Origin of the sequence: Aeromonas sp. DNRA1 (assembly GCF_963888745.1) — a bacterium.
Lineage (GTDB): Bacteria > Pseudomonadota > Gammaproteobacteria > Enterobacterales > Aeromonadaceae > Aeromonas > Aeromonas hydrophila.
On record NZ_CAWPKQ010000010.1, the window covers coordinates 1 to 56,836 of the forward strand.

Below are 56,836 nucleotides of genomic sequence, written 5' to 3' on the forward strand. Positions count from 1 at the left end.
ACGACTGGGCTTTTTTTCGTTTCCGGCACAGTACTCATGTCCCCGAATTTCCTCTTTTTTTCCTCACGTGACTCAGTAAAACACGCAAAGCCAGACGGTGGTCATATCTGGATGGGTCCATTCCACCCGGTGTTTCTGGCGGGCGGGAATATTGATGTGGTCGCCCGGGCCCAGTTGTACCAGCTGCTGTTGCTGGGTCTGCGGGTCGATGAACAGCAGACTGGCTTCCCCCTGTACCACCAGGATCCACTCATGCTCATCCTGATCGTACCACTCTCCCGGGGCGGTTTGATGGCCGTGGGAGAGGATGCGTTCGATCCGCAGATGGTTGGTGCTGACCAGATCCTGAAAGAGTTCGGTAGGCAGTGGCGAGGGAATATCGTTCAGCAGATTGCGCGTGTGCATGGGTATCTCCCGTCTGACAGTGCGAGTGGTTCTCTGCAGTATAGGAGCGAGCCTGGTGGGTAAAGGTGAGATCCGTGACAGGCAGGCAAGCAAATTCGTGTCCGAACGAGAACGATTACGGCCATTTTGATGAAAAAGTCAGGGAATTCGCTGCAATTCTGACAAATTCTTGCTATTTTGCGCGCCACCAACGCAAACGATTTCCTTCACACTTTCAGGATTAGTTATGGCAAAGCAAGATATGGCCGCCCAAACAGGGACTGGCGGCTTTCTGGACTCTTATTTTTCCATTTCTGCGCGCGGCAGCAGCGTGCGTCAGGAGCTGGTCGCGGGGCTGACCACCTTTCTGGCGATGGTCTACAGCATCATAGTGGTGCCGAACATGCTGGGTGCTGCCGGCTTTGAGCAGGGCCCGGTATTTGTGGCCACCTGTTTGATCGCCGCCTTCGGCTCCCTGCTGATGGGGCTGTGGGCCAAGCTGCCGATGGCCATCGGTTGTGCCATCTCTCTCACCGCCTTTACCGCCTTCAGCCTGGTGCTGGGTCAGGGGCTGAGCATTCCGGTCGCGCTGGGCGCCATCTTCCTGATGGGGGTGCTGTTCACCCTGATCAGCGTCACCGGCGTGCGCCAGTGGATCCTGGACAACCTCCCCTCCGGCATCGCCCACGGCACCGGCATCGGTATCGGTCTGTTCCTGCTGCTGATCGCCACCAACGGCGTTGGCATGGTGATCAAGAACGAAGGGGCCGGTCTGCCGGTACAACTCGGTGAGGTCACCGCCTTCCCGGTCATCATGACGGTGCTGGGTCTAGCCGCCATCTTCGGTCTGGAGCGTCGCAAGGTGCCGGGCGGCATCCTGATGGTGATCATCGCCATCTCCATCCTCGGCCTTATCTTCGACCCGAAAGTGACCTGGCAGGGCTTCTTCGCCATGCCGAGCCTGACTGGCGAGAAGGGCTCACTGGTGGGCAGCATGGATCTGCTGGGCGCCCTCAATCCGGTAGTCATTCCGACCGTGCTGGCACTGGTGATGACCGCCGTGTTTGACGCCACCGGCACCATCCGTGCCGTGGCCGGTCAGGCGGGCCTCATCAACGAGCGTGGCCACATCATCAGCGGCGGCAAGGCCCTGACTGCCGACTCCGTCAGCAGCATGGTGGCAGGCGCCGTCGGTGGTGCTCCGGCAGCCGTCTACATCGAATCTGCCGCAGGCACCGCGGCCGGCGGCAAGACCGGTCTGACCGCCGCTCTGGTCGGCGTGCTGTTCCTGCTGATGATCTTCCTCTCCCCGCTGAGCTATCTGGTACCGGCTTACGCTACCGCACCGGCCCTGATGTACGTCGGTCTGCTGATGCTGGGCAACGTCACCAAGCTGGATTTTAGCGACTCGGTCGATGCGCTCTCCGGCATGCTGTGCGCCGTCTTTATCGTGCTCACCTGCAACATCGTGACCGGCATCATGCTGGGCTTCGTAGCGCTGGTCATCGGTCGCCTGTTTGCTGCCGAGTGGAAGAAGCTGAACGTCGGCACCGTCATCATCGCCGTGGCGCTGGTGGTCTTCTATGCCGGTGGCTGGGCCATCTAACCCGTCCACATATTCCGGTTATAGCGAAGGGCCCTGCGGGGCCCTTTTTCATGGCTGTGAGTCAGCTAACAGTTTCCCGCCCGCTAACCCTGCGCCGTTTCAGATTGAAACACCCATCCCCCTTCTGCTGTTTCAAATCCGAACCAAAACGCCCGTCATTTTTATCCCTTTTTCTGTCGTTAGACTGGCTCCATCAACCATTTGCCCACCCGAGCGGTGGCAAGCCAAGGAGTGAGCCATGAAGAAACTGATCAATGCCGTCGATGCCGTGGTCCGTGAACAACTGATGGGGATGGCAGCCGCCCACCCCGAGCTCAAGGTACGTATCGAACCCCACTACATCACCCGCGCCGACTCCCCCGTGATGGGCAAGGTGGCGCTGGTCTCCGGCGGTGGCAGCGGCCACGAGCCGATGCACGGCGGTCTGGTGGGCAAGGGGATGCTGGATGGCGCCTGCCCCGGCGAGATTTTTACCTCCCCGACCCCGGATCAGATGTACGAGTGCGGTCAGGCCGTTGATGGCGGCGCGGGCGTACTGTTTCTGGTGAAGAACTACACCGGCGACGTGCTCAACTTCGAGACAGCGGTCGAGCTGCTGCACGGCGATGGCGTAAAAGTGGGCTTCGCCCTGATCGATGACGACGTGGCGGTCAAAGACAGCCTCTACACCGCTGGTCGCCGTGGGGTCGCCACTACCGTGCTGTGCGAAAAGCTGGTCGGTGCCGCCGCCGAGGCGGGCTACGATCTGGCGCGCTGCGAGGCGCTGGCCCGTCGCATCAACAACCAGAGCCGCACCATAGGCGTGGCCATGCATGCCTGCACCGTGCCGGCCGCTGGCAAGCCCTCCTTCACTCTTGCGGATAACGAGATGGAGTTCGGCGTTGGTATCCATGGCGAGCCGGGCATCGAACGTCGCCCCTTCACCGACCTCAATACCCTGGTGGACGACATGTTCAGCGAGCTGGCTGACAACACCCCCTACGGCCGCACCCTGCGCCACTGGGATCGCACCACCGGCAGCTGGCAGGAAGAGCACACCTTTATCGAGCCGCTCAACAAGGGCGATCGGGTCATCGCCTTGGTCAACAGCCTCGGCGGCACCCCCATCTCTGAGCTCTATGGCGTCTATGGTCGCCTTGCCACCCTGTGCGAAGAGGCGGGCATCCATCTGGTGCGCAACCTGATTGGCCCCTACTGCACCTCCCTCGATATGACCGGCATCTCCATCACCCTGCTCAAGGTGGATGATGAGTTGATGACCCTGTGGGATGCCCCCGTTCACACCCCCGCCCTGCGTCGCGGCTGCTAAGGAGTGCCGATAACCATGCTAAGCAAACACCAAATCGTCAACTGGCTGCTCGACTGCGAACACATCTTTACCGAGCAGCGTGACTACCTCACCGCGCTGGATACCGACATCGGCGACGGCGACCACGGCCTCAACATGCAGCGCGGCTTCGCCAAGGTGGCCGAGAAGCTGCCGGCAGTGGCAGACAAGGATATCGGGCAGGTACTGAAAACCACCGGCATGACCTTGCTCTCCTCGGTCGGCGGCGCCAGCGGCCCGCTCTACGGCACCTTCTTTATCCGGGCCGCGGCCAGCAGCGATGCTTGCCAGAGCCTCAGCCTCAGCCAGCTGTGCAAAATGCTGAGTGACGGGGTGGAGGGGATCGTCTCCCGCGGCCGTGCCGAGCCGGGCGACAAAACCATGTGCGATGCCTGGTGGCCAGCACTGGCCGCCCTGCAACAGGCGCAGCAGCAAGAGCTGCCCCTCAACGATGCGCTGGACAAGGCGGTGGCAGCCGCCGCAGCCGGTACCGAAGCCACCATCCAGATGCAGGCCCGCAAGGGGCGCGCCAGCTATCTTGGCGAGCGCAGCATCGGCCATCAGGATGCCGGGGCCACCTCGACCCTGCTGCTACTGACCGCCCTGCGTGACAGAGCGAGGTTGTGACATGATCGGAATCGTAGTTGTCTCTCACAGCGCCATGCTGGCGGCCGGCTTGAAAGCGCTGGCCGACCAGCTCGGCAGCCCGGCCCGCCTGCTGCTGGCGGCCGGGGTCGATGACCCCGACCACCCCATCGGCACCGATGCCATCGCCGTGATGAGTGCGATTGAAGAAGCGGATGACGGCAGCGGCGTGCTGGTGCTGATGGACTTGGGCAGCGCTCTGCTGAGTGCCGAAACCGCCCTCGAACTGCTGCCCCCGGAGTTGAGCGCACGGGTGCGGCTCTGCCCCGCCCCGCTGGTCGAGGGTACTCTGGCCGCCGTGGTGGCGGCCGGTTCCGGCCTGACGCTGGATGAGGTGGCCGCCGAGGCGCTCGGCGCGCTGGGCCCGAAACAGGCGATGCTGCCAGCCAGCGTGGCGCAGGCAACCACCGAGACAGCCACCGTTGCCGACGACGGCTGGCTGCGCTGTGAGGTGGTGGTGGATAACCCCCACGGCCTGCATGTGCGCCCCGCCGCTCGGCTGGTGGCCGCCCTCAAGCCATTTGCCGCTGAACTCAAGTTGCAAAAGGGGGATAAAGAGGCCAACCCCCGCAGCCTAACCCGGCTCGCCATGCTCAACGTGCGTCAGGGCGACCAGCTCACCCTGCTGGCGCGCGGCGAGGATGCCACCGCCGCACTGACCTGCTTCCAGCAGCTGGCCGATGAGCGCTTTGGCGACTGACACCACTGTTTCAAGGGGCTGCACTCGCTCGCTGAGCCTGTGCAGCTTCATTCAAGACGAAGGAGTCTCGGCACAGCCGCCCCTTCGCCCCGATTCTTAATTAGTAAAGAGAGAGGGATAGAATATGGACCGCATTATCATCAGCCCCAGCAAATACGTGCAAGGCAACGGGGCCCTCGCCAATATCGGCAACTACGTCAAAGCGCTCGGCAGCAAGCCGCTCATTCTGGCCGACGCCTTCGTCACCAAGCTGGTGGGCGATACCGTGGCCACCAGCTTCCACGGCGCCGGTATCAAGCCCGAGTTCGACTGCTTCAACGGCGAATGCTCCCGCCCCGAGATCGACCGCCTGCTGGCCCGCTGCCAGCAGACCCCGTTTGACGTCATCATCGGCATCGGCGGCGGCAAAACGCTGGATACCGCCAAGTCGGTCGCCTTCTACCAGAAGGTGCCGGTGGTCATAGTGCCCACCATCGCCTCCACCGATGCCCCCACCAGCGCGCTGGCGGTCATCTACACCCCGGAAGGGCAGTTCAGCGAATACCTGATGATCCCGACCAACCCCAATATGGTCATCATGGATACCGGCGTGGTCTCCCGCGCTCCGGTGCGGCTGCTGGTCTCCGGCATGGGGGATGCGCTCTCCACCTACTTCGAGGCGCGCGCCAACAAGGTCTCCGGTTGCCAGACCATGGCCGGTGGTGCCTCCACGCTGGCGGCGCAGGCCATCGCCGAGCTCTGCTACAAGACCCTGCTGGCCGATGGCTACAAGGCCAAGCTGGCGGTGGAGCAGGGGCTCTGCACCAAGGCGGTGGAGAACATCATCGAGGCCAACACCTATCTGAGCGGTATCGGCTTCGAGAGCAGCGGGCTGGCCGCCGCCCACGCCATCCACAACGGCCTGACCCAGCTCGCCGAGTGCCACCACCTCTATCACGGTGAAAAAGTGGCGTTCGGTACCCTGGTGCAACTGGTGCTGGAAAACGCGCCGATGGCGGAGATCGAGACTGTGCTGGCCTTCTGCCGCTCGGTTGGCCTGCCGACCAACCTGCATATGATGGGAGTCAAGGAGCTGGATATGGCGCGCCTGATGGAGGTGGCCAAAGCCTCCACCGCAGAGGGCGAGACCATCCACAATATGCCGTTCAAGGTCACGGCCGAAGATGTGCTGGCGGCCATCGTCACCGCCCACCAGTTGGGGCTGTAACCGCGCCACCACTGACCTTGCTATATAAAAACGGCCCCGCATCTGCGGGGCCTTTTCGTTTTCTACGGGCCAGTTGGCGACGGCTCACCGTCAGCCGTGATAGTCGGCGGGATCGATCTCGAGCAGTTTGAGCCGCCGCCAGAGGGTGGTGCGGCTGATACCCAAATGCTGAGCCATCTGGCTCACCTGCCCCTTGCAGGCGTGGGCGCAGCGCAGGATGGCTTGGCGCTCCAGCTCCGCCAGGGTGAGCAGCGGTTGCCCCACCACCTCGTCCGCCACCTGCTGATAGCCGTGCCGAATAGCGGCGGGCAGCGCCTCCGGCGGGATCAGCCCCTGACCGGCATGAAGCAGCGCATGCTCGACGGCGCTGCGCAGCTCCCCCAGATTGCCGGGCCAGGGATAGGCGAGCAGGCAGTCGAGGGCCGCCGGACTGAACTGGCGCACCGGCTCGCGCCCCTGCGCCCCTAGCTGCTGGCTGATCAGGCCCGGCAGATCCGCCGTGCGCTCCCGCAATCCCGGCAGCCACAGCTCGCACGCCTGCAAGGCATAGAGCAGCTGGCGGCCAAACAGCCCCTCCTGCACCAGCTGCTCCAGTGGGGCGCTGCTGGTGGCGATGATCCGCACCTTGAGCGGCAGGATACGGGCCGAATCGAAGCGCTGGATGCGGCCGGTCTTGAGCAGTTGCAGCAGCGCCGCCTGCATGGGGGCAGAGAGGCACTCCACCTGCTCCAGCACCAGGGTGCCGCCGTGGGCCAGCTCGAACTTGCCCGCCCGCTCCTGCCCCGCCTCGTCGGAACCCATCAGCTCCAGCGCCATCCGCTCGCTCGGCAGCGCCTTGCAGTTGAGGGTAATGAGCGGCCCGGCGGCCCGCTCGCTGCCAAAGTGGATCGCCTCTGCCAGTTGAGCCTTGCCCACCTCCTCCTCGCCACGCAGCAGGATCGGCCCCTGACTCTGGGCCGCCTGCCGGGCGTAGCGCAGCAGCTTGCGCATGGCGCTCGACTCCCCCACCAGCGCCGACAGCTCGGGCACCGTCTGGCGCAGCTGATGAATGGCCCGCAGCCGATCGACCGGGTGCAGCAAGGCAATAAAGCTGACCCCCTCCGGCCCCGGCAACGGCTTGAGGCTCACCAGCGCATTGATAAACTCCCCCTCCTGGGCGCCGAGCCGCTCCAGCGTCACCTCCACATGGCTGAGCGGCGTCTGCCCCCTGATGGCCAGTTGCAACCGCTGGGGTAACAGCAGGTGTTGCTCCAGCGGCTGGCCAAGACAGAGCGCCGGATCGAGCCGCAACCGATTAGCCGCCAGCGCGTTGAGGTAGCGCAGCCGCCCCTGCGGATCCCAGGCCAGCACACCGTCATCCATACCGTCGAGCAGGGCGTAAAGTTCGCTGAGGTGGTGCTGGGACTCCTGCATCAGGGTCTCCATCTGCAGCAGATGGGCCAGCTCGCGCCCGGCACTGACGGTAAGCGCCAGATCGCCGGCGCTCGCCTCCTCCACCTTGCAGATCAAGGCGATGATGGCGACCTGACGGCCATTGCTGTTGTAGACCGGGCTGGCGCAACTGTGCCACGGGTGCAGGGTCTGATTGAAGTGCTGGGGGCCGCTGACGCAGAGCGGCACTCCCTCCAGCGCCGCCAGATTGATGGCATTGGTGCCGATGCGCCCCTCGCTGAAAAAGGCGCCGGGGCCAAACCCCAGCGCCGCCAGCTCGCGCAGGGTATCGGGGTGGCCGGTCCGGGCCAGCAGGCAGCCGCTCTCGTCGGTGAGCAGCAGGGCGCAGGGGCGCCCCTCCATAAATTCGTAGAGATCTTCGAGGGCCATCTCGCCGGTGGTGAGCAGGTCCCGCTTACGCTGGCGCAGGCTCTGCAAGGTCTGCCCCTTGGCGCTGTGGGGCGGATGCCAGAGGGTGGCACTGGTCTGGTGGGCGCAGCGCAGCCAGGATGCCTGCAGATAGTCAGGCCAGGCGAGCAGCGGCTGAAGGTCAGATGGCATGGTCACAGCAATATCCGGCAGGATGTGAGCCGACCATTTAACCACGCCAGCGCCCCCGATTCAGTGACCTGCCTCAGAGGGTGGCAAGCCCGCCCTCCTCCCGGTCGGGTTCGCCGTCGGCAAATTGCTGGCCGAGCCAGTGGCAGAAGGCACGGCACTCCGGCATCCCCTCGCTATCCTGATGCACCAGCAGATTCCACTGCGGCCCCTTGACCCGACGGGTGGAGAGCGGCAACAACTGCCCCTGCTGACGCGCGGGACGGGAGAGCAGTTCGCTCACCAGCGCCACGCCGAGTCCGGCGCTGGCGGCCTCCAGCAGCAGGCCGGGATCGGAGAAGTTGAGCCCACGGGTCTGCAGATGCAGATCCTCCCCTCCTCTCAGCGTCCAGTGATGCCAATCCAGCTCCCGCTCGCCGTGCAGGGTGGTGCGCTCCTCCGCGGGCCGGGACAGCACGGTTGTGGTGGCCACCGGCAGCAAGCGATCCGCCAGCAGGTGCTGATGGCGACACTCGGCCTGCGGCCCGAGATCCCAGCGCAGGGCGAGATCAACGGTCTGCTCGGCCATGTCGGGCTCTTCATCGCTGGTAAACAGCCAGAGATCGATGTCGGGATGCAGGCGATGAAACTCCCCCAGTCGCGGTAGCAGCCAGTGGCGAGCGATGGCGGTGCTGGTGTTGAGCACCAGCTGGTTCGGTTTGCGGTACTGCTCCAGCCGCTGGATCCCCATCGCCAGCTGCAACAGCACGCTCTGGGTGGTCTCCAGCAGATCCTGCCCCGCATCGGTCAGCGCGACCGAGCGCCCCTGCCGGTGAAACAGCGGCTGGCCGAGCAGCTCCTCCAGCGAGCGGATCTGCTGGCTGATGGCGGACTGGGTCAGGTGCAGCGCCTGCGCCGCCTGATGAAAACTGCCGAGTCTGGCCGCCGCTTCAAAGCCCCGCAGCACGTTGAGCGGGGGCCACTGCTTGAACACCATTGATTAGCTCCACTTATCACTTTTACCGAAAATTGATCGATTGTTCGCCACCAAAGCCACGGATAGTCTATTACTCAACGCAATTAGATTAACAGCGCTTGTTATTTTCGGTCATTCAGCGACAGCAAAGAGCGCGCTTATCCAAGGAGTTTTTCATGCCATCCCGACGCAACGTATTGAAACAGCTGGCGGCCATTGGCGTGTTGGCCGGGCTCGGCAATCTGCCGGGCAAGGTGCACGCAGCCAGCAGCAATGCCGATGAGGAGGCTGCCACCGGCGAGCGATTCCATATGCCCGATGAAGCCGCCCCTCAGACGCAGGTCTGGGTCGCCTTTGCCGCCAGCTCGGCTATCTGGGGCCGCGACTACAAGGAGGTGCAGGCAACCATCGGCCGGCTGGTACAGGCCATGGCGCCTTATACCCAGGTGAACGTGCTCTGTCGCGAAGCCGAACAGGCGCTGGCCCGCCAGCTCTGCGGCGAACAGAACACCCGCTTTGCCGTCGCCGAGCTGGACGATATCTGGCTGCGCGATACCGGCGGCGTCTTCGTCCAGAACGGCGAAGGGGAGCTGGGGCTGGTGGATGTCAACTTCAACGGCTGGGGCGACAAGCAGGAGCACGAACAGGATGCGGGCATAGCCGAGCTGGTCAGCAAGCAGGCGGATGCCCACTATCTGCAGAGCAAGCTGACTGGCGAGGGGGGCGGCATCGAGGTGGATGGCAACGGCACCGCCATCCTGACCGAGAGCTGCTGGCTCAACAGCAACCGCAACCCGGGGGTAAGCAAGGCGCAACTGGAGGCGGAGCTGAAAGCCAATCTGGGGCTGCGCAAAATCATCTGGCTGCCGGGCATCAAGGGCAAGGACATCACCGATGCCCACGTCGATTTCTACGCCCGCTTCGTGCGCCCCGGAGTGGTGGTGGTCAATCTGGACAACGACCCTAAGTCCCACGACTACGAAGTGACCCGCCGGCACCTGTCCATCCTCAAACAGGCCACCGATGCCGACGGCAACAAGCTGGAGCTGCATGTGCTGCCGCCGCCGCTCGATGGGCGGGACAACAGCTTCAGCCGCAGCCGCGATTTTGCCGCCGGCTACATCAACTATCTGCCGATCAATGGCGCGGTGATCGCCCCCGAGTTTGGCGACAAGGCGGCCGACAGCTACTGCCACGAGCTGCTGGCCCGCCTCTACCCCGGCCGCGACATCGTGCAGATCAATATCGATCCGGTCGCCGCCGGTGGCGGCGGTATTCACTGCATCACCCTGCACCAGCCAGCCTGACCCTCTCTTACCCACTGATAACCCGGTGCGTTGCCACGCCCCGGGTTATATCGCCATGCCCATTTTTGTTCAACCACCGTTCCGTATCTTGGCCAGCTATGTCATATGGAGTGTCACCTTGGTCACACTCCCGAGTTATTCAAAAGGCTGAGACTCGGTGGCGCTTTCCATTGCCGCCCCAGAAGTGTATTTTTGCGCGTCGGTAAAAAGTAGAGCCAAAGGAGGATGTTTAGTGAATCCGTTCAGCATCAAAGACAGGGCGGTAATGTTATGATTTAGAAAATTTTTTCCTTGGCGGTTATCCGGAAAATACGGAGTTATATGGAAGTCTCCCTTGTCGGATTCATACCGCTTTCCATCTAATAACTGTTAACCTTCAGGAGGTAAAGTGGGGTATTGGTCTGATAGACAAATTGAAATGAATGAAGGGCCAAATTTGGGAACAGTGGACAAATACGTTTGTTCATCTTGTGTTGTCGATGAAGCGCTTGAAGAGCTAGTTGAGAAATATATCAGTTCGAACAATTGTTCCTATTGTGGTGACTTAGACGAAGAAATTCCACTTGGAGCTCATTTTGATGTGGTAGTAGTATAGCCAGCACAGATGTTCCTTTTGGGTTGTATTTTGTCCTAATCTGCAATAATGGAAGGTGTTTTAAATGGTTCACAATAGAACTTGTGGTTGCCAAAACTGTTTTGAAATTAATTATCCAGATAGACAGAACCCTCATTCTAGAAGTTTCGGATACGGAAATAAAAAGCTTGTTCCAAAAATGCATGACGTTGCTGTTGAGAGCGTAGAACCTTATGAGTGGCTTCGAAAAGAAAGTGTTACTTTTCACACGCAATGTTGGTGGTGCGGAAAGTCAGTTTATTTTCACCGAGATCAAAATGGCGGCTGTGTTTTATTTGATCAATTAGGCGTTCCATGGGCGATACATCATTGCTGGGAACAATATAGAGAACCTAAATCAATAGCTGTCGATGGATTAATAGCAAAACGGATATCTCAGTTACAAGAAACTCGTATAAACGGAATTCAGTTTTCAAAGGCCAAGAAAAAATCAATTCATGGCTTTATTATCGGAGTTGATCGTAGCCGTAAAATTTTTCCAGATCCAAGTCGAATCTCGGATAAATCTTCATATTTGATGTATGTTATATTTAGAACAACCGCCGGCAAGTATTTAAAGCTACTAGTTCCGGAACCATATATTGATGATATTATTAAGTTTTCCTATGTTAGTCTCACGATTGAACTCGTCCACAAGAGCAACGAAATAATTCTCAACTGTATTAAAAAGCTCACAGAGATCAGAGTCGATGACTTAAATAGGAAAGAGTTGTTGATTACTTATAGCTATCAGTCCATTGTAGCTAAGCCTTGGACTTTTCAAAGTAAACAGTGAATTTAGGACACCCAACTTTCTGCGCAAGATGCCGCACAGCCAAGATGGATGTCCTTTTGCCTTCCCGCGATAACGACCATCCATATTTCTTCTCTGCCAAATGCCGCTGATTCACGGAAATACCGGAACAGCGGCATCTCGATTCTCCTATCAGTTTCGCTATTCGAACCAACATGGGCAGTAACACGAGTTGCATACGGGTTGGACAAATCGGCCATTGCCTGTGGCTGGCCTGTAGCGGGCCAAATCGTGGCGCTGGGGCTGGAGAGGTGTCGGTATAAACAAAAATTTGGGCATTTAACACAACCCCATAAATTCAGCTTATACCGCTTACCCGCTCTGCTTTACCGCCATAAGTCACCCGCATTTCCCCTCTGACGGGTCACCGCCGACTTATGGATAGAACCGGAACAGCGGCATCTCGATCGTCCGATTACGCTTCGCTAATCGAACCTACATGAGACGGTCATATGTGGGATATGGAGGCTGGCAAGGATCAACCAATCTGACTCGATCGCCATAAACCACGATCACCACAAACAAAAGAGCCGCCCAGTTCACACCGGGCGGCTCTTTGTATCATAGATGGAGACTGAATCGTCTTTTTACTGAATCGTTATTGGGCCTTGGGCGCTTCAACCGCCGCGGTCGCCGGTTGGTCATCTTCCTTGATCCAGGCATCCAGCAGGGTGTAGCCCACCGCCAGCACCACAGGGCCGATAAAGAGGCCGATGATCCCCATCGCCAGCAAGCCACCGATAACCCCCACCAGAATGAGAATGAGCGGCAGGTCGGCGCCGCGCTTGATCAGGAAGGGGCGCAGGAAGTTGTCCATGGTGCCTGCCAGCAGCGACCAGACCAGCAGGAAGGTGCCCCAGGTGGTATCGCCGCTCCAGTAGAGGTAGCCGACACAGGCCAGTAGCACCGGAAAGGGGCCGATCTGGGCGACGATCAGCAGGAACATCACCACCACCAGGATCATGGTGTAGGGGATGCCGGCAATCAGCAGGCCCAGCCCTGCCACCGAGGACTGCACCAGCGCGGTCACCACGACCCCCATGGCCACGGCGCGGATCGCCTGTGACGCGAGCACGGTGGCGTTGTCGCCGCGCTCGCCGGCCAGCCGGTGGGCGAAACGGCGAATGCCGGTCGCCACCACTTCACCCGAGTGGTAGAGCAGGCCGCAGATGCCGACGGTCAGCAGGAAGTGGACGAACAGCAGCCCCAGGTTGCCCGCCTGGGAGGCGAGCCAGCGGGCGGTCTGGCCAAAATAAGGGGCCAGCTTGGCAAACAGCACCTGACCACCGCTCGCCAGGATCTGCTGCCAGAAGTCGTAAAGCTTACCGCCCACCAGCGGCACCTGTTGCAGCCAGAGCAGCTCGGGGGGTGGGGAGTGGCTGATGGTGGTGCCGAGCTCGATCAGCATGGGCGCCTTCTCCGCCACGTTGGCCAGCGCCATGAACAGCGGAATGACGAACATCAGCAGCAGTACCAGGGTCATGCTGAGGGCCGCCAGGGCGCGCTTGCCCCACAGCAGGCGCTGCACCATCAGCATCAGTGGCCAGGTAGCGATGGTGATCATGGTGGCCCACACCAGGGCGGGCAGGAAGGGGCGCAGCACCATGAAGCAGGAGACGATGAGGAGGCTGAGAAACAGCACTCCCAGGGTTATCTTGGCCAAATCCACTTTTTTCATATTCATAGCAATCCCTTGTCAGGGCCTGGGCCCTTGGGTAGCGGGTCATTATTCACGAGTGAGAGTATCCACCAGAGGCCGGCGCTCAACCAGAGCCCCAGGCAACAATAAAGCAGCCACTGGCCGAGCAGGATAAGCCAGGAGCTGGTCAGCCAGAGCGGCAGCACCCACCAGAGCGCCCCCAGCGGCAGGCCGCCGAGCAGCGCCAGCAGCGGGGTGCGCCAGCCAGTCTGCACCGTGCGCGGCAGCGGCAACATCATGCCGAGGGTCAGCCCCAGACTGAAGGTGGCCAGGCCCGCCAGCGCCGAGGATTGGCTCCACCCGGCGGCCAGCGCGCAGGCGAAGGTGAGCCCGGCCCAGCTCCACGGCTTGGCCGCCAGGTTGGCGAGGCGGGGATGCAGGGCCAGCAGCAATGCGCCAAGCAGCAGGCCTGCCGCCACATCCGACAGGAAGTGAACCCCGAGCCTGACCCTAGCCAGCCCGGTCAGGGCCGCCAGCAGCAGGGCCAGGACGGTGCTGCGCCAGGGGTTGGCGGGCCAGCACCCTCTGAGCAATGCGCCCCAGAACAGCAGTGCCGAGGCGGTGTGGCCGCTCGGCATGCCGAAGCCCTGGGCGCTGCCTTGTGCCAGCGCGGGATCGAGGTGGAAGGGTCTGGGCCAGCCAATCCCCTCCTTGGTCACCTGCACCAGCAGGGTGAGGGTCAGCATGGCCAGCAGCAACTGGCGCACCCGGGGCCAGCCCAGCCAGGGCAGCAGCAAGGGTAGCAGGGCAAGCTGAAAGGCGGCTGAACCGAACAGGTTGCTGACCTCGAGCCAGTGCACCTGGGCACCGAGCCAGGTCTGCAGCTGGTGGATCAGCGGCACTTCCATGCGGTGCAGTGCATTGCCCTCGCTACGAAAATCGGGCTGCCACTGCACGGGGCTGTCGGGAATGGCGGCCAGTTGGGGGGCCAGCCAGTCGAGCTGCGCCGGAAAGCGGCGCTGATCATCCGGCAACCGGGCCGGAGCGATCAGCCTGGCATTGAGGATCTCGCCGCCCAGATTGGGGGCCCGCAGCAGAGAGACAAAGCCAGAATCGGTTTGTGCGCGAATGGGTTCCAGGGTCTGGCAGGCAAACAGCAGGGCGCGCTGCCATGGCCCCAGCTCGGTGATGACCCGACCCCGCAGGCCGGTCTCTTCATACAGCTCCCGCAACGCCGCCTGTTGCGGCGTCTCGCCCGCGTCTATGTAGCCGCCGGTCAGGCTGTAGCGGGAGGAGACCCTGTCCTGCACCAGCAACAGCTGTTGTTGATGTTTGACGACGCAGACGGCGGCGCTTGGCGCGGCCAGAGCGGGCAATCCCGCCAACAGAAGACAGAACAGCAAAAAACAGTAGCGCGACATGACCGCCTGACGAGTGAGGGAGAGTGGGCATAAGCGTCACAGAAATCAGATAGTTGGGCAATGGTTTCAAGTCAGGCTTCGCTACTTGGGGCGGCTTGGCGAGAGGCTGGCCAGCTGCACAAGGATTGCCGTGGGGAGAGGCAGTCCCTAGTATTGGCAGCTATGTTATTTTCATGCAGCAAACCTTGGGACCTTCCATGAAACAGTTTGGCTTTTTTCTGGGTATCGCCATCGGCGTCATCCTGATCCTGTTCGGCAGCATCGTCATCTTCCAGGCCCTGCCTGCCGCGCTGGACGTGCTGGAGATGCCGAGCCGCATCCCCTTCGTGCGCGAGGTTTACACCTGGCTGATGACCAGCGCCAGCGGCCTGACCGGCCAGCTGGAGCAGAACTTCCTGGAGGCGTTCCAGACCGTGCTCAAGCTGATCCTGCTCATCACCTTCATGTGGGTCTGCGTCAAGCTGGTCAACATGGGGGTCTTGATCATCCGTGCCGGGGTGGACCTCATCCGCACCGCCATCGAGCACAGCGAAAGTGCCGAGACCAAGAAGTCCGATCACGACCACCACTTCCAGTGAGCGGATCGCACCATGAAACAGGCCACCTTCGGGTGGCCTGTTTGCATCCTGGGTTTATTCGATCGTGGGCAGGTGATCCGCCGGTGGTGACTGCACCACATCCTGATAGCGGGCAATCAGCCGCTTGAAGGCCTCCCCCTGTCTGACCTTGTCGAGCGCCTGTTGCAGGCGGGCGACCTGCTGTTTGTCCGCCGCCGGGTTGAAGGCGAAGCAGTTGTCCTGATCCGCCAGGGTGGCGACGGTGACGAAGGTATCGGGTGAAAAGCCGAGCTGCCTTGCCTGGTGGAACAGCATGACTTCGTTGCCGGCCACCAGATCGGTGCGGGCCATGATGAGTTGGCGCACCACCTGATCCATGCGCTCCACCGACATCAGGTTGGCGGGACTGATGCCCCGGTTGAGCAGCAGCTGCTCCCCCACGTCCGCCTGCATGACCCCGATCTGCAGCTTGGTCAGGTCCGCCTTGCCGGTCACCTTGGGGGCATCCCGCTTGCGTCCTACCAGAGAGACCCGCGAGTGGCTGATGGGGCAGACCCAGAGAAAGTGGGGATCCCGCGCCTGGGTGTGGGCTGTGGTGAACAGCACCGCATCCGGCTGCTGGGTCAGCAGATACCAGGCCTTGGCCCAGGGCATGAAGTGGATGGGCTGCTCCGGCTCGCCCATCTCCTGCCACATCAGCCTCAGCAACTCCACCGCCAGGCCGGTGCTGTTGCCCTGCTCATCCTGGCCGTTGAACGGCATGTTCTGCTCGGAGTAATAGGTGAACGCCGAGGCGGGCAGGGCTGTACCAAGACAGCAGCAGATCATCAGGCTGAGCAGACGCGACATGGCAGCACTCCTTGCAACAAATCGTCCTTCCAGTTTAGGGGGCTATGTCGAGAAGTTCATGATTTCCCGCGCCCGGTAGCGTGGATGGCGAGGGGGGTGGGGAGCGATGGGCGGATAACAGCCAGGCCATCTTGCGATGGCCTGGTGAGGGGCTTACTTGAGCAGGGCTTCCATCTCGGCTTCGGCAGCGGCGCGCGCGGCCTCGGCCTTGGCGGCAGCATCCGTTGCGGTGGCAGTGGCGCTGCTGACCGCCTGCTTGGCGGGCTCGGTCACGGCCTTGGTGGCCTGCTGCTGCACGGTGGTTGTGGCGCCGCTGACCGCCTGCTTGGCGGGCTCGGCCACGGCCTTGGTAGCATGCTGCTGCACGGTGGTTGTGGCGCTGCTGACCGTCTGCTTGGCGGGCTCGGCCACGGCCTTGGTGGCATGCTGCTGCACGGTGGCAGTGGCGCTGCTGGCCGCTTGCTTGACTGGTTCGGTCACGGCCTTGGTAACTTGCTGCTGCACGGTGGCGGTGGTGCTGCTGACCGCCTGCTTGGCGGGCTCGGTCACGGCCTTGGTGGCCTGCTGCTGCACGGTGGCAGTGGCGCTGCTGGCCGCCTGCTTGGCTGGCTCGGTCACGGCCTTGGTGACTTGCTGCTGCACGGTGGCGGTGGTGCTGCTGGCCGCCTGCTTGGCGGGCTCGGTCACGGCCTTGGTGGCCTGTTGCTGCACGGTGGCGTTGGCGCTGCTGGCCGCCTGCTTGGCCGGCTCGGTGACGGCCTTGGCAGCCTGCTGCTGCACGGTGGCGGTGGTGCTGCTGGCCGCCTGCTTGGCGGGCTCGGTCACGGCCTTGGTGGCCTGTTGCTGCACGGTGGCGTTGGCGCTGCTGGCCGCCTGCTTGGCCGGCTCGGTGACGGCCTTGGCAGCCTGCTGCTGCACGGTGGCAGTGGCGCTGCTGACCGCCTTGCCGGCTTGTTGCTGAGCCGAGGTAGCAGCGCCGTTCACGACCTGCTTGGTGGTGTCAGCCATGGTCTTGCTGGCGCCCTGCTGCAGGGAACCCAGCACGCTGCCAAATACCGAGCTGGTGGTGGCCGCTCCGGTGAGGCTCTTGGTCGCCGAGCCGGTCAGACTGTTGGTGGCGCCGGTGAGCGCGCTGCTCGCTGGATTGCCCTGCGTCTGCCAGTTCTGCATCTCGGTTGGCCAGCTCGGGGCGCCGGCCGCCAGGTTCTCGCCAAAGACCTGGGGCGTACCGTCCCCCTTGAGCAGCATGACGGACATCTGGTTGGTCTGTGAGTTCCACACCATGCCGGCCTGCTTGGCGACGTCGGGCACGGGGGCATAGCGGGAGACCACGTAGAACAGCGGCCCCTCCTGCTGCAGCTCGTTGGCGGTCTTGAGCAACTGCATGGTGCTGTCGTAATTGGGGCCGAGGATGCTGGTCATCCGGTCCTTGATCAGCGGCTGTTCAAACAGGTTGGCTTCATTGGGGTCGAAGCCGACCAGGGGTTTGAGCAGGGCCCACATCAACTGACTGGTGGGGCTCATCATCAACAGGGGGGCGACGCAGGCGGACAACATCAGGCTCAGGCAGGCCGCCTGGAGCAACGGCATGATACGCATTGGGATAATATCCAAATAACGATTTGATTAATAAGGTTATATTCGTCGAGAACCGACAAATCCACCGGGGTTTTCCTGCACCTGTTTTGACGGGCATGAGCAGGCGCTGGCAGGCTATCATATTGGCTTGGGAATGCCAGCGAGGGCGCTGCTTATTAATCAAGTTTGTATCGTTTCCGGTCGACTGAACCTTCTATCGAGCAAGGAGAGACATCATGTATCGGGGCAAGAGGGTAGGTGGTTGGCTGTTGCTGGCGCTGCTGGGTGGTGCGACCGGCACTGGCGTGGCGGCAGAGCCGAAGCGGGCGGAAGTGGCAGCCGAACTGGTGCTGCCGCTGGGCTCGCTGCCGGAGCGAGTCTGCTGGTATCAGGATCAGAAATATTCGCTGGGTGCCAGGATCCAGCAGGGCGACAGCTGGCTGGAGTGCGCCCCGCAAAACGAGCTGGAGAGCAACGGGCCACTGGTCTGGCGCGATCCGGAAAGGGCGTCGGATGCAGCCGGCAAGGCGACGAAGAGCGGTATCATAAGCGTCGGTCAGTGAGGCTTTTCTTGATCCAGCTAAAGACATGGACGTGACCTCTATCGCATAATGCGGCTCTTTTCCTCTCTTGGCTGGAACCTAAGAAATGGCTCGTCGCTCTTCCAATGCACAACGTCGTCGCAGTAGCTGGTGGTACAAACGCCTGTTGGCAAGGGAGCGGGAAGAGCGCGAAGCGCGTTCCGTCCGGGATTGATACAGCAGTGAAAACAGAGCCTTGGGCTCTGTTTTTTATTCATCACCGCAGACGATCACTGTGACACTCTGCTTATGCACAGCATGTTTGCCGTAACGGGTGGTACAAACGCCTGTTGGCAAGGGAGCGGGAAGAGCGCGAGGGCGCTGCGTCCGGGATTGATACAGCAGTGAAAACGGAGCCTTGGGCTCCGTTTTTTATTTATCAAATACCGTCATGACGAGAACGGGGGCCAGCAGGCCCCCGTTTTGCTTTTGCAGATGTTGGCTGCCTGCGACTTAGCGCTGCAGGGCGGCCAGTGCCAGCTCGACCCGTTTGGCGTACTCGGGGTCGGCCTGCTCGAAGTGCTTGAGCTGGGCCGCGACGATGGCGTCATCCTCCACGTGGATCAGCGAGCGTGCCAGGTTGGCAGCGAGGCGCGAGCGCTGCCCCTCGTCCATGATCCGGAACAGGTTGCCCGGCTGGCTGTAGTAGTCGCTGTCGTAGTCGCGAAAATCGTAGTGCAGGGCAGCCCCTTCCAGACTCAGCGCCGGCTCGTGCTGCTCGCTCGGCTGCTGGGTGCCGAAGCGGTTCGGCTGGTAGTTGGGACTGGCGCCGCCGTTGCTGTCGGCCCGCATGGCACCGTCGCGGTGGGCACCGTGGTGGAACGGGCAGCGCGGGGCGTTGACCGGCAGCAGGCCGTGGTTGACGCCGAGGCGATAGCGCTGGGTGTCACCGTAGGAGAACAGGCGCCCCTGCAACATGCGATCCGGCGAGAAGCCGATGCCGGGCACCACGTTGGCCGGGGTGAAGGCGGCCTGCTCCACGTGGGCGAAGTAGTTGTCCGGGTTCTGGTTGAGCTCCAGCACGCCGACCGGGATCAGCGGGTAGTCGCTGTGCGGCCACACCTTGGTGAGGTCGAACGGGTGGATCTTGTAGGTCTGGGCTTCGGCCTCCGGCATCACCTGCACATAGACCTTCCAGCGCGGGAAGTCGCCCCGTTCGATGGCGTTGAACAGATCGGCCTGACTGGTCTCCCGATCCTGGCCGACGGCGGTGGCGGCCTCTTCATCGGTGTAGAAGCTGTGGCCCTGCTCGGTCTTGAAGTGGAACTTGACCCAGAAGCGCTCGTTGGCGTCGTTGATGAAGCTGAAGGTGTGGCTGCCGTAGCCGTTCATCTCGCGCAGGCTCTTGGGGATGCCGCGATCGCTGAACAGTATGGTGACCTGATGAAGTGACTCGGGATGGCGGGACCAGAAGTCCCAGGCGGCGGTGGCGCTGCGCAGGTTGGTGCGCGGATCCCGCTTCTGGGTGTGGATGAAGTCGGGGAATTTCAGCGGATCGCGAATGAAGAACACCGGGGTGTTGTTGCCCACCAGATCCCAGTTGCCCTGCTCGGTGTAGAACTTGAGGGCGAAGCCGCGCACGTCGCGCTCGGCGTCGGCGGCGCCCTTCTCACCGGCCACGGTGGAGAAGCGCAGGAACACCGGGGTCTGCTTGCCGACGGCATTGAACAGGTCGGCCTTGCTGAAGGCGCTGATGTCATGGGTCACGGTAAAGGTGCCGTAGGCGCCCGAGCCTTTAGCGTGAACCACCCGCTCCGGGATCCGTTCCCGATCGAAGTGAGCCAACTTTTCCATCAACCAGATGTCTTGCATCAGCACCGGGCCGCGGGGGCCGGCAGTGAGGCTGTTGTTGTTGTCGACAACGGGGGCGCCATTGGCACTGTGCAGGGTCTTGTCGTTCATGGTGCTTCTCCTTGTTGGTGAGCCTTGAGTCTATAACAAGGAAAAACCAGGGCACCAATGGGCCCTCCCTCGCCCTTTGATAGGCATTGCAAATGGGTATGGCTGGGGGGATGACCGGACCCTTGTGATGCTGCATGATGAGGTTTTCGAGAAGGAGCCTCAGATGCAGATCACCATTCGTCACGCCGAACCCGCCGATGCCCCCGCCTTGCGGGATCTCTATGCCATGCCCAACGCTCAGGCGGGCACCCTGCAACTGCCCTATCCGACCCTGGGCGTGTGGCAGAAGCGGCTGGAGAGCGGCAGCGTGGTGGCGCTGGTGGCCGAAGTCGACGGCCTGCTGGTGGGCCAGCTCTCGCTGCACATGGAGCCCAATCCCAGGCGCAAGCACGTGGCCTGTATCGGCATGGGGGTGCGGGATGACTGGGCCGGCAAGGGTGTGGGCTCCGCCTTGCTGGGGGCCGCGCTGGAGATGGCTGACAACTGGCTCAACCTGCAACGCGTCGAGCTCACCGTCTACATCGACAATCAGGGCGCGCTGGCGCTCTATCGCAAGTTCGGTTTCGTCGAGGAGGGGCTGGCCCGTGGCTACGCTTTCCGCCAGGGTGAGTACGTGGATGCCCTCTACATGGCGAGGATCCGCCCATGATCGACTACCGCCGCCGGCTCATCCCGGTGCTGCGGGCGCTGGAGCAGGATCCGGATCTCTCCATCGAAGCGCTGGCGGAGCGGGCCTGTCTCTCCCTCTACCATTTTCACCGGGTGTTCACCGCCGTGGCGGGCGAAGCGCCGGGGGAGATGTGCCGGCGCTTGCGTATGCAGCGGGCGGCCTGGCAACTGCGCTACACCGATGCCAGCATCACCGCCATCGCGCTGGGGGCGGGGCTGGGCAGCTCCCAGGCCTTTGCCAAGGCCTTTCGTCGCTACTATGGCTGCACCCCGGGCGCGTTTCGCAGTGACAAGAGCAAGAATGGACACCTGGAGAGCAAGGATGGACACGCATGGGATGGCCCGTCCCCTTATGCTGAAGGCCACTCATCAGCAAGGAGCAACACCATGAAAACTGTCGAGATGGACGCCCGCACCCTGGCCTATATCCGGGTCACCGGTCCCTATGGCGAGGGTTATGATGCCGTCTGTGGCCGCCTGCACCAGTGGGCCGCTGTGCGCGGGTTGGAGGGCGGGGAGTGGATCTTCATCTACCACGACAACCCGGAGGTGACGCCGCCAGCCCAGTGCCGCACCGACATCGGCATCACTGTGCCGCCCCAGACCCGGGGTGAGGCAGAGGTGGAGACCCAGCTCATTCCGGCCGGCCGTTATGCCCAGTCCCGTTACCTCATCACCGACCGCAACCAGTACGGACCACGCTGGCAGGAGCATGTGGGTGACATAGTGGCAGCCGGGCTGGAGTTCGGCAGCGGCCCCTGCTTCGAGCTCTACCACAGCGTGAGCAATGATCCCCTGCGCGACGATGTGAGCTTCTGCTCCAGCGTGCGCTAGGTGTGCGGCCATAAAACGAGGCGCCCTGGGCGCCTCGTTTTATTTGGGATGGAGGCCGGCTACTTGTGCTGTCGGCCGCGACCCTATCAGGGTTGGCTCGGCACCTTGTCCCGCCGCGATTTCCACCACCAGCGCAGCCGGATCTGGGAGATCAGGCATGTGGGCCAGCATCAGACGACAGGTCGAAGCTGGCCTGCTCAGTTAGGATTGGCTGGGCACCTTGTCCCGCCGGGACTTCCACCACCAGCGCAGGCGGATCTGGGAAATCAGCATACCAGCCAGCATCAGGGCGCAGCCCACCATGGCACGCTCGTCGAGGGTTTCCCCCAGCAACAGCACGCCACCGATGGCGGCGAACACCGTCTCCAGGCTGAGGATGATGGCGGCATGGGCCGGATGGGCGCCGCGCTGACCCACCACCTGCAGGGTGTAACCTACCCCGACCGACACCAGACCGGCATAGAGCAGGGCCTGCCAACCGGCCACCGCGCCGCTCAGGCTGGGGGTCTCGATGACCAGCGCCGTGCCCAGACTGAGCAGGCCGCACACCACGAACTGAACGCCGGCGAGGCGAATGGGGGCGACCCGGCTCGAGTAGTGATCCAGCACCAGCAGGTGTACGGCCCAGAACAGGGCTCCCACCACCTGCAGCAGGTCGCCGTAGCCGATGGTGAAATCCTCGGTGACGCTGAGGTAGTAGAGCCCCGCCATGGCGATGAGGGCGCCAACCCAGGTGTTGGCTCCCGTCTTGTGGCGCAGGGCGAGCCCGATCACCGGCACCAGTATGATGTAGAGACCGGTGATGAAGCCCGCCTTGGCTGCCGTGGTGTAGAGCAGCCCCACCTGTTGCAGCGAGGCGGCGCTGAACAGCACGGTACCGGCGATGAGGCCGCCGGTCAGCAGCAGGCGCCGATCACCGAGCTGGGATCTGGGTTGGCGGGACTTGAGCCACCACAGTAGCGGCAGCAGGGAGGCGGCCCCCAGCAGAAAGCGCAGGCCGTTGAAGGTGTAAGGCCCCATATGGTCCATCCCGAGTCGCTGGGCCACGAAGCCCAGCCCCCAGATGGCGGCAGCCATCAATAACATCATGTTCGAACGCATAGATTCATCCCTGAAAGACGGACGGACAGGGCCGTGCCGCAAAGCTCCAGCCTCCAAGATAACCGTGCGCGGGGGGATTTGTCTTTAGCTGTCGATGAGGTTGGCTATGTGAGCGGTTATCCCAAGGTCTTGCCGCAGCTCGAGCGGCTCAACCGTTGGCAATGCCGGCCAGCAGGGGGATGAGGGCAAGCAGCAGCAGGTTGCCGCGCAGGATCCAGATCACCCAGAACTGCTGCTGGATGGAGACCATGGGGGCGCGCCCTTGGCGCAGGGAGCGACGCCAGCGGTAGAAGAGACGGCTGGGATAGCCAAAGCTGACGGCCATCACGCAGAACAGCAGCAGCTTGGTGCGGTAGCCCGGATTGGCGAGCAGCACGGACGGCTCGTCGGGGTGGGCGAGCACCTGCAACACCCCGGTGATGAAGATGAGCAACAGGGCCAGCGCCGCCAGGCCATCGGCCAGCAGCAGCTTGCGCACCTGCTCGATGGACATGCCGCGACGGAACAGAAAATATTCGGAGGTGATCGCTCCGGTCAGGGTGATCACGGCGCAGTAGTGCAGCGCCATCAACAGATCCGGGTTCAGCATCCTTGTCGATTACCTCTCTTTGAGCAGATGGTCAGCTTCCCTTTGGACGCCATCTCGCGCTGCTGATATTCTGACACTACGCGTTGTCTGGCAATAGCAGGAGTCAGGATTGGATAAACGAGCGGTCTCCAAAAAAACCTGGTCCCTGGTTGCCCGGATGCGTCTGGGCCTGCTTCTGCTGTTCATCCCGGTATTGATGCTGGGGGGCATCTACTACCTGCACATGGAGCGCAGCCTGCAAAACGAGCTGCAGCAGCGTCTGCTCGCCACCAATCACCAGCTGCGCCACGTCTTCATCGAACCCTATCTGCACGAGATGGAACGCCAGTTCACCCTCATCTATGACCAGGTGCAGGTGGCGGATATCAGCGGCCCCCATCTGCACAATACCGAGACCTATCTGAAGGAGTGGCAGCTCTACAAGGGGGTCATGGCCGACCTGGTCTACATCTACATCGGCACTGCCGAACGCCAGATGCTGATTTACCCCGCCTGGCAGGCGGATGCCAACTTCGATCCCAGGGTTCGCCCCTGGTATCAGCTGGCCAGCCAGCACGTGGGCAAGATGGTCTGGACCGAGCCCTATTACGACTACACCAACGGCAATCTGGTGATCGCCCTGGCGCGGGCTCTGACTGACCAAGATGGCAAGGTGCGCGGGGTGTTTGCGATGGATGCCATCCTGGCCCCCTTTTCCGCCCAGCTGAATCGCCAGCTGGGGGATGGCTACCAGATGGTCGTCAACCAGTCCGGCAAGGTGCTGGCACATCCTGACACCGCCCAGCTGCTCAAACCCATGGCCCATCCCGAATGGCTCTCCCGCTTCAGCCAGGAGGACGGTATCTTTCTGGACAAGGCCTCCAGCCAGTTCGTGGCCTATAGCAAGCTGCCCGAGCGCAACTGGGTGCTGATCAGCGTGCAGCCGGCGGCCAGCGTGATGGCGGTGGTGGAGCGGGTTTCCCTCAACGTGCAGCTGATGGTGGCGCTGGCCTGCGTGCTCTACGTGCTGCTGGCGCTGGTCTGGTCCCGCTATTTTCGCCGCATGCTCGACGAGATCTCCAGCATGATCCGGGCGAGCCGGATGCAGCCCGATGACGTGCCGCAGGGGGGGATGCGCGAGCTCAGACACGTCTATGCCGAGCTGGCGGAGGTGAGCAAGGATTATCACGAGGCGCGCCAGCAGGCCAACCTCGACAAGCTGACCGGCCTCTACAACCGCCGTTTCTTCGACGAACGACTCAATCGTCTGCTGTTCGAGCATCAGCCGTTCTGTCTGGCCATGGTGGATCTGGACGATTTCAAGCGGGTCAACGACACCTTCGGTCATCAGACCGGGGACGTGGTGCTCAAGCGGGTGTCCAAGCTGGGCATGCGACTGCTGGGGGATCACGGCTGGGTCTGCCGCTACGGCGGCGAGGAGCTGGTGGTGCTGTTGGTCAACCCGGACATCCACTTCTGCCAGATGCTGCTGGAGCAGTTCCGCAAGGGGGTGGAGTCACTGGACTGGCGTGAGCCCGAGCTCAGGATCACCTTCAGCGGCGGGCTGGTGGCCAGTCAGGCGGGAGGGGATGGCAAGACGCTGCTGGAGATCGCCGATGCCGAGGTGTACCGCGCCAAACGCGACGGCAAGAACCGCATCTATCTGGGAAGGCCCGAGGCAAAGAGGCAGGAGGATGCCCCCCCTGCCGACGATGCACTGCTGAGCAAGGAAGAGGCCTGAGGGCCTCTTCTTCATTCAGGAGGCCAGCTGCCAGTCGAGGGTGGGCCAGGCCTGCTCGATGGCGATCTGGCGCAGACCGGGAGCAGGGTTCACCGCGTGGGGGTGGGTCACCGCCTGCAGCAGCGGCAGATCGTTGTGGGAGTCGCTGTAGCCGTGGCTCTCCTGCCAGGGGTTGGCGCTGGCGGCAAACAGCTGGTTGATGCGGGCCACCTTGCCCTCGCGAAAGCTGAGGGTGCCGCGGGTCTGGCCCGTGAGCATGCCGGCCTCCTCGTCGAGCAGGATGGCCACGCAGTGATCCATCCCCAGCATCTGCGCCATGGGGGCCACCAGATGCTCGCCGGAGGCTGAGATGAGCACCAGCTCGTCGCCGCGCTGGCGGTGCCACTCGATGCGTGCAACCCCCTCGGGGTAGAGGCGCTCGCGCAGTACCTGCTCGGCAAAGCGGGTGCAGAGCGAGTCGAGCCACTGGCGCGTCTTGCCCGCCAGTGGTTGCAGGGTGAAGGCCATGTACTGGTGCATGTCCATCTTGCCCTGATGGTAGAGGGACATCATTGCCTGCTCCTCGGCGATCATGCTGGCCGGAGCCAGCTCCTCGGCCACCATGTACTCCAGCCAGAGGCTGGCGGAATCCCCGGCAATCAGGGTCTCGTCCAGATCAAACAGTGCCAGTGCCATGGGCGCTCCTCGCAGTGAAAATGGAAATGAAATGCCGCCTCATGCTACCTCACAGAGCTGATCCCGGGCCACTACCAGGGTCACGGAGCGCCCCACCGGCAGCAGCTCGCGGGCCGAGCGGTTGAGGCAATCCACCGTCAGCAGGCCCGCCGCACAGTTCACCTGATAGCGGATGACGTTGCCGAGCAGTTGCCGCCCGCTGATGACCCCCGGCAGGTTCGGTTCGTCGCTGTGGGCGCCGGCCGGCAGCAGGGAGAGAGACTCGGGTCGCAGCGCCAGCTTGCCCTGAAAACGGGGGCCGAACAGGGTGCTGGCCTGCTCGCCCCCCAGCAGGTTGTAGTTGCCGATAAAGCTTGCCACGAACTCGCTGGCGGGACGGGTGTAGATCTCCTCCGGCGTACCGCTCTGGACGATGGATCCCTTGTTCATCAGGAAGATCCTGTCCGACATGGTCAGTGCCTCCTCCTGATCGTGGGTGACGAAGATGGTGGTGAGCTCAAGGCGCTGCTGGATCTCGCGGATCTGCTGGCGCAGGCTGCGGCGGATGCGGGCATCCAGCGCCGAGAGCGGCTCGTCCAGCAGCAGGATCCGCGGCTGCACCACCAGAGCCCGGGCCAGCGCCACTCGCTGACGCTGGCCACCGGAGAGCTCGGCCGGATAACGGCGCTCGAAGCCGGTCAGCTCCACCAGCTCAAGCGCCTCCTGCACGCTGGCGGCGAGATCCCGTCCCGGCTGGGGCTTCATCTTGAGGCCGAAAGCGACGTTGTCCCGCACCGTCATGTTGGGGAACAGCGCATAGCTCTGGAACACCATGCCGATGCCCCGTTTCTGGGGCTCCTGCCAGGTGATCTCTTCACCGGCCACCCGCACCTGACCGCCATCCACCGGGGTGAGCCCGGCCAGCGCCCGCAGCAGGGTGGATTTGCCGCAGCCAGAGGGGCCGAGCAGAGTCACCAGCTCCCCCTTGCGGATGCCGAATTCAATCCCCTCGAACACTCTGGTGTCACCGTAGGATTTGTGCAGTTGATTCACTTCTAGATGGAACATGTTGATTCACCGATGAAATCTGTTGGCCGCCCAGGTGAGCAGCAGGGTCAGCAGGAAGTAGCTCATCACCAGTGCGCTGGTGAAGTGGCCCGAGGTGGCGCGCATGTTGTAGAGGTAGACCTGCAGGGTTTCGTAACGGGTGCCCACCAGCATGTTGGCAAACACGAACTCGCCGAGCAGGAAGGAAAGCGAGAGAAACAGCGCCGCCAGCAGCCCCTTGCGCAGGCAGGGGATCACTACCAGCAGGAAGGCGCGGGTGCTGCTCGCACCCAGTAGGTGGGCGGCATCCATCAGATCTTTCAGCGGCACCCCTTGCAGGCTGTTGGCCAGCGCCCGATACATGAAGGGGAGCACCACGGTGAACCAGGTGCCGATCAGGATCCACGGCGTGCCGATAATGGGCAGAACACCGTCGGCATAGATCTGCAGCAGCCCGACCGAGGAGACCACCGGCGGCACCGCGAAGGGGAGCAGGATCAACAGGTTCATCCAGGGATCCAGTTTGGGGAAGTAGTAGGCCACTACCAGCACGGTGGGCACCAGCACCAGGGTGCCCAGCAACAGGGTGGCGAAGCAGACCAGGAGGCTTCGGCCAAATGCCGCCAGAAAGCGCGGGTCGCCCCACAGCTTGAGATACCAGTCGAGGGTGAAGCCATCCGGCAGCAGGGTCGCCCCCCAGCGGGTGGAGATGGAGTAGAGAAAGGTGGCCAGCAGCGGCAGCAGCAGGGTGGCGACCAGCCCACCCAGCACCCACTTGGGCCAGCGCGGCGTCAAATCATGCATGGGATTGCCCCTTGTTCACATAGCTCTTTTTCAGCAGCCACTGGTTGGCGGCCGTCACTACCCCCAGCAGCACCATCAGGATCACCGCCAGCGCCGCCGCCATATTGGGTTCGAGGAAGATATCGCCGGAGACCAGACTGGCCACCCGGATGGTCACCAGATTGAAGTTGCCGGTAGTGAGGGCATAGGCAGAGGCATAGGCCCCCACCGCGTTGGCAAACAGGATGATCAGGGTGCCGAGCAGCGCAGGCGTCAGCACCGGCAGCGCCACGTGCCACACATACTGCCCCTTGCTCGCCCCCAGCAGCGCGGCCGCTTGCGGCCATTCATCCTGCAGCGCATCGAAGGCCGGATAGAGCAGCAGCAGGGCGAGCGGGATCTGGAAGTAGGTGTAGATGAGAATAAGGCCCGACCCCGAGTAGAGGTTGAAGCCGTCTATCAATCCCCAGGATTTCAGCAGCAGAGTCACTGCACCATTGATGCCGAGAATGATGATAAAGGCGAATGCCAGCGGCACCCCGCTGAAGTTGCCGGTCATGGTGACAAAGGCCAGCAGCACCCGCTTGACCCGCTCACCGCTGTGACGCAGCGCTGCCGCCCCGAGGGTGCCGATGGCAAGCCCCGCCAGACTGGCGATACCGGCGATGCGCAATGAGTTGCCGAACGATTGCAGGTAGAAGGGGGAGCTCAAAATCTCCCGGTAGTAGTCGAGGCCCCAGCCATCGGGGGTCTGGAAACTGCCCACCAGCACCCACACCATGGGGGCGAGCTGGAACAGGATCATCAAGAGGATAAAGGGCAGCAGCACCAGCGCGGGCAGCCAGTGGCGGCGCACCTTCTGCTTGGTTGCCACGGGTTGATCCTCGAGGATCTCGGTGGTTGCAGGCATCATCAGTGCACCTCGCGCATAAAGGCGGCCTTGAGCAGCAGTGGCGCTGCCGGCTTGTCGTGGGAAACCCCCAGCAGATCCGCCATCAGGGCGCAGAGCTGGGTCTGGGCGATCGCCACCCCATCCGGCCAGCGCTCGACGAAGGCATCACCAAACAGCCAGAGCGGCACGGTGCGCTCTTCCGGCAGGGTGCCACCGTGGCTCAGGTCGTTGTTCATGCCGTGATCCGAGGTGACTACCACCTGATACCCCTCCGCCAGCCACTGGGGCAGCAGGTCGGCCAGCAGGCTGTCCATGCGGCGCGCCTGATTGCGGTACTGGCGGGAGTCGAAGCCAAACTTGTGGCCCGCATCGTCCACCCCCATCGGGTGGATCAGCAGAAAATCGGGATCGTACTTGCTGCGCAGCCACTCGCCATCCATCAGCAGATGGCTGTCGGGGTAGTTGTCATCCCAGTAGAAGCAGCCGTGCTGGATAGGCAGCTGCTCGTCATGGGTAAAGCGATCGCGGGCCGCCAGCCAGGGGCTCTTGTTGTAAAGCTCGCTCACCCAATGGTAGGCCGCCGCTGCGGTGCGTTTACCCGCGGCGCGGGCCAGATGGAAGATGGAGTCATGCAGACTGAGACGGCTCACCCCGTTGTGGGTGATGCCGCTCGCCACCGGCGGTACGCCGGTCAGGATGCACTCGTAGAGAGGCCGGGAGAGGGATGGCAGGGCGCAGCTGAGGGTCGTATAGAGGCCGCGCTCCGCCTCCACCATGCCTGCGAGGTAGCCCATCCCATGGGCTACCCCGGCAGAGAGGCCATCCACAAGTACCACTATCACCTTGTGTTGCACTGACCGCTCCTTACTGCATGTAGATCATGACGTTCTCTTGCCACTGACGCGGCAGGGCCTTGGAGCTCTGCTCCCAGGCTGCGTGATCCTGCACCGGCTTGGCATTGGCATACTGCTCGGCCGGCAGCAGCTTGGCCTTCACGTCATCCGGCAGGGCAACGTTGCTGCGGATCGGGCGGGCATAGCCGCGGGCTAGGTTGATCTGACCGGCATCGGAGAGGATGTATTCCCGCGCCAGCTTGGCGGCGTTGGGGTTCTTGGCCCACTTGTTGATGATGGTGGTGTAACCGGCGATGACTGAGCCGTCGCTCGGGATCACCACCTCAAACTTCTTGGGGTCGATCTGATCGCGGTAGTTGAGGGCGTTGAAGTCCCACAGCACACCCACTTCCACCTCGCCCTTCTCGATGTTGGCGATGGTCGGGTCGTTCAGCGACAGGCGACCCTGCTGGGCCAGCTTGCCGAACAACTCCAGGGCGGGCTTGAGATTCTTCTCGCTGCCACCGGTGGCATAGGCCGCCGCCAGCACGCCGTTGTTGGCTTGCGAGGCGACACCCACGTCACCCAGGGTCACCTTGTAGTTGCCGCCCAGCAGGGATTGCCAGCTGGTGGGGGCGGCCTTGACCAGATCCTTGTTGATCAGGAAGGCGATGGTGCCGGTATAGGCCAGCATCCAGTGACCGTCCGCATCCTTGGCCCAGTTGGGAATATCGGCCCAGGTGGAGGGCTTGTAGGGTTGGGTGACCCCCTGCTTGACCGCAACCGGACCGAAGGCGCCGCCCACGTCGCCGATGTCGGCGGTGGCGTTGGCCTTCTCGGCGGCGAACTTGGCGATCTCCTGCGCCGAGCTCATGTCGGTATCCTGATGCTTGATGCCGTAGATGTTGCCCAGCTGCTGCCAGGTATCCTTCCAGTTGGCCCAGCTGTCGGGCATGCCGATACTGCTGAGCTGCCCTTCGCCGCGAGCGGCCTTCTCAAGATCCGCGATATTCTCGGCGGCAAACAGCGGTTGGCTGATGGCCACCAGAGCCAGTGCACTTGCGATCACGCTTTTCATCATCCCATCCCTCTGGACTAGGTCAGTTAAGGTTCGAGAGGGATGCTAGAGGGGAAATATGACGGTCGCGGGGCGCTTTGATGGCAGTTTGATGACAATTTCCCTGTCATGTCGCTGTCATCCACTGCGGTTACAACTCTGAACCCAAGTGAAGCTGGACTACTCCAGCAAGGGCTGAACCAACAAGGGCCAGGCCAGCCCGTACAGCCAGAATGAGCAACAGGGACATAAGCGTGATTGAACCGAGATTGAGCGAACGGCTAGCGGCAGAGGGCCGCGCCTCCAAGTGTGAACAGATTTGCCAGACCCTGCGCCGCTATATCGGCAGCGGCCAGCTGGCGGCGGGGCAGCAGTTGCCAGCCGAACGGGCGCTGAGCGAGCGCTTCGCCACCACCCGCATCACCATCAAGGAGGCGCTATCCAGCCTCGAGGCGGATGGCCTTATCTATCGGGCCGAGCGACGCGGCTGGTTCGTGGCCCCGCCCCGCCTCACCTACGATCCCGCCATCCACACCCACTTTCACCAGTGGATCGGCGAGCAACAGCGCACCGCCGAAACCCGGGTGCTGGCCCACGGTAGCGAGCTCGCCAGCAGTGAGTTGTGCCGCTGGATGGGGCTGGATCCTTTTACGCCGCTGTATGAAATTCGCCGCTTGCGGCTGATCGACGGCCGCCCGGTGCTCCATGTCAGCCACCATCTGCTGGCCAGCCGCTTTCCCGATATCGCCAGCGCACCGCTGGCCAGCTCCCTCACCGAGCTCTATCAGCAGCGCTATGGCATAGGCCAGGGTGGGGCGAGTCTCGAGATCACCCCCTCGGCGGCGCGCGGCGCCATCGCCCGCGCCCTCAATCTGGCGGAGGGGAGCGCCGTGCTGCGGCTGGTGCGGGTCAACTACGATGAGCGGGGCGCGCTGGTGGATTGCGACATCGAGCACTGGCGGCCGGATGCAATTCGAATCTGCCTCGATACGCGAGCATTGCAGCCGCCTGCATTCGACAGGCCGGCGCAGATCCTGCTCGCGGATCAGGGGTGATCCAGCGCGCTCTGGCGGGCCATGCCTGCGTGGAAAGTAGGGGAGGCGGATCCCGCGGGATCCGCCGGGATCAGTTGTCGATATTGGGGATCAAGTCGTCGAAGCTCTGGTAGCCGCAGTCGGCCAGCTGCAGTGACATGGTGTAGGTCTTGCTGCCCTCCCGCTGGCCGATGGCGGGACGATTGAGCTTGAGCTCCTGGTGCCAGTACTCTTTCATCCGCTCGATCAGCGTCATCGCTTCGCTCTCGTCCAGGTGGAGCTGGCACAGCGCCATGTAGTTGTTGGACTTGTGCATGTTCTCCACCAGATAGTCCCCCAGCACGGACATGGCCTGGCGTGCCTGCTGGCGGGCGAAGCGGCTGTGCTGCTCGAAGCTGATCCGTTCGCTGATGAGGAAGTGGTAGCTGTTGTCGATGCCGAGCTGCAAAATGCCGAGCTTCTCCAGCTTGCGCAGATAGAGGTAGCAGGAGGCATCGGTCAGGCCGTACTCCCGCTTGAGATCGATTAATGTCTTGTCGCGCCAGAAGATGTTGGCGAGAAAGGCGTAGAGACCAGGCTCCTTGTGGAATGCCTCGTCCTGCTCCTGGGTGAAGACGGCGCGGCGGCTCTGGGCGTCCTGAGTGCGGTCCAGCAGCTCCTCGAACGACAGCCCCACCAGGTGGCAGATCTCCAGCAGGGTATCGAACGGTAGGGAGGGCTTGTTCATCATCCGTTTGACGGTGGCGATGGAGACGCCCATGGCTTCTGCCAGGGTCTGATAGCGGATCCCCTTGTCGGTCAGGGTCTTCTTCAGGGTGTCGAGAATATTGTTGGCCAGGGTCTGGCTGTAGGTCATGCAACTATTCCTTTATCTGCATTTTTATGTTGTGTCAGAAGTTGAGTTCTTTTGTCGTTGTGGGCTCAGATACTGACACTTTAAAAAACCAGAGGAAACAAACCCGACCTAATCGATTGAAATGGCCAGACCAGTCGTGCTCGAAGGTTGCAGATAGTGATACTCTGCGGTGCATATCCTTCAACCATTCAACATTTTGCTGGTGGCGCATAAAACATCGCGCATAATTCAACACGAATCGGATTCAAGACCTTCCTGGTTGAGAAATCGATTGTTTGCTTCCAATTTAAGGGTTTTTTAAACCGCAAGGTTTTTATTCTTTCCTGGCATTGAGCGGAACTCGCAAGAGGGCCGCTTTTTTCTTTTCTCCGAATTTGCGCCCGCCGTCAAGCGGCGGGGCACCGGCAGCCCGCTGTCGCTGCTTGCCCCCTCCTTTCTGTTACCGCCCGTCTTACTCTCCCTTGCAGGGAAACAGCTTGGGGATCTCCCGAATAAGCCAGCTCTTGGCCTTGCCCATGGTGTCGCGCCGCCAGGCCAGCACGACCTGGATCTGGTGGCGATACTCGGGGCTGATCACCTTGAGCCGCCCGGCCCTGATGTCCTCTTCTATCCAGCTCAGCGGCATGGTGCCGACCCCGATCCCCGCCAGCAGGGCGTCGCGCTTCTCGCCCATGGTGCTGACAGTCAGGCGCGGCTGCTTGTCGAGCAGGCGATAGGTGAGCACCGGCTTGCGCAGCGCCGTATCGGCCACCGCGATGGCCCGGTAGCGGCGCAGGGTATCGTCCGCCAGGGGCTCGGGCTCCTGATGCAGGGGGTGATCCGGGTGGGCGACGTAGAGCATCACCTCCTCCTGCAGCGGCTGGTGCTTGATGCCGGTCATCATGATGTCGGGATTGAGGGAGGAGATGAGCAGATCGGCCCGGCCATCCTCCAGACACTCCCAGCTGCCCGCCAGCACTTCGGCGCGAAACCTCAGCCGGGTATCGGTCAGCTCGGCCAGCCGCTCCACCAGCGGGTAGAGCGCCTGCAGCGGCACCAGTGCATCGACGGCGATGGTGATGTCGGTCTCCCAGCCGCGGGCCAGCGCCCGGGTCTCGCCCACCAGGTGCTCGGCCGCCTCCAGCAGTACCCGCCCGCGCTCCAGCAGCATGCGGCCCGCCGGAGTGAACTTGGTTCTGTGGCCGCTGCGGTCGAACAGCATGGCGTCCAGCTCGTCTTCCAGCTTCTGCACCGTGTAGCTCAGCGCCGAGGGCACCTTGCCCAGTTCGTCGGCCGCCGCCGCGAAGCTGCCACGGCGGTCGATGGCATCCAGCACCCGGATGGCTTCCAGGGTCAGCGCCCGTTCCTTGTTCAGTTCCTTGGCCATAAATTGCCTTCAATTTTTTTGAACATGTTTGCCAGTTTATCTCGCTAACAAGTTAGGCCAAGTGTCTTTAATATTCAATCAACGCTTAGGCAGGAACGCCAAGCAGCCAAATAAACGGGTAGTTCCAGACTGTGACTCCATCAATCAGGGAGTCTGACTTCGGTGAAAGAACAACACACTATTTGAATGACCTCTTGCATGGATGCATTGATTCTGGCCACAGCGGCCTTGGCAATGACATAAAACCAAGAGAGTGAATGAACATGAAAAACGTAATCAAGATGCTGGCCGTTGCAGGCCTGATGACCGCAGGTTTTGCTCAGGCTTCCGTCCCGGCCGACCTCAACGCCGCCCCGGGCGTGCTGTTTGTAAACTGGCACGCCACCGCCGCGGTGGAAGGCAAGGGCAACCCCATGTTGGAAGTGCGTGACGAGTCTGGCGACCTGGTTGCCTCCGTCCACGCCAACCTGATGGGCAGCCAGCAGGTACAGATCCCGAGCCGCACCCAGGGCAACCTGACCGTGAGCCTGGGGGATCAGAGCAGCGACTACCGCATCCCGTTCGGCATCGGTAGCGGCAAACAGCGTTAATCAACCGTATCGGTACGTGAGGAGCACACCATGATGAAATTGAGAGCCGCAGAAGCGCGCGGCAAGGCCAACTTCGGCTGGCTGGATGCGCGCCACAGCTTTTCCTTCGGGCACTACTACGACCCGGACTGGATGGGGCATTCAGTGCTGCGGGTCATCAATCAGGATCTGGTGGCGCCGGGTGGCGGTTTCGCGACCCACCCTCACGCCAACATGGAAATCCTGACCTGCGTGCTGCAAGGCACCATAGAGCACAAGGACAGCCTCGGCCATGCCGAGCAGATCCCGGCGGGGGATTTCCAGCTGATGAGCGCGGGGTCCGGCATCCGGCACAGTGAGTACAACCCCTCGCAGACCGAGCCGCTCTCCCTGCTGCAAATCTGGATCGAGCCGAACGAACACGGCACGACACCCGGCTATCAGCAGAAGAAGATTGAAGCCAATCCGGGCATGACGCTGGTGGCGTCACCGGACGGCGAAGCAGGATCCTTCAGGATCCGCCAGCAGGCCCGCGTCTGGCGGTTGCAGCTTGAACCGGGTGAGAGCCTCACCTGGGAGCTGGCCGGCCGACACGGCTACCTGCAGATGATTTCAGGGGAACTGACCGCCAACGGTCTGGCTGCCCGACCCGGCGACGGGGTTCTCAGTCGTGATGAGCCCAAATGGGATCTGGTGGCCGCGAGTGCCAGCCAAGCCCTGTTATTTGACCTACCCTGAAGCAGTCAGCGGTGATGTGACGCAAAACGAGGATATTGAAATGGACAAGATGAAAGATTTGGCACTGCTGGTGGGTCGCGTTCTGCTGGCTCTGATGTTTGTGATTGCGGGCTGGGGCAAGATCGGCGGTTACGCCGGTACCCAGGGGTATATGGAAGCCATGGGCGTGCCCGGTTTCATCCTGCCGCTGGTGATCCTGCTGGAGCTGGGCGGTGGCCTCGCCATCATGCTGGGCCTGTTTACCCGCAGCCTCTCCGTGCTGATGGCCGGTTTCACCCTGATGGCTGCCTTTATTTTCCACTATCAGCCTGCCGACCAGATGCAGATGCTGATGTTCATGAAGAACGTCTCCGTGGCCGGTGGTTTCCTGGCCCTGGCGGCGGCCGGTGCAGGGGCCTTCAGCCTGGATGCCCGCTTCGGCAAGAACTGGTAAACCCCGCAGGTTCGAGTTTTCCAACGCCTTTTGGCCGGTGCAATCGCACCGGCTTTTTTATGCCCGTCACATTTGCCTGCGCTAGATGACGGCGACGTGATCGGCGACAACAAGCGCCTTTTGCATCTTCTCCCCCGATCCCCGACAATCCCGATACCTGTGAAGTGACGGGGATCCTTGAGGTTTTCCCGCGCTGACCCCTCTTTTGCTCTGGCGGGAATTGCCCATGTTTACCCTCTACCACTCCAATCAGCTGGATCTGCTCAAAGAGCTGCTGGTGAGCCGCATCCGGCAGGCCCCTCTCTCTCACCCCTTCGAGCGCGAGCAAATTCTGGTGCAGAGCCCGGGCATGGCCCAGTGGCTCAAGCTGGAGCTGGCCAAAGCCTTTGGCATTGCCGCCAATATCGACTTTCCGCTGCCCGCCAGCTTTATCTGGGAGATGTTCACCCAGGTGCTGGCGGACGTACCGCGCCAGAGCCCCTACAACAAGGGCTCCATGAGCTGGCAGCTGATGACCATTCTGCCCGCCCTGCTCGATCGCCCGGCCTTTGCGCCACTGGCCGCCTATCTGGGCGGGGAGGACGCGGATCCTGCCAAGGATCCCGAGCAGGTGCGGCTGTGGCAGCTCTGCCAGAAGGTGGCGGATCTCTTTGACCAGTATCTGGTCTACCGGCCGGACTGGATCGCCCGTTGGGAAGAGGGGGAAGGGCTGGGGCCCGAATTGGCCGGGGTGAGCGGTCAGGATTGGCAGCCCGAGCTGTGGCGCGAGCTGGTGGCCCGCACGCTGGCGCTCTCTCCGAGCGGCTACCACCGTGCCAACCTCTACGAGGAGTTTATCCACGAGCTGGAGCGCACCGCCACGCTGCCGGGCAAGCTGCCGCAGCGGGTGTTCGTGTTTGGCATCTCGGCCTTGCCGCCCCGCTATGTGGAGGCGCTGCTGGCCCTCGGCAGCCGGCCGGAGGTGGAGGTGCACCTGTTCGTCACCAACCCCTGCCGCTACTACTGGGGTGATCTGCTGGATCGCAAGACGCTGGCGCGCCTCGAGAACAAGCTCAAGCCCGGCACCGATATCGAGACGTTGCAGGGCCCCGCCAACCCGCTGCTCGCCTCCATGGGTAAGCTGGGGCGCGACTACCTGCATCAGCTGATGGAGCTGGAGGTGCCGCAAATCGAGGCCTTCGTTGATATCGACGAGCTGGATGCCAAGGGCAATATCAAGCTGCTGCACGCCATCCAGAAGGATGTGCTGGAGCTGGCTGAACGGGGTGCCGGCCAGTTCGATCTCGACGCCAGCCACCACAAGAGCCCGCTCGATCCGGCCGATGGATCCCTGCAGATCCACGCCTGCCATGGCCCGATGCGCGAGCTTGAGGTGCTGCACGACCGGCTGCTGGCGCTGTTCGAGCAGGACCCCTCCCTCACCCCAAAAGACGTGGTGGTGATGATGCCGGACGTGAACAGCTATGGCCCTTACATTCAGGCGGTGTTCGGCGCGCGTGGCCAGATCCCCTTCGCGGTGTCGGATCGGGCGGCCAGTCAGGAGAGCCCGCTGCTGCAGAGCTTCCTCGCCCTGCTCAGGCTGCCCAATGCCCGCTTCGGTGCGGGGGAGCTGCTCGCCATTCTCGAGGTGCCCGCCGTGCTGCGCCGCTTCGAGCTGGATGACGAGGAGTTCAACCAGCTGCGGGTCTGGGTGCAGGAGACCGGCATCCGCTGGGGGCTGGATGACGGCTACCCCGAGCGCTTCGATCTGCCGCGCCTCTCTGGCAACAGCTGGTTGTTCGGCCTGCGCCGCATGCTGCTCGGCTTTGCCATGGGGGACGGTGAGCCGGTGGCCGGCATTCTGCCCTACGCCGATATCGAGGGTCAGCAGGGGCTGGCGCTCGGCAAGCTCGCCTGGTTCGTTGATTCGCTGGCCGAATTCCTGCCCCGCCTGCAACAGGCGCAGCCGCTGGGGGAGTGGGTCGCCTGCCTCAACGCGCTGCTGGAGCGCTTCTATCTGGCCGACGAGGATGAAGAGCGCCAGCTGCAGCTGATCCGCAGCCAGCTGGCCGACTGGCTTGCCCAGCTTGGCGAGGCTCGCTTCGAGCAGCCCATCAGTGCGGACTTGTTGCAGGACTACCTCGGCAGCGTGCTGGGGGAGTCCCGCTCCAGCCAGCGCTTCCTCGCCGGTCAGGTCAACTTCTGCACCCTGATGCCGATGCGCTCCATCCCCTTCAAGCAGGTCTGCCTGCTCGGCATGAACGACGGCGTCTACCCGCGCACCCTGCCGCCCATGGGGTTTGACCTGATGGCGGTAGCGGGCCGGCGGGGGGATCGCTCCCGTCGTGATGACGACCGCTATCTGTTTCTCGAGGCCCTGCTGAGTGCCCAGCAGGGGCTCTACATCAGCTATCAGGGCTTCAGCGCGCAGGACAACAGCGACAAGGTGCCCTCGGTGCTGCTGGCCGAACTCATCGACTATGTGCGGCAGGGCTTCGTGCTGGCGGGGGATGAGAAGCTCGATGACGAGAGCTCCGGCAAGCGACTGCTGGCGCACCTGATCACCCAGCATCCGCTCACCCCCTACAGCCACGCCTACTTCTATCCTGCGGCAGGCTCCGGCCTCTTTACCTATGCCGCCGACTGGCTGCCGGCCCTCCATCCGCAGCGCGGGGCGGCCAACTTCCAGAGCGGCGAGCTGCCGCTCCCCCCCGAATGGGGCAAGGAGCAGGGGCTGGAGCTGGCTGAGCTGCTGCGCTTCTATCGCCAGCCAGCCCGCTACTTCCTCAACCGCCGTCTCAAGGTGTGGTTTGAACTCAACGAAGCCAACATCGAGGAGAGCGAACCGTTCGAGCTGGACGGCCTGCAACATTATCAGCTGAAAGACCTGCTGCTCGCTGCTCACCTGGCGGAAGGGGACAGTGCCGTGCGTCGCGAGCGGCTGCAGCTCACCGGCCTGCTGCCGCAAGGGTGGTTCGGCAGCCTGCTGCTGGAGGATCTGGACGAGCAGATGGGCAAGCTGGCGGATCGGCTGCGGCCCTGGGTGGCGGCCAATGAGGCAGAGAAACAGGCGGTGGAGGTCGATATCGCGCTGGCTCAGGGTCAGCTGCAAGGGTGGATCGATACCCAGAAGGGGCGCTTGCTGGTGATCAAGCCCGGCAGCTTCAACGGCAAGGATCTGCTGCTGGGCTGGATCCAGCACCTCTGCCTCTCCTTGAGCGACGCCCCCGGCGACACCCTGCTGTTTGACGCCAAGCAGAGTCTGCGGCTGGCCAGGCTCCCGGCCGACGAGGCGCGGCCCAAGCTGGCGGCGCTGGTGGCGCTCTGGATGCAGGGGATGAAGCGGCCGCTGCCCTTCTTCCCGAGCACCGCCTGGGACTGGCTCAAGGCGATCGAGAAGGATCCGGAGAAACCGGAGGCGGCCGACAAGGCGGCCCTCACCCGCTTCAACGGCGGCTACATGGCCAAGGGGGAGGGGGAAGACGCTTATGTCGCCCGCTGTTTCCCGGAACTCGACGAGGCCGTGCTGGCCCAGCTGCAGGCGCTGGCCCGTGAACACCTGACCCCGCTGCTCAAGAGCCTGGAGGAGTTGCAATAATGGCCAACCCGCTCAATACCCTGCGTTTTCCCCTCTATGGCGAGCGACTGATCGAGGCCTCTGCCGGCACCGGCAAGACCTACACCATCGCCGGTCTCTACCTGCGCCTGCTGCTGGGCCACGGCCCGCTCATTGAAGAAGGCGCCGATGTTGGTCAACCCAGCGCCCACGAGCGGCCGCTCTCGGTGACCGAAATTCTGGTGGTGACCTTTACCGAGGCGGCTACCGCCGAGCTGCGCGGCCGGATCCGCGCCCGCATCCACGAGGCACGCCTCGCCTTCATGCGCGGTGAGAGCAAGGACGCCCTGCTGAGCCAGCTGCTGGCGGAGGTGGAGGATCACGAGCTGGCGGCCCGCCGCCTGCTGGCCGCCGAACGGCAGATGGACGAGGCGGCGGTCTTCACCATCCACGGCTTCTGCCAGCGGATGCTGAAACAGAACGCCTTCGAGTCGGGCGCTCTCTTTGAAACCGAATTTCTCACCGACGACAGCCAGCTCAGGCTGCAGGCGGTGAGCGACTACTGGCGATCCGAGTTCTATCCGGTGGACAAGCCCCTCGCCAGCGCGGTGCGTGCGCTCTGGCCGAGCCCCGCCGCCCTGCTGCGGGAGATGGGCAGCTGGCTCGACAACAGCGAGCTGGAGATGCGCCCGCCGGCGGGGGACGAGACCCTGGCGGCGCGGCACAGCGTTGCCATGGCCCGCATTGAGGCGGTGAAGCGCGAGTGGCTGGCGCAAGGGGACGAGATCCGCCGCCAGACGGATGGGCAAGTAAGCCGCTACACCGGCAAGAACTACGAAGGCTGGCTTGCCAAGATAGCCGACTGGGCGCAGGACGAGCACAGCGGCTACGCCATTCCCAAGGAGCTGGAGCGCTTCGGCCAGACGGTGCTGGAGGAGAACCTCAAGAAGGGGGGCGCGGTGCCGACCCTGCCGCTGTTAAGTCAGATCGATGAACTGCTGGCGAGCCGCCCCGGTATTCGGGATCTGATCCTGCAACGGGCGGCGGTGGTGGTGCGCAGCCGGATGCAGGCCAGCAAGCGGCAAGCTCATCAGCTTTCGTTCGATGACTTGCTGAAAGACCTCGACGGCGCGCTTGGCTCCGGCCTTGGCGAGCGGCTGTGCGAGCGCATTCGCGCCACCTACCGGGTGGCGATGATCGATGAATTTCAGGATACCGATCCCCAGCAGTACCGCATCTTCCACCGTCTCTACGGTGGCCACACCGACACGGCGCTATTGATGATCGGTGACCCCAAGCAGGCCATCTACGGCTTTCGCGGCGCCGACATCTTTACCTACATTCAGGCGCGGCGAAATGTGAGCGCCCACTACACCCTCGGGCGTAACTGGCGCTCCAGCCGCGCGCTGGTGGCGGCGGTCAACGGCCTGTTCGAGCGGGCCAAGGATCCCTTTATCTACGAGGCGGATATCCCCTTCCTGCCGGTGGAGGCGCAGGGCAAGAGCAAGGTGCTGCTGCTGGATGGCGAAGCCGCTCCCGTGCTCCACTGCTGGCAGCTCACCGGCCAACCCACCTTCAACAAGGGGGATTACCAGAGCCGGATGGCCCGCGCCACGGCGGTGGAGATCCACCGCCTGCTGACCCTGGCCCGCGAAGGAAAGGCGCTGATTGGTGACAAGGCGGTGAAGGCCGGGGATATCGCCGTGCTGGTGCGCACCGGCGCCGAGGGCAAGCTGGTGCAGCAGGAGCTGGCGCGGCTCGCCATCGCCTCCGTCTATCTGTCGAATCGCGAGAGCGTGCTGGCGCAGGTGGAGGCGCGGGAGATTTTGTTGATTCTGCACGCCTGCCAGAACCCGGGGGAGGAGCGCAGCCTTAGGGCGGCGCTCGCCACCGGGCTGTTCGATCTGGACGCCAGGGCGCTCGACGAGCTCGCCAGTGACGAACGGGCGTGGGAGAGCGCGGTGCAGGAGTTTATGGAGTACCGCAAGATCTGGCACAAGCGCGGCGTGCTGGCCATGCTGCGCGCCCTGCTGCACCGGCGCAATCTCGCCTCCTCCCTGCTGGCGAGCCCGAACGGCGAGCGGCGGCTGACCAACTTCCTCCACCTCGGCGAGCTGCTGCAACAGGTGAGCTGCGAGCTGGATGGTGAATATGCCCTGCTGCGCTGGCTGGGGGAGGCGGCGAGTCGCCCCGACGGCCAGGATGCGGAGCAGGTACTGCGCCTCGAATCCGAGCGGAAATTGGTGCAGATCGTCACCATCCACAAATCCAAGGGGCTGGAGTATCCGCTGGTGTTCCTGCCCTTCATCTGCAGCCACCGCGCTGCCGATACCCCGCTGTTCCACGAAGCGGATGGGGCGGGCAATCGCACCGTGCTCGATCTCACCGGCGCCGAGGAATCCCTGGCCGAGGCCGACCGCGAGCGCCTTGCCGAAGACCTGCGGCTGCTCTACGTGGCGCTGACCCGGGGCGTCTACGCCACCTGGCTGGGACTGGCGCCGGTGCGCTCCGGCAATGGCAAGTCGGAGAAGACCGACCTGCACCAGACCGCCATCGGCTACCTGCTGCAAAAGGGCGAGGAGGGGGATGCCGCGACGCTGGCGACCGCTCTGACCGAGCTGGCACAGGCGTTGCCCGGAGTGGCCGTCGGTGAGCCCTCGCTCACCCGCCCGGCCCCCATGGCGGCGGAGGAGGAGCAACTGGGCGAGCCGCAGGTGCGCCACTTTACCGGTACCCTTGAGCGGGACTGGTGGATCAGCTCCTACTCCGGGCTGGCTGCGCAGGGCCACGGCCACAGCAAGGGGGTGCTGGCCAATCCGGGCTTCGATGACGAGGTCGTCACCGAGGCAGCCGCATTGGCTGCCGACCTGTCTACAGCACAACAGGAAGAGGCGCCCCCGCCCTCCATCTTTACTTTCCCGAAAGGGGCGCGCCCCGGCACCTTGCTGCACAGTCTGTTCGAGACCATCGACTTTCAAAGCGCCGGCGACGAGCCGCTGGCAGAACACATCGCCACCCTGCTGGCGCAGGATGGCTTTGACGAAAGCTGGGCGCCCGTGCTGCAGCAGCAGGTGGAGGCGGTGCTCGATACCCCGCTGGAAACGGGCTTTGGCGAGCCGGTGCGGCTGCGGGATCTGGCCCCCGAGCGCAAGCAGGTGGAGCTGGAATTCTTCCTGCCCATGGGGCGGGTGACGGCACCGGCACTCACCGCGCTCTGCCAGCAGCACGACCCGCTGTCACGCGGCAACAAGCCGCTCAGCTTTGCCACCGTGCAGGGGATGCTCAAGGGCTTTATCGACCTGGTGTTCGAGTGGCAGGGGCGCTGGTATCTGCTCGACTACAAATCCAACCACCTCGGCATGAGCCCGGCCGATTACAGCCTCCCGGCGCTGGAGCAGGCAATGGCCGAGCACCGCTACGACCTGCAATACCAGCTCTACTCGCTGGCGCTGCACCGGCTGCTCACCTTGCGCCTGCCGGGCTACGACTTCGAGCAGCACTTTGGCGGGGTCTTTTATCTGTTCTTGCGCGGCATGCCGCAGGGGGGGATTTTCCATACCCGCCCCAGCCGTGAGCTGGTGCTGGGGCTGGATCGGTTGTTTGGCGAGGGGGCGGCGCCCGCCCTCGCCGGGGTATCGGATAACGGGGTAGAAGCATGAACGGCACCATGATGATTGAACGGCTCAAGGCCCTGGCGCTGGCTGGCCGTATCCGCCAGCTGGATCTGCAATTTGCCAGGCTGGTGGCCGACCTTGGCGGCAGCCCCGAGCTGGTGCTGGGGGCGGCGCTCGCCTGCTTCGAACTGGGGCGCGGGCATGTCTGTTTGCCGCTTGAGATGCTGACAGCTGGATCTTTGCGCCCGTTCGGGCTGGATCCGGATCAGAGCCGGGATCTGCTGGCCGATCTGGCGGATCCTGCCCGCTGGCCCGCCCTGTTTGCAGAGAGTCCCCTGGTTGGCAGCGAGCAGGATGAGGGGCTCGTCCCGCGCTGGCCGCTGCGGCTGTGGCACGGGCGGCTCTATCTCACCCGCTACCACGATTTTGAACTGGGGGTGGCCCGCCATCTGCGCGCCTTGAGTGAACGAGCCGAATGGCCGGAAATAGCCCCGGCCCTGTCGCGGCTGTTTGCCCGCGACTACGGACTGGTGTTCGCGGCGCTGCTCAAGGCCCGCCTCGCCCCCGACTTCTCGGCCCGCCACTTTACCCTGAAGTATCTCGATCTGGTGTTCCCGAACGAGGTGGATTGGCCCGCCATCGAAGGGCTGCTGGCCAGCGCCCAGGCGGCGAGCGACTTGAGCAAACTGGATGCGCTGGTGCCCGAGGCGCTCTGCTGCAACGGCCAGAAGCTGGCGGCGGCCACCGCGGCGGCGCGCCCCTTTGCGGTGATCTCCGGCGGCCCCGGCACCGGCAAGACCACCACGGTGGCCAAACTGCTCGCCATTCTGGTGGAGACCGGCCTGCAAGCGGGCAAGGCCCCGGCGATCCGGCTGGTGGCCCCCACCGGCAAGGCGGCGGCGCGCCTCACCGAGAGTATCGGCTCTGCCCTGCAGGCCCTCGATCTGCCCCCCGAGTGGGTGGAGGCGATCCCCACCGAGGCGGGCACTCTGCACCGACTGCTCGGGGTCATTCCGGGGCGCAGCCAGTTCCGCCACCACGCGGGCAACCCGCTGCACCTCGACCTGCTGGTGGTGGATGAGGCCTCCATGGTCGATCTGCCGATGATGGCGCGCCTGCTCGATGCGCTGCCGAGCCACGCCCGCCTGATCCTGCTTGGCGACAAGGATCAGCTTGCCTCGGTGGAGGCGGGGGCCGTGCTCGGCGATATCTGCAGCTTTATCGAACAGGGCATCAGCCCGGCGCAGGCGGACTGGCTCTCCCGCCAGACCGGCTACCGTTTGCAGGGCTCGCCCGCAGGGGCTCCGGTGCGCGACAGCCTCTGTCTGCTGGCCAAGAGCTGGCGCTTTGATCAGCATTCGGGCATCGGCCAGCTGGCACGCGCCTGCAACAGCGGCGATGCCGCGGCGGTGGAATCAGTCTGGGGCATGGGCTTTAGGGATATCAGCCTGCACCCCTGGGCGGGGGAGGCCTACGATGCCCTGATTGCCCAGGGGGTGGCCGGTTACGGCAGCTATCTGAAAGCGGCCCGCGCGGGGGAAGCGCCCGCCGCCGTGTTCAAGGCATTCAACAGCTTCCAGATCCTCTGCGCCCTGCGCGATGGCCCGTTCGGGGTGCTGGGGCTAAACGAGCGGCTGGAACTGGCCTTGTCACGGGCCGGCCTGATTGCCCGCGACGGCGACTGGTATGCCGGTCGCCCGGTGATGGTGGTGCGCAACGATCACGGGGTTGGCCTCTACAACGGTGATATGGGGCTCTGCCTGCCCGATGAAACCGGCCGGCTCAAGGTGTGGTTCGAGCAGCCGGACGGTACCCTGCGTGCCCTGTTGCCCAGCCGCTTGCCGCCCCACGAGACGGTCTACGCCATGACCATCCACAAATCCCAGGGATCGGAGTTTGCCCATACCGTGCTGGTGCTGCCCGACAGCCCCAGCCCGCTGCTGACCCGCGAGCTGGTCTATACCGGCATCACCCGCGCCAAGGCGCGGCTCGATCTCTACGGCGATCGCGCCCTGCTGGCCCAAGCAGTGCGGAAAAAGACCGAGCGTTATTCCGGATTGGCGGAGAGGTTGGGGGAGTGATTGATGGCGGCGGTGAGAGGTTTTACTACCCGATAATGCCTTGCTAATGATTGCTCGTTTTTCATTAAAGGGTATATACGCACGCCAATCAGCGATAGGAAAGAGGGATATCTGTGGCCACTGTGTCAGTGAATCTGGATTGGATGAGGGCATGATGGAACTGGTGCGATTGATGAATGCCACTAGGTGGGAAGAAATCCGGCTCGGTATGTATGCGCTGGGAGTTATCTCTCCCAGGTGGCGTGTGCGGGACCTGCACAGCCGGTATCTATCTGATTGGGATGGGGAATGGTTCTATCACTTTAAAGTGGGTGGCTACGAGCATATCGAGTGGCTGGAAATAGAAACCACGTCGCCTGAGCAGACCTCAGCCGTGCAGGACGTGTTGCTACAGGTGCGGGTGCCCGGAGAGCGGATCGGGAATGTATTTCGGGTCTACGGCTATGCACCGCTCGGTAAACCGATGGACTACTTGGAGTTAACCAGCATTTGAACACCGATGCGGGAGCCCTGATGACTCGAGGGATATGGAAAAAGACCGAACATTATTCTAAATTGGCGGGGAGGTCGGGATAATACATAGAGCAGTCATTTTAGCCTAGTGACGGTGGCGGTATTTTCAGCCTTCAAAAAGCGGTTCAACTTCAAGGTCCCGTATATGTCTGGTATTTAAAAAACCTCAGGTGAACTTTTGCGAGTAACTCAAGGAGGCCTGATTTTAAAGTAGGTGTTGCACTACAGAGTTTAATCCGCCAATTACGAGTATCTTTGGAGCCTTTTGATGGGGAAATTTTTTGAACCGTACCAAGCAGAAAATTGTTGTCTGTGCGGGTCGGGTAAATCTCTCACTGGAGAGCACAAAATAAAAGCTTCTGCTTTGCGAAAAATTTTCGGGAAGGATGTTATGTTTATCGGAAAATTCGATGGCGAAAGTATTCCTCGTTTGGCACAAGGCCCGAAGTCCCGAGCCTTCCACTTCTCTGCTCGGATGTGTTCCTTGTGTAATGGAACTCGTACACAAGCTGCTGACCATGAATTCGACCGGTTTCATGCTTTGGTCTTCTCGTTTTTGTCAGAGGGTCGTGATCCTTCGTTAGTATTCAGCTTGCCACAATATACCTCTGGCTCAGAGGAGTACTTCAATGTATTTAGATACTTTTCCAAACTATTATGTTGCCATGTTGCTGAATCATGTGGCCCCCGTCCATTAGAAGCTTGCGATTTCGCCATAGGGCAGTCTAGGCGAAACATTATTTTTCTAAGAATTGATGCAGACCCGACCTATGAGGCATATCGCCATAAACTCGGAGAGTATAAATTTGCAGCGCACGGAGGACTTATTGTTCATTTCGATTCAAAAACACAAATCCCCACAAGCTTTCAAAGTTCAATAAGCCTGGGCTCAGTGCGATATATATTTTCGGTTCACTTTGACGCAAACGTCGAAATGGAGCTGCGTGCATCTCATTATGCGTTCTGGCGAAAATGCGAGGCGGCATACCAAGAAGCCTTAAAAAATCCACTATCGGATGAGTCGAGACATGGCCTGAGTATTTAACTGTTGATCATCTCGTATGTTGAGTTTCGCAGGTTCAGCACCAACCTACCGCTTTTGTAGGTTGTGGCTGAACGTAGCGAAGCCCAACGTTTACCGCGAACTCTCTTTTTCCTACCCCTCATCCCCGACCCTTCTCCCGCAAGGGGAGAAGGGAGCAAATACGCTGTCCGATTACGCTTCGCTAATCGAACCTACGTGACTGATGGTATTGCGGTTAGCCGAACCGGTGTGGTAAGCGATCATCTCCCAGGTGCCGCTTTATCCCCTCTCCCTTTGGGAGAGGGCGGGGTGAGGGGAGCATTCAGGTATTAGATGGTGAGCTCCAGCCGGTTGCCTTCCGGATCGAGGAAGGTGCTCTCGTAATAGCCGTCGCCGGTCCAGCGGGGGCCGTCCAGGTGTTTCACCTCGGCGCCCTTGAGCAGCTTGAGGCGGGCGGTCATCTTGTCCACCTCCTCCATGCTGCCGAGGGAGAAGGCGATATGGGCCAGCCCCTGCAGCGGGTGCGGCAGGTGCAGATCCGACGGAAACAGGATGGGGGTATGCATCAGCTCCAAGTTGGCACCCCCTTCGAAACGCACGAAGTAAGAGCTGAATTGTTTGCTTGGATTGTGGTAGCGCTCATTGGCCTGCCCGCCAAACAGGGTGCAGTAGAATGTTGTGAGCGCCTCCAGATCCTGCGCCCAGATGGCGACATGATGGATATGCATGGCTGGTCTCCTGTGACTCGATGCCCTTGATGCTATGCTGGGGCCTAATCCTTCGACATGGCTGAGCCCGTCCTGATGATGTCTGAAACTGCCAACACCGATCTTATCGATGTCTCCCCCGACTGCCGCGAGCAGATCTGCTGTGACAGCCTGCTGCCAGCCCTCGCACAGGAGCAGGTGTGGCTGGCGGGCTATTCCCGTCTCAAGACCCGTTACCGCATCGCGCGCCGCTTTGCCGATGTGCACTGTTTTCTGCTGACCCTGGGCGGTGAGGGGGAGGTGCAGGTAGGCGATCGCCGCGAGCGGTTGCAGGTCGGCGAGTGGGCGCTGATCCCGGCCGGAGAGCCGCTCTGCTACCAGCTTGGTGAGCAGCCTATTGAGCAGGTTAATGAGCCGTTGGATCTGCCGTTGAACGAGACGAGCGAGTGGGAGCTGGTGTGGCTGCTGCTGCACAAGGATTCCCCCTGGGATGCCTTCGCCAGCCACCCCCGGCTTGGTTGCACCTCCCAGCAGGCCACCGTGCTGCGCACGCTCGAGAACCTCTATGCGGAGCAGGAGCGCCATCAGGACCCGCTGCTCAGCGCCCTGCTGGTAGAGCAGCTCGGCTTCTACCTGCGCCGTCTGTTGCAGAAGGGGGAGGGGCAGCGGCGCGGCGAGCGGTTGGCGCTGCGCCTTGAATTGCTGCTCAAAGAGGCGCTGACCGAGCCGTGGGACATAGCGCGCATGGCCGGCGCCCTGCACCTCTCCGAACGCCAGCTCTACCGGCTCTGCCAGCAGCACTTTGCGCTGGCGCCCATGGCGCTGCTGCAACGGCTGCGGCTGCAGCGGGCGGCGCTCTTGCTGGCCAGCCGGGCCGACTCGGTGAAGCGGCTGGCCGAGCAGTGCGGCTTCAAGAACGAGTACCACTTCTCCACCGCCTTCAAACGTCAGCATGGCCTGGCGCCCAGCCACTATCGCAGCCTGCATCATCCCGCCTTTAAAACCGGACAAGGGTGAAATATTGAGCCACACTGGTTGCTACTGTTATTCAGACGAACCCGATTGCGGCCGATAACCGGAACAAGCGGGGCGGTTTTCATCGATCAACGGATAGCGGGCTGTGCAGCCGTCTGCCGCTGTCATTTCTCAACATCAGACTGGAATGCCCCGTACCCTGCGGGGCGGCAAGACAAGGATGGTCTCCATGCTGCAGGACAGCGATACGATCAGGATCTCGGACGTCAGCGAGGCCGTGATACACGGTATTCTGGCGGTGGTGAGCGACGGGATCTGGGACTGGAATGCCAATACCGGCTTCGTCTATCGCAACCCGGGCTGGTATCAGATGCTGGGTTACGAGCCCCATACGCTGGGCAACAACGTCTTCACCTGGGAGAGCGTGATCCACCCCGATGACATGGAGCGGGTGATGACCAGCTTCGATGCCTATCTGAGCGGCGCCGCCCCCGACTACCGGGTCGAGTATCGCTGCCGCAGGCAGGATGGTGATTACCTCTGGATCGAGGATTATGGCCGCATCATCGCCCGCAACCCGGATGGGTCGGTGGCCCGGATGATCGGTGCCCACCGCAACATCCATGCCCAGAAGCTGCTGCTGGAGCAGCTGGAGCGGCGCAATCATACCCTGGAGCAGCAGATTGCCGAGCGCACCGCCGAACTGGTGCGGCTCAACGAGGCGTTGCAGCAGAAGGCGGAGGAGAACCGCCAGCTGGCGGAGACCGATACCCTGACCGGTGCCGCCAGCCGCTACCGGCTGGAGCGGGCCATTCGCCAGGAGTGTCAGCGGGCCAAGCGCTTCCAGCAGCCCTTCTGCGTCATCGCCATGGACGTGGATGACTTCAAGCTGATCAACGACAACCACGGTCACCATGCCGGAGATCAGACCCTGATCAACATAGTGGCGCTGGTGCGCAGCCACATCCGTGAAATCGATCTGATTGCCCGCTGGGGCGGTGACGAGTTCATGGTGGTGCTGCCTAATACCGGCCGGGCCGATGGCCGGCTGGTCGCCGACAAGCTGCGGGAGCTGCTGGTGCAGTCGCGGGTCTGCCAGCACTTCGACATCACCATGAGCTTCGGGCTGGCCGAGTACCAGCCGGACGAGCCCATGAGTCAGCTGATGGTGCGGGTGGATCGTGCCCTCTATCAGGCCAAGCTGACAGGCAAGAACCAGATCTGCGAGTAGTCCGTCCATAGCCGGCGTCGGCGGTTCGGTGAGCTCGCCGCCATGTCGGATTATTCTGGTTATCCCCCCCGAATGCGTCTTGACCGCACCCTCATCTTGACTCCGTACGAGTACGCTGGTCTGATGCGCGCTCTTTAATCCCCCGCGAGAGATGAAATGATGAAAAAGAGCATCCTGGTTGCCCTGACTGCACTGCCCCTGATGGCCAACGCCGGTCTGATGGATTCCCTGACCGACACAGTGACCAGCAGCGTGACCAGCACTGCCAAAGAGATGGCCGGCACCGCCATGGACAGCGCCTCCAATGAAGCGATCAAGAAGGCGCTGGACATCAAGGAAGGCGGCTCCAACAAGCAGGCCATCAAGGACAAGCTGGGCGCACCGGCCAGCACCAAGACCGAAGCCGGTCTGGAAGTGTGGACCTATGACCTGGGCGCTCTGAACAAGGTATCTCCCATGCTGGCGGAGACCTCCAAGACCCTGTTCAAGGATGCCGAAGCCGCTCAGAAGAACGTGCTTATCAAGTTCGAAGGCGAGACCGTCAAGACCCTGAACCTGGTCGACAAGACCAAGGCTTGAGTCTGAAAGACGTGCATGAAAAAAGGGGCCCACGGGCCCCTTTTTGCTGCTTGTCGAATTACTGATGCGCTTCGGCGAACTGCTTCATCGCTTCGGCGTGCTTGGTCATGCCGTCGGCGCGCAGGCTCAGGTTTTTCACGAATTCAGCCTTCTTGGCCGGGTCTTCGATCTTGTCGTAGCGCTGCTGCAGGTGAGTCTGGATCTGCTCCGGCGTCATGTTCTGCATGCGGGCCATCTTGTCGTGGCGGCCGCCATGGTGCTTGCCGCCCATCATGCCGCTGCCATCCATCGGGCAGTCGGTCATCATGCCGGGCTGGGCGGTGGTGACGGCTTCGCTGGCGGCATAGGCGCCGAGCGGCAGGCCAAGGATCAGGGTGGCGGTCAGCAGAGTCTTGGTCAGGTTTTTCATGGTCTATCTCCTTGCGGATTGAGTTCGGGGTCGGCTTGCTCGCCTTGACCTCAAGTAAACACCAGACTGGTGTCTGAACTTTGCCAGTTGAAGCCTATTTTGTAGCAGAGTGTGACACGGTGACCCTGTACAGGGCTTGACCGGACGCATGCCGGACGGGAAATAAAAATACCCCGTCAGCGTCGCCCGCTGGCGGGGTATTTTTAGGCTGTGGCCGGCTTAGCGTTGGCGACCGCTGCCGACGCTGTAGGGCATGCGATAGCTGCTGCTCTCGCCGTCCAGGCTGAGGGTCAGGTCACCCTGGGCCCGCATCGGCAAACGCACCTGCTGCATCCCCTGCAACGTGGCAGGCACCCGCTTGAGCACGTCGCCGGTGGCGTTGCGGATCACCAGGGTGGGGTGTGCCTCATTGCTGCTGACGGCATCGTGCCAGTTGACGAACAGCAGACCGGGGGCGGCACTGACGTCAGCGGGGAGGGCTGCCTGGGCCAGGCCGGTGTGGGCCAGGCCGGCCAGCATTAACAGAGTCAGGCTCTTGTTGATCATGATATTGGTCTCCTTGGTATGACTCGCCGCAAGATGGCGGCAGAAAAGTCAGGGTGCGCAGCGCCGCCTGGCAGCCGCACATCATGACGAAGGGGGGTCGGTCGCTCCCTTGGCGTCGCCGCGGCCGGGGGCCCTGTCGGCGGGGGATGTCTGCTGGTGGTCCGTGGGGCTCGCCGGTTGGGGTGAGCTGCCGCTCGCCTTTCTGGCAAGGGCTTCGCTGGCGGCAAAGGCCAGCAGCAAGGGGGTGGTGAGGGCCAGCATGGCCTGTCTACTCCTGCAACCGATGGGATGGCCACAGTAAACAGCCGGCTTGTGTCTCAACTTTGCCGAACGGGCGCTTTTTTGTAGCAGAGTGTGGCATCTTGCTGATCTGGCACACTTTGACACAAACCGCCCGGCAGATTTTCGTATACTCGTGCCAGCTCTAACAGGAGAGGCCTCATGAACCAAAGCAGCACCCACATTCTGGTGGTCGACGATCACAGCGAGATCCGCGATCTGCTGAAGCGTTTTCTGGAACAGCACGGCCTGCGGGTCAGTTGTGCCCGGGATGGCAAGGAGATGAAGCGGCTGCTGGAGGAGCGGGAGTTCGATCTGCTGGTGCTGGATCTGATGATGCCGGGGGAAGACGGCCTGACCCTTTGCCGCGAGCTGCGGGCCAAGTCCAGCCTGCCCATCATTATGCTCACCGCCATGGGGGAGGAGACCGACCGCATCATAGGGCTGGAGATGGGGGCCGACGACTACCTCGCCAAGCCGTTCAATCCGCGCGAGCTGCTGGCCCGCATCAAGGCGGTGATGCGCCGCACCCAGGTCGAGCCGCAGCCGGCGGCCGAAACCTTGACCCGGGATCTGCGCTTCGATCGCTGGCTGCTCGACATCAACCGGCGCGAGCTGGTGGATGAGGAAGGGGTGGGCTTGAGCCTCTCCACCGCCGAATTCGACCTGTTGCGGGTCTTTCTGGAGCGGCCGCAGCGGGTGCTGAGCCGGGATCAACTGCTGGATCTGGCCCGTGGCCGTGAGGCAGTGGCGTTCGACCGGGCCATCGACACCCTGGTGAGCCGGCTGCGGCGCAAGCTGGAGCGGGATCCCAAGAACCCGGAGCTGATCAAGACCATCTGGGGCGGTGGTTACCTGTTCGCCGCCGATGTGACCCAGGTATAAGGCCGTGGGGATTCTCAAGCGTGGCTGGTCGAAACTGTGGCCCAAGGGGCTGACCGGCCAGATCATCCTGGTGGCGCTGGCCGGGCTGGTGTTGATCCAGCTGCTCAGCATCCAGATCTACCGTACGGATCGGGAGGAGGCGCTCGGCTACATCAACAGCCGCAACGCCATGCAGCGCATCGTCTCCGTGGTGCGGCTGCTGGCCCTCTCGCCCCCCTCCCTCTATGACGAGATCATCAAGGCGAGCCGCAGCGAGACCCTGCTGTTGCGCATCGCCGACGAGCCGCTGCAACCGGACAACCGCAGCCCCCGCTTCGAGCAACTGGTGCGCTCCCGGCTGGGCTACCCCTCGACCCTGATGGTGGAGATCAGCGCCGAGCTCAAACAGGATGCCCAACGCAGCCGTGCCTGGCAGCACCACAGCCGGATGATGAAGGATCGCAAGGGGATGCCGCCGCCGCAGGACATGCGGCTGTACGGCTCCATCCAGCTGCCGCGCGGTGGCTGGCTGCAGTTCAGCTCGCTGGTGGACAAGGAGTCGGCCAGCTGGTCCTGGCAGACCACCCTCAACCTGATGCTGGTGGCGAGCCTGGTGATCGGCCTGATGATCTGGTTGTTCCGCCGCGCCACCCTGCCGCTCAAGCAGCTGGCCGCCAACGCGGACCGGCTCGGCCGTGGCGAGGACATAGAGCCGCTGCGGGAGGAGGGGCCGACCGAGGTGCGTGAATCCATCCAGGCCTTCAACCGCATGCACACCCGGCTCGATCGCTTCGTGCAGGACCGCACCCGGATGCTGGCGGCCATCTCCCACGATCTGCGTACCCCCATCACCAGCCTGCGGCTGCGCACCGAGTTCCTGGATGAGGGGGAGGACAAGGAGCGGATCCAGCAGACCCTGCAACAGATGGAGCAGATGCTGGCGGCGACCCTCAGCTTTGCCCGGGAGGAGGGGCTGCAGGAGGCGACCCGGGAGCTGGATCTGGTCAGCCTGCTGGAGAGCCTGTGCGACGACTATGCCGACACCGGCCAGCCGGTCACCTGCCTGGCGGAAGGCAAGCAGGTCTATGCCTGCCGCGCCAATACCTTGCGGCGGGTGCTGCAAAACCTCATCGGCAACGCCATCAAGTACGCCGGCAGCGCCGAGGTGTCGCTGGAGCGCACTGACAGCGAGCTGGTGATCCGGGTCTGCGATCAGGGGCCCGGCATCGATCCGGCCAGGCTGGAAGACGTATTCAAGCCGTTCGTGCGGCTCGACGAGGCCCGCAATACCGAATCTGGCAGCGTGGGGTTGGGGCTCGCCATCGCCCGCACCCTGGTGCACCAGCACGGCGGCGAGCTGACCCTGCAAAACCGGGAACAGGGCGGGCTGGAAGCGCGCATCAGCCTGCCGCTGTAAGAGCGGCGGAAGCTCGGTGGGAGGATGGCGACCAGCCTCCTCCCCGTTTTTTATCTTGCACTTATCTGACTGAAATCACGCCTATTTCATACTCGCTCATGCTTGTTCTTCTATGCTGAAGGTGGCGATAATCGATGGCCGCACAGACGGCCAAACAGCAAGGTTGGTGCAGGGATGGCGGGCGATTCTGGTTTTCGGTGGCGAGTCTGGTGCGGGGTGTGGTTGTTGCTCTTGGCGCAGGCGTGGCCCGTGTTGGCAAATACGCCCCCCAAGCCGCTCATCGTGACCAACTCCAAGGCCTGGCAGCCTTTCTCCTACCTCAATGAAGAGGGTCAGCCCGATGGCCTGCTGATCGATCTGTGGCGCGAATATGGCAGGGTTACCGGCCGCCCGATCCAGTTCAAGCTGGTGGACTGGCAGACCTCGCTGGACCTGGTTCGCAATGGTCAGGCCGATGTCCATGGTGGCCTGCTCTGGTCGCCGGAGCGCAATCTGGTCTATGACTACGGTCAGGCCCTCTCCCATGTCGACTCCCAGCTCTTCTTTGCCAACTCCCTGCGCGGCTCGGACGTGAACTACTACCTGCTGCACGAGAGCGTGGGGGTGGTGACGGGGGGCTACGAGGAGTACTACGCCCACAAGTACTTCCCGAATACCCGGCTGCGTACCTTTGATGACAACGATGCCATGCTGCGCGCAGCCTTCAGCGGCGAGCTGGATGCCTTCATCGCCGATCTGCAGGTGGCCAACTTCTACATCTATACCTCGGCGGATCCCACCCGCTTCATCCCGGTACGCCACCTCTACAGCGACGAGATCCGTTTCGCCGTCGCCAAGGGCAACCAGGCACTGCTGAATGAGCTGGAGCAGGGCTTCTCCCGCATCGGCGAGGCGGATCGGGAACGGATCATCCGTAAGTGGATGCACATCGAGACTGTCTATCCGGTCCATCTCTGGCCCTGGCTGCTGGCCATCGGCGGTCTGGTGCTGATGGCCTACATCATCCAGTTGCGGCGGGCGGTGGCGAGCCGCACCGCCGAGCTTATCCAGGCCAACACCAGGCTGGAGCGCCTTGCCGGCACTGACTCCATGACCGGCATCCTCAACCGGCGGGCCTTTTTGCCGCTGCTGGAGCAGCGGCTGGCCAGCGGTCAGGCCTCGGGCCTGCTGCTGTTTGACCTCGATCGCTTCAAGGGGATCAACGATCACTTCGGCCACGGGGTCGGGGACGAGGTGTTGTCGGCCATGGTGGCGCAGGTACAGCGGGTGCTGCCCGCCAGCGCCCTGTTTGCCCGCATCGGTGGGGAGGAGTTTTGCATCAGCCTGCTGGTGGCGGACATGGCGACGCTGCAGCAGTGGACCGCCCGGATCGGGCGGGAGGTCAATAGCCACAAGTTGCCAACCAGCGCCGGGGCGCTCGGCATCTCCATCAGCACGGGGGCAGTGTGGGTACCGGCTGGGTGCGGGGCGGAAGGTAGCCGGGTGTTGTTGCAGGCGGATCGACTGATGTATGGCGCCAAATCGCAGGGGCGCAACACCTGGCAGGCGGCCAGCTACGTGAAAGAGGCGACTGGCGAGGCAGGGAAATAAAAAACCGCCGCCCAGAGCGGGCGGCGGCGTGTCATCAGAAGTTGTAGGTCATGCCCAGGGTGTAGCGGCGACCATCCAGCACGGTACCGAAGCTGGAGTAATCCACTGTCTTGTCGAACAGGTTGTAGACACCGGCGGTGACATCCAGATGTTCGTTGGCCTTGTAGACCAGACCTGTGTCGAAGAAGGTGTAGGAGGGGGTACCCTCGGCCATCTTGACCCGGCTCAGGTAATCGGAGGTCTTGCTGCGGAAGTTGACCCGTGACCAGAGGCTGACGGTTTCGGTGGTCTGCCAGTCGACCGTGGTGTTGAACATGTGGCGCGGCATCTGGTTCAGCGGCTTGCCTTCCATTGCACCACTCTTTTGTTCGGACTGGGTGAAGGTGTAGCTGGAGGCCAGCGACCAGGCGTCATTGATGGTCCAGTTGGCCGTGCCTTCCACCCCGCGCATGTTCGCCTTGTCGACGTTGATTCGGTCGCTGATGAAGTCATAGGTGTGACCGTTCAGGGTGCAGGAGGGGTCGTTCTTGCTGGTGCAGCGGCGGATCTCGGAGATCTTGTCCTCGAAGTCGGTATTGAACAGGGTCAGCCCTGTGTTCAAGCCTTGCTGACCATCCCACAGCAGGGCGATCTCCTGGCTCACGCTGGTTTCCGGTTTCAGTTCCGGGCTGCCGACCAGCATGCCGTCCTGAGTGCCGCCACCGGTGGCCTGGCCCCAGTTGGCGGCCGACATGCGCAGATCCGGTGAACGATAGCCGGTGGAGACGCCCCCTTTCAGCGTCCAGGAGTCGGCCAGGTGCCAGACCCCGTACAGACGCGGGCTCCAGTGGGAGCCGTAGTTCTGGTCCTGATCCATCCGCACGCCGCCAGTCAGGGCGAAGGTGTCGGTCAGCGACCACTCATCTTCCACGAACATGGCCCAGCTCCAGCGGGTCAGCTGATTGGCGCGGTTGGCCACGTTGAGCTGGTTGCCCTGATCCTGGAGATCCTCGTAGCGGTACTGGCCACCCACGCTCAGATAGTGATCCCCCAGTTCAAACTGGGTGTGAGTATCGGCGATGGTGTTGATGAGCTTCATCTGGCGGCCGGGGTTGGTGTTCTCTTCCCGCTGCAGGTAGCTGGTGGAGGAGCCGAAGTCATAGCGGCCGTCGTGGGTGATGGCGAAGTTGGTGCGCTCGTAGGTGCTCAGGCTGGGCTTTGACTTGGCCGAGAGAGATTCACCCGGCGTGCGGTTGCGATCCTGCAGGCCGCGGCTTGCCTCGAAATCGAAGCGGTTGTGCTCGTCCGGGGTCAGGCTGAAGACGGCCGTACCGCTGCGCATCTCCTGCTCGGCGAAACCGTTCTGGAACTGATCCTCGCCACGGTGGGAGAGCTGGCCGTTCACCCGCATCCCCAGCAGTCCATCCACCAGGGCGCCGGCGGTATAGGCGTTGGTCTGGAAGATGTCGCCGGACTCCTTGTTCTCCTGGAAGGTCGAATCGGCATGCAGCGAGCCCTGCCAGGCCGTCATGCTGGCGGTCTTGCGGGTGATGACGTTGATGACGCCGCCCATGGCGTCAGAGCCGTAGCGGGAGGACATGGGGCCGCGCACCACTTCGATCCGCTCGATCGCCTGCAGCGGCGGGAGCCAGCCCTGCTCGATGCCGGGGCCGTCGCTGTTGGGACGGGTGCCACGGCTGTCGACCCGTTTGCCGTCGACCAGCATCAGCGTGTACTTGGAGCCCATGCCACGAATGCTGATATCGCTGCTGCTGCCACCGCCGGTGATCACCACTCCGGGCACATCCTTCAGGGCGTCGGTCACGTCGCGATAGGCGCGTTTCTCCAATTGCTCGCGGGTCACCACCGAGATGGAGGCGGCGGTATCCTCGATCTTCTGCTGGAAGCCGGAGGCGGTCACGACCATGACCTCCTGCTCGGCGGCATAGGCGTGTGATGCGAGGGCGGCGAGAATGAGCGTGGTCAGCTTGTTGCGGTGCATTGTTATCATGTTGGCCTGAACTCTTTTAGTAAGAAGATGCATTCATCCTTTGGGTGAATCGATGGGGGGTCTCATCGCATCCCGCGTGAAACCATGACCAGAAAAGGTTCAATTGGATAATCACCAAGTCGGTCGGCAGGCATTGTAGTGATCGCTGGATGATGTGTAAATGATAATTAATCTCATTAATATTGTGCGGTTATCTTCTCACCAGCAGATACTGTGGCGAGGTGACAGGAAGC

General features: G+C 62.6%; 49 protein-coding genes. 27 read left to right on the forward strand and 22 right to left on the reverse strand.

Features of this window, described 5'->3' with window-relative positions:
- Positions 1-72: 72 nt before the first annotated feature.
- The gene (locus AACQ43_RS21095; RefSeq protein WP_005306245.1) at positions 73-405 is read right to left on the reverse strand and encodes a cupin domain-containing protein; all 333 of its coding nucleotides are present in this window, start codon (positions 403-405) and stop codon (positions 73-75) included.
- Positions 406-631: 226 nt separating this feature from the next.
- Between AACQ43_RS21095 and AACQ43_RS21100 the strand changes: the two genes are divergently transcribed.
- From AACQ43_RS21100 to AACQ43_RS21120, 5 genes are all read left to right on the forward strand, one after another.
- Positions 632-1,990 (forward strand): NCS2 family permease, encoded by a 1,359-nt coding sequence (locus tag AACQ43_RS21100; RefSeq protein ID WP_042032197.1) that lies wholly within the window; start codon positions 632-634, stop codon positions 1,988-1,990.
- Between the two features lie 238 nt (positions 1,991-2,228).
- Positions 2,229-3,299 (forward strand): dihydroxyacetone kinase subunit DhaK, encoded by a 1,071-nt coding sequence (gene dhaK, locus AACQ43_RS21105; protein WP_168968611.1) that lies wholly within the window; start codon positions 2,229-2,231, stop codon positions 3,297-3,299.
- Between the two features lie 15 nt (positions 3,300-3,314).
- Positions 3,315-3,944 (forward strand): dihydroxyacetone kinase subunit DhaL, encoded by a 630-nt coding sequence (dhaL, locus tag AACQ43_RS21110; protein ID WP_128815089.1) that lies wholly within the window; start codon positions 3,315-3,317, stop codon positions 3,942-3,944.
- A gap of 1 nt (position 3,945) precedes the next feature.
- The gene (gene dhaM / locus AACQ43_RS21115; protein WP_168968612.1) at positions 3,946-4,662 is read left to right on the forward strand and encodes a dihydroxyacetone kinase phosphoryl donor subunit DhaM; all 717 of its coding nucleotides are present in this window, start codon (positions 3,946-3,948) and stop codon (positions 4,660-4,662) included.
- A 124-nt stretch (positions 4,663-4,786) separates the two neighbouring features.
- Complete coding sequence (locus AACQ43_RS21120; protein WP_167557495.1) at positions 4,787-5,869, forward strand: glycerol dehydrogenase; 1,083 nt, start codon at positions 4,787-4,789, stop codon at positions 5,867-5,869.
- Positions 5,870-5,959: 90 nt separating this feature from the next.
- Here the strand turns inward: AACQ43_RS21120 and dhaR are convergent, their stop codons facing one another.
- Together dhaR and AACQ43_RS21130 are read right to left on the reverse strand one after the other, a co-directional pair.
- Entirely contained in the window at positions 5,960-7,861 is a 1,902-nt protein-coding gene (dhaR, locus tag AACQ43_RS21125) for a dihydroxyacetone kinase operon transcriptional regulator DhaR (RefSeq protein ID WP_168968613.1), read from the reverse strand.
- Between the two features lie 73 nt (positions 7,862-7,934).
- A complete protein-coding gene (locus AACQ43_RS21130) occupies positions 7,935-8,834 on the reverse strand; it encodes a LysR family transcriptional regulator (RefSeq protein WP_168968614.1) in 900 nt (299 codons plus the stop codon).
- A gap of 155 nt (positions 8,835-8,989) precedes the next feature.
- Between AACQ43_RS21130 and AACQ43_RS21135 the strand changes: the two genes are divergently transcribed.
- Together AACQ43_RS21135 and AACQ43_RS21140 are read left to right on the forward strand one after the other, a co-directional pair.
- Positions 8,990-10,120 carry an agmatine deiminase family protein gene (locus AACQ43_RS21135; RefSeq protein ID WP_168968615.1) on the forward strand — a complete coding sequence of 377 codons (1,131 nt, stop codon included), beginning with the start codon at positions 8,990-8,992 and terminating at the stop codon, positions 10,118-10,120.
- A 659-nt stretch (positions 10,121-10,779) separates the two neighbouring features.
- On the forward strand, positions 10,780-11,529 hold the full coding sequence (locus AACQ43_RS21140; protein WP_168968616.1) for a hypothetical protein: 750 nt from the start codon (positions 10,780-10,782) through the stop codon (positions 11,527-11,529).
- A gap of 616 nt (positions 11,530-12,145) precedes the next feature.
- Here AACQ43_RS21140 and ydiK read toward each other — a convergent pair.
- Together ydiK and AACQ43_RS21150 are read right to left on the reverse strand one after the other, a co-directional pair.
- Positions 12,146-13,231 carry an AI-2E family transporter YdiK gene (gene ydiK / locus AACQ43_RS21145; protein WP_168968617.1) on the reverse strand — a complete coding sequence of 362 codons (1,086 nt, stop codon included), beginning with the start codon at positions 13,229-13,231 and terminating at the stop codon, positions 12,146-12,148.
- A complete protein-coding gene (locus AACQ43_RS21150; protein WP_168968618.1) occupies positions 13,228-14,607 on the reverse strand; it encodes a bifunctional NUDIX hydrolase/phosphatase PAP2 family protein in 1,380 nt (459 codons plus the stop codon). The genes ydiK and AACQ43_RS21150 overlap by 4 nt, the downstream gene beginning before the upstream one ends.
- 197 nt (positions 14,608-14,804) lie before the next feature.
- Between AACQ43_RS21150 and AACQ43_RS21155 the strand changes: the two genes are divergently transcribed.
- The gene (locus AACQ43_RS21155) at positions 14,805-15,185 is read left to right on the forward strand and encodes a hypothetical protein (RefSeq protein WP_162498739.1); all 381 of its coding nucleotides are present in this window, start codon (positions 14,805-14,807) and stop codon (positions 15,183-15,185) included.
- A 54-nt stretch (positions 15,186-15,239) separates the two neighbouring features.
- Here the strand turns inward: AACQ43_RS21155 and AACQ43_RS21160 are convergent, their stop codons facing one another.
- A complete protein-coding gene (locus AACQ43_RS21160) occupies positions 15,240-16,013 on the reverse strand; it encodes a substrate-binding periplasmic protein (protein WP_135318829.1) in 774 nt (257 codons plus the stop codon).
- Between the two features lie 153 nt (positions 16,014-16,166).
- Positions 16,167-17,612 carry a hypothetical protein gene (locus tag AACQ43_RS21165; protein WP_168968619.1) on the reverse strand — a complete coding sequence of 482 codons (1,446 nt, stop codon included), beginning with the start codon at positions 17,610-17,612 and terminating at the stop codon, positions 16,167-16,169.
- A gap of 215 nt (positions 17,613-17,827) precedes the next feature.
- Between AACQ43_RS21165 and AACQ43_RS21170 the strand changes: the two genes are divergently transcribed.
- Complete coding sequence (locus AACQ43_RS21170) at positions 17,828-18,154, forward strand: YnjH family protein (RefSeq protein ID WP_168968620.1); 327 nt, start codon at positions 17,828-17,830, stop codon at positions 18,152-18,154.
- A gap of 471 nt (positions 18,155-18,625) precedes the next feature.
- Here the strand turns inward: AACQ43_RS21170 and AACQ43_RS21175 are convergent, their stop codons facing one another.
- A complete protein-coding gene (locus AACQ43_RS21175) occupies positions 18,626-20,074 on the reverse strand; it encodes a catalase (protein ID WP_076362796.1) in 1,449 nt (482 codons plus the stop codon).
- A gap of 163 nt (positions 20,075-20,237) precedes the next feature.
- On the opposite strand from AACQ43_RS21175, the gene AACQ43_RS21180 reads away from it, so the two are divergent.
- Entirely contained in the window at positions 20,238-20,723 is a 486-nt protein-coding gene (locus tag AACQ43_RS21180) for a GNAT family N-acetyltransferase (protein ID WP_168968621.1), read from the forward strand.
- A complete protein-coding gene (locus AACQ43_RS21185) occupies positions 20,720-21,577 on the forward strand; it encodes an AraC family transcriptional regulator (protein ID WP_168968622.1) in 858 nt (285 codons plus the stop codon). Before AACQ43_RS21180 ends, AACQ43_RS21185 begins: the two co-directional genes overlap by 4 nt.
- A 201-nt stretch (positions 21,578-21,778) precedes the next feature.
- On the opposite strand, the gene AACQ43_RS21190 is transcribed toward AACQ43_RS21185, so the two are convergent.
- Both AACQ43_RS21190 and AACQ43_RS21195 read right to left on the reverse strand, forming a co-directional pair.
- Positions 21,779-22,678 carry a DMT family transporter gene (locus AACQ43_RS21190; protein WP_168968623.1) on the reverse strand — a complete coding sequence of 300 codons (900 nt, stop codon included), beginning with the start codon at positions 22,676-22,678 and terminating at the stop codon, positions 21,779-21,781.
- A gap of 148 nt (positions 22,679-22,826) precedes the next feature.
- On the reverse strand, positions 22,827-23,267 hold the full coding sequence (locus AACQ43_RS21195; RefSeq protein ID WP_168968624.1) for a DUF2214 family protein: 441 nt from the start codon (positions 23,265-23,267) through the stop codon (positions 22,827-22,829).
- A gap of 109 nt (positions 23,268-23,376) precedes the next feature.
- Here AACQ43_RS21195 and AACQ43_RS21200 point away from each other — a divergent pair, with 109 nt between their 5' ends.
- Positions 23,377-24,987, forward strand: a complete 1,611-nt coding sequence (locus tag AACQ43_RS21200; RefSeq protein ID WP_168968625.1) for a sensor domain-containing diguanylate cyclase — start codon at positions 23,377-23,379, stop codon at positions 24,985-24,987.
- 15 nt (positions 24,988-25,002) lie between these two features.
- On the opposite strand, the gene AACQ43_RS21205 is transcribed toward AACQ43_RS21200, so the two are convergent.
- Genes AACQ43_RS21205 through AACQ43_RS21230 form a run of 6 tightly spaced genes read right to left on the reverse strand, consistent with a single transcriptional unit; the run spans position 25,003 to position 30,274 of the window.
- Complete coding sequence (locus AACQ43_RS21205) at positions 25,003-25,662, reverse strand: HAD family hydrolase (RefSeq protein WP_168968626.1); 660 nt, start codon at positions 25,660-25,662, stop codon at positions 25,003-25,005.
- Between the two features lie 39 nt (positions 25,663-25,701).
- The gene (locus tag AACQ43_RS21210; RefSeq protein WP_168968627.1) at positions 25,702-26,709 is read right to left on the reverse strand and encodes an ABC transporter ATP-binding protein; all 1,008 of its coding nucleotides are present in this window, start codon (positions 26,707-26,709) and stop codon (positions 25,702-25,704) included.
- A gap of 6 nt (positions 26,710-26,715) precedes the next feature.
- Complete coding sequence (locus AACQ43_RS21215) at positions 26,716-27,492, reverse strand: ABC transporter permease (protein WP_068978631.1); 777 nt, start codon at positions 27,490-27,492, stop codon at positions 26,716-26,718.
- Positions 27,485-28,384, reverse strand: coding sequence for an ABC transporter permease (locus AACQ43_RS21220; RefSeq protein WP_161646902.1), 900 nt, complete (start codon positions 28,382-28,384; stop codon positions 27,485-27,487). The genes AACQ43_RS21215 and AACQ43_RS21220 overlap by 8 nt, the downstream gene beginning before the upstream one ends.
- The gene (locus AACQ43_RS21225) at positions 28,384-29,217 is read right to left on the reverse strand and encodes an alkaline phosphatase family protein (RefSeq protein ID WP_168968628.1); all 834 of its coding nucleotides are present in this window, start codon (positions 29,215-29,217) and stop codon (positions 28,384-28,386) included. Before AACQ43_RS21225 ends, AACQ43_RS21220 begins: the two co-directional genes overlap by 1 nt.
- A gap of 10 nt (positions 29,218-29,227) precedes the next feature.
- Positions 29,228-30,274, reverse strand: coding sequence for an ABC transporter substrate-binding protein (locus tag AACQ43_RS21230; RefSeq protein WP_168968629.1), 1,047 nt, complete (start codon positions 30,272-30,274; stop codon positions 29,228-29,230).
- A 212-nt stretch (positions 30,275-30,486) separates the two neighbouring features.
- Between AACQ43_RS21230 and AACQ43_RS21235 the strand changes: the two genes are divergently transcribed.
- Positions 30,487-31,308: a UTRA domain-containing protein gene (locus AACQ43_RS21235; RefSeq protein WP_168968630.1), complete on the forward strand. Its 822-nt coding sequence runs from the start codon at positions 30,487-30,489 to the stop codon at positions 31,306-31,308.
- 70 nt (positions 31,309-31,378) lie between these two features.
- On the opposite strand, the gene AACQ43_RS21240 is transcribed toward AACQ43_RS21235, so the two are convergent.
- Both AACQ43_RS21240 and AACQ43_RS21245 read right to left on the reverse strand, forming a co-directional pair.
- Entirely contained in the window at positions 31,379-32,143 is a 765-nt protein-coding gene (locus AACQ43_RS21240) for a helix-turn-helix domain-containing protein (RefSeq protein ID WP_158196518.1), read from the reverse strand.
- A gap of 451 nt (positions 32,144-32,594) precedes the next feature.
- Positions 32,595-33,509, reverse strand: a complete 915-nt coding sequence (locus AACQ43_RS21245; RefSeq protein ID WP_016352233.1) for a LysR family transcriptional regulator — start codon at positions 33,507-33,509, stop codon at positions 32,595-32,597.
- Positions 33,510-33,766: 257 nt separating this feature from the next.
- Between AACQ43_RS21245 and AACQ43_RS21250 the strand changes: the two genes are divergently transcribed.
- The 8 genes from AACQ43_RS21250 to AACQ43_RS21285 all read left to right on the forward strand — a co-directional run bounded on the left by AACQ43_RS21250 (position 33,767) and on the right by AACQ43_RS21285 (position 46,037).
- Positions 33,767-34,099, forward strand: coding sequence for a hypothetical protein (locus AACQ43_RS21250; RefSeq protein ID WP_045525792.1), 333 nt, complete (start codon positions 33,767-33,769; stop codon positions 34,097-34,099).
- A 30-nt stretch (positions 34,100-34,129) separates the two neighbouring features.
- Positions 34,130-34,816, forward strand: a complete 687-nt coding sequence (locus AACQ43_RS21255) for a pirin family protein (RefSeq protein ID WP_016352232.1) — start codon at positions 34,130-34,132, stop codon at positions 34,814-34,816.
- Positions 34,817-34,856: 40 nt separating this feature from the next.
- Complete coding sequence (locus AACQ43_RS21260) at positions 34,857-35,249, forward strand: DoxX family protein (protein WP_016352231.1); 393 nt, start codon at positions 34,857-34,859, stop codon at positions 35,247-35,249.
- Between the two features lie 226 nt (positions 35,250-35,475).
- A complete protein-coding gene (gene recC / locus AACQ43_RS21265; protein ID WP_168968631.1) occupies positions 35,476-38,826 on the forward strand; it encodes an exodeoxyribonuclease V subunit gamma in 3,351 nt (1,116 codons plus the stop codon).
- On the forward strand, positions 38,826-42,443 hold the full coding sequence (recB, locus tag AACQ43_RS21270; protein WP_168968632.1) for an exodeoxyribonuclease V subunit beta: 3,618 nt from the start codon (positions 38,826-38,828) through the stop codon (positions 42,441-42,443). The genes recC and recB overlap by 1 nt, the downstream gene beginning before the upstream one ends.
- On the forward strand, positions 42,440-44,479 hold the full coding sequence (gene recD, locus AACQ43_RS21275; protein WP_168968633.1) for an exodeoxyribonuclease V subunit alpha: 2,040 nt from the start codon (positions 42,440-42,442) through the stop codon (positions 44,477-44,479). Before recB ends, recD begins: the two co-directional genes overlap by 4 nt.
- Positions 44,480-44,630: 151 nt before the next feature.
- Positions 44,631-44,972, forward strand: a complete 342-nt coding sequence (locus AACQ43_RS21280; protein ID WP_248281033.1) for a DUF6678 family protein — start codon at positions 44,631-44,633, stop codon at positions 44,970-44,972.
- Between the two features lie 288 nt (positions 44,973-45,260).
- The gene (locus AACQ43_RS21285; RefSeq protein WP_168968635.1) at positions 45,261-46,037 is read left to right on the forward strand and encodes a hypothetical protein; all 777 of its coding nucleotides are present in this window, start codon (positions 45,261-45,263) and stop codon (positions 46,035-46,037) included.
- A 308-nt stretch (positions 46,038-46,345) separates the two neighbouring features.
- Here AACQ43_RS21285 and AACQ43_RS21290 read toward each other — a convergent pair whose 3' ends face one another.
- Positions 46,346-46,744: a VOC family protein gene (locus AACQ43_RS21290; RefSeq protein WP_168968636.1), complete on the reverse strand. Its 399-nt coding sequence runs from the start codon at positions 46,742-46,744 to the stop codon at positions 46,346-46,348.
- 75 nt (positions 46,745-46,819) lie between these two features.
- Between AACQ43_RS21290 and AACQ43_RS21295 the strand changes: the two genes are divergently transcribed.
- The 3 genes from AACQ43_RS21295 (at position 46,820) to AACQ43_RS21305 (ending at position 49,508) form a co-directional block, all read left to right on the forward strand.
- Positions 46,820-47,740, forward strand: coding sequence for a helix-turn-helix transcriptional regulator (locus AACQ43_RS21295; protein ID WP_168968637.1), 921 nt, complete (start codon positions 46,820-46,822; stop codon positions 47,738-47,740).
- A 187-nt stretch (positions 47,741-47,927) separates the two neighbouring features.
- The gene (locus tag AACQ43_RS21300) at positions 47,928-48,929 is read left to right on the forward strand and encodes a sensor domain-containing diguanylate cyclase (RefSeq protein ID WP_168968649.1); all 1,002 of its coding nucleotides are present in this window, start codon (positions 47,928-47,930) and stop codon (positions 48,927-48,929) included.
- A 159-nt stretch (positions 48,930-49,088) separates the two neighbouring features.
- On the forward strand, positions 49,089-49,508 hold the full coding sequence (locus tag AACQ43_RS21305) for a hypothetical protein (protein ID WP_016352223.1): 420 nt from the start codon (positions 49,089-49,091) through the stop codon (positions 49,506-49,508).
- A gap of 58 nt (positions 49,509-49,566) precedes the next feature.
- Here AACQ43_RS21305 and AACQ43_RS21310 read toward each other — a convergent pair whose 3' ends face one another.
- Positions 49,567-49,917: a hypothetical protein gene (locus AACQ43_RS21310; protein ID WP_076362781.1), complete on the reverse strand. Its 351-nt coding sequence runs from the start codon at positions 49,915-49,917 to the stop codon at positions 49,567-49,569.
- Positions 49,918-50,136: 219 nt separating this feature from the next.
- Positions 50,137-50,463, reverse strand: a complete 327-nt coding sequence (locus AACQ43_RS21315; protein WP_076362780.1) for a hypothetical protein — start codon at positions 50,461-50,463, stop codon at positions 50,137-50,139.
- A gap of 441 nt (positions 50,464-50,904) precedes the next feature.
- Here AACQ43_RS21315 and AACQ43_RS21320 point away from each other — a divergent pair, with 441 nt between their 5' ends.
- The 3 genes from AACQ43_RS21320 to AACQ43_RS21330 all read left to right on the forward strand — a co-directional run bounded on the left by AACQ43_RS21320 (position 50,905) and on the right by AACQ43_RS21330 (position 54,613).
- Positions 50,905-51,627, forward strand: coding sequence for a response regulator (locus AACQ43_RS21320; RefSeq protein WP_011707648.1), 723 nt, complete (start codon positions 50,905-50,907; stop codon positions 51,625-51,627).
- A gap of 4 nt (positions 51,628-51,631) precedes the next feature.
- Positions 51,632-53,023, forward strand: a complete 1,392-nt coding sequence (locus AACQ43_RS21325; RefSeq protein WP_146061143.1) for an ATP-binding protein — start codon at positions 51,632-51,634, stop codon at positions 53,021-53,023.
- A 102-nt stretch (positions 53,024-53,125) separates the two neighbouring features.
- Positions 53,126-54,613 (forward strand): transporter substrate-binding domain-containing diguanylate cyclase, encoded by a 1,488-nt coding sequence (locus AACQ43_RS21330; protein ID WP_202012588.1) that lies wholly within the window; start codon positions 53,126-53,128, stop codon positions 54,611-54,613.
- A gap of 34 nt (positions 54,614-54,647) precedes the next feature.
- Here AACQ43_RS21330 and AACQ43_RS21335 read toward each other — a convergent pair whose 3' ends face one another.
- Positions 54,648-56,594: a ligand-gated channel protein gene (locus AACQ43_RS21335; protein ID WP_168968650.1), complete on the reverse strand. Its 1,947-nt coding sequence runs from the start codon at positions 56,592-56,594 to the stop codon at positions 54,648-54,650.
- Positions 56,595-56,836: the final 242 nt, after the last annotated feature.

Coding starts and splice junctions, on each gene's coding strand:
- AACQ43_RS21160 (WP_135318829.1), bottom strand. CDS start 16,013: ATGTCGCGTCTGCTCAGCCTGATGATCTGCTGCTGTCTTGGTACAGCC.
- AACQ43_RS21320 (WP_011707648.1), top strand. CDS start 50,905: ATGAACCAAAGCAGCACCCACATTCTGGTGGTCGACGATCACAGCGAG.
- recD (WP_168968633.1), top strand. CDS start 42,440: ATGAACGGCACCATGATGATTGAACGGCTCAAGGCCCTGGCGCTGGCT.
- AACQ43_RS21300 (WP_168968649.1), top strand. CDS start 47,928: ATGCTGCAGGACAGCGATACGATCAGGATCTCGGACGTCAGCGAGGCC.
- AACQ43_RS21220 (WP_161646902.1), bottom strand. CDS start 28,384: ATGATGCCTGCAACCACCGAGATCCTCGAGGATCAACCCGTGGCAACC.
- dhaM (WP_168968612.1), top strand. CDS start 3,946: ATGATCGGAATCGTAGTTGTCTCTCACAGCGCCATGCTGGCGGCCGGC.
- AACQ43_RS21315 (WP_076362780.1), bottom strand. CDS start 50,463: ATGATCAACAAGAGCCTGACTCTGTTAATGCTGGCCGGCCTGGCCCAC.
- AACQ43_RS21235 (WP_168968630.1), top strand. CDS start 30,487: ATGAGCAACAGGGACATAAGCGTGATTGAACCGAGATTGAGCGAACGG.
- AACQ43_RS21310 (WP_076362781.1), bottom strand. CDS start 49,917: ATGAAAAACCTGACCAAGACTCTGCTGACCGCCACCCTGATCCTTGGC.
- AACQ43_RS21135 (WP_168968615.1), top strand. CDS start 8,990: ATGCCATCCCGACGCAACGTATTGAAACAGCTGGCGGCCATTGGCGTG.
- AACQ43_RS21295 (WP_168968637.1), top strand. CDS start 46,820: ATGATGTCTGAAACTGCCAACACCGATCTTATCGATGTCTCCCCCGAC.
- AACQ43_RS21120 (WP_167557495.1), top strand. CDS start 4,787: ATGGACCGCATTATCATCAGCCCCAGCAAATACGTGCAAGGCAACGGG.
- AACQ43_RS21165 (WP_168968619.1), bottom strand. CDS start 17,612: ATGCGTATCATGCCGTTGCTCCAGGCGGCCTGCCTGAGCCTGATGTTG.
- dhaK (WP_168968611.1), top strand. CDS start 2,229: ATGAAGAAACTGATCAATGCCGTCGATGCCGTGGTCCGTGAACAACTG.
- AACQ43_RS21215 (WP_068978631.1), bottom strand. CDS start 27,492: ATGCATGATTTGACGCCGCGCTGGCCCAAGTGGGTGCTGGGTGGGCTG.
- AACQ43_RS21190 (WP_168968623.1), bottom strand. CDS start 22,678: ATGCGTTCGAACATGATGTTATTGATGGCTGCCGCCATCTGGGGGCTG.
- AACQ43_RS21335 (WP_168968650.1), bottom strand. CDS start 56,594: ATGCACCGCAACAAGCTGACCACGCTCATTCTCGCCGCCCTCGCATCA.
- AACQ43_RS21245 (WP_016352233.1), bottom strand. CDS start 33,509: ATGGCCAAGGAACTGAACAAGGAACGGGCGCTGACCCTGGAAGCCATC.
- AACQ43_RS21195 (WP_168968624.1), bottom strand. CDS start 23,267: ATGCTGAACCCGGATCTGTTGATGGCGCTGCACTACTGCGCCGTGATC.
- AACQ43_RS21280 (WP_248281033.1), top strand. CDS start 44,631: ATGATGGAACTGGTGCGATTGATGAATGCCACTAGGTGGGAAGAAATC.
- AACQ43_RS21285 (WP_168968635.1), top strand. CDS start 45,261: ATGGGGAAATTTTTTGAACCGTACCAAGCAGAAAATTGTTGTCTGTGC.
- AACQ43_RS21140 (WP_168968616.1), top strand. CDS start 10,780: ATGGTTCACAATAGAACTTGTGGTTGCCAAAACTGTTTTGAAATTAAT.
- AACQ43_RS21155 (WP_162498739.1), top strand. CDS start 14,805: ATGAAACAGTTTGGCTTTTTTCTGGGTATCGCCATCGGCGTCATCCTG.
- AACQ43_RS21100 (WP_042032197.1), top strand. CDS start 632: ATGGCAAAGCAAGATATGGCCGCCCAAACAGGGACTGGCGGCTTTCTG.
- AACQ43_RS21260 (WP_016352231.1), top strand. CDS start 34,857: ATGGACAAGATGAAAGATTTGGCACTGCTGGTGGGTCGCGTTCTGCTG.
- AACQ43_RS21170 (WP_168968620.1), top strand. CDS start 17,828: ATGTATCGGGGCAAGAGGGTAGGTGGTTGGCTGTTGCTGGCGCTGCTG.
- AACQ43_RS21250 (WP_045525792.1), top strand. CDS start 33,767: ATGAACATGAAAAACGTAATCAAGATGCTGGCCGTTGCAGGCCTGATG.
- AACQ43_RS21095 (WP_005306245.1), bottom strand. CDS start 405: ATGCACACGCGCAATCTGCTGAACGATATTCCCTCGCCACTGCCTACC.
- AACQ43_RS21130 (WP_168968614.1), bottom strand. CDS start 8,834: ATGGTGTTCAAGCAGTGGCCCCCGCTCAACGTGCTGCGGGGCTTTGAA.
- AACQ43_RS21185 (WP_168968622.1), top strand. CDS start 20,720: ATGATCGACTACCGCCGCCGGCTCATCCCGGTGCTGCGGGCGCTGGAG.
- dhaL (WP_128815089.1), top strand. CDS start 3,315: ATGCTAAGCAAACACCAAATCGTCAACTGGCTGCTCGACTGCGAACAC.
- AACQ43_RS21290 (WP_168968636.1), bottom strand. CDS start 46,744: ATGCATATCCATCATGTCGCCATCTGGGCGCAGGATCTGGAGGCGCTC.
- AACQ43_RS21205 (WP_168968626.1), bottom strand. CDS start 25,662: ATGGCACTGGCACTGTTTGATCTGGACGAGACCCTGATTGCCGGGGAT.
- AACQ43_RS21305 (WP_016352223.1), top strand. CDS start 49,089: ATGAAAAAGAGCATCCTGGTTGCCCTGACTGCACTGCCCCTGATGGCC.
- AACQ43_RS21150 (WP_168968618.1), bottom strand. CDS start 14,607: ATGTCGCGCTACTGTTTTTTGCTGTTCTGTCTTCTGTTGGCGGGATTG.
- AACQ43_RS21230 (WP_168968629.1), bottom strand. CDS start 30,274: ATGAAAAGCGTGATCGCAAGTGCACTGGCTCTGGTGGCCATCAGCCAA.
- AACQ43_RS21240 (WP_158196518.1), bottom strand. CDS start 32,143: ATGACCTACAGCCAGACCCTGGCCAACAATATTCTCGACACCCTGAAG.
- ydiK (WP_168968617.1), bottom strand. CDS start 13,231: ATGAATATGAAAAAAGTGGATTTGGCCAAGATAACCCTGGGAGTGCTG.
- AACQ43_RS21175 (WP_076362796.1), bottom strand. CDS start 20,074: ATGAACGACAAGACCCTGCACAGTGCCAATGGCGCCCCCGTTGTCGAC.
- AACQ43_RS21255 (WP_016352232.1), top strand. CDS start 34,130: ATGATGAAATTGAGAGCCGCAGAAGCGCGCGGCAAGGCCAACTTCGGC.
- recB (WP_168968632.1), top strand. CDS start 38,826: ATGGCCAACCCGCTCAATACCCTGCGTTTTCCCCTCTATGGCGAGCGA.
- AACQ43_RS21180 (WP_168968621.1), top strand. CDS start 20,238: ATGCAGATCACCATTCGTCACGCCGAACCCGCCGATGCCCCCGCCTTG.
- dhaR (WP_168968613.1), bottom strand. CDS start 7,861: ATGCCATCTGACCTTCAGCCGCTGCTCGCCTGGCCTGACTATCTGCAG.
- AACQ43_RS21210 (WP_168968627.1), bottom strand. CDS start 26,709: ATGTTCCATCTAGAAGTGAATCAACTGCACAAATCCTACGGTGACACC.
- recC (WP_168968631.1), top strand. CDS start 35,476: ATGTTTACCCTCTACCACTCCAATCAGCTGGATCTGCTCAAAGAGCTG.